Here is a 57671-nt window from a genome sequence, read left to right as displayed (position 1 = left end):
CTGACGCCGCCCGCGAACGGCGCGCCGTTCAGGTCGAGTGCAACCGAGATGCCGTCGTAGTCGATCGGCGCATCGTTCGGGTTCTGCACGCGCAGCTTCAGGCTGAAACGCATCTCGAGGCCCTGCCCGACGAGCGGGTCGAGCCCGACGACCGTCACGCGCACCGGGTCGCGCGTCAGCCCCGCACAACCGCCGAGCAGGAGCACGGCGACGAACAGCAGCAGCATGGCGCGCAGCGGCGCGATACGGAACAGGGTTCGTGGCATGGGAAAACCTCCTCGCGGCAATCGGTGAGCGGATCGTCGCTGCATTGTACCGAGCACGCCCCGGTACGCCGGGTTTCGTAGTTTTCGCAGTCCCGCGAGATCGTTAATAGATTAAAACTACGAAGATAACAGCGAAACAGAAAGCGCATTAATGCTTCCCAGCATTCAATGGAGGACAGCGAATTCAATAGATGCAATTTCTAAATTTTTCGTTTCCTTTACCTAAAACCATCAAGTATATTTACGCATCCTTCGAGCAAGCCGACAAACCTTGAAGCCGCATGACGGTGATTTTACGGAACGGCGACATGCCTTCCTGCCATCCTGCGACGAGGCCCGGCCAGCCCCGTAGGTCGTCTGTTCAAAGGGGAAAGCGCGCCCGCCCAGGGCGTGCGGCTCCGTGTCGTGCGTGCGAAATCAATTCAGTACAACACGCGCCCGGCCATTTTGAACCGGCAAGTTAACCGACATCCGGAAATCCAGAGGGGGCAGTAAACCATGATTACCTTCACGTAGTCGGCCGCCGTCTTTTCGAATAATCCGTCATTGGCATTTTCATCGCTGTTGATTAACGGCGAGGGGATTGTCTTTGCCGGCGTTTTCGCAGCACTGAACGATTCTTTCAACAATCGAGGTTTCAGTCATGTCGATCAACATTCGCAAGATGCGTTATCTGCCGATCGTCGCCGCGCTCGCGCTAGCCGGGTGCGGCGGCGACGACGGCGGCGTGGGCTCGGCTTCCGCGCTCAGCTCCGCCGGCGCGCCGCACTCGGGCTCGTCGCCCACCGTCACCGCGCCGCCGAGCGCCTCCAACGTCGACAAGAGCGTCTCGCCCGTCGAGTTGCCGGACACCGTGGTACCCGTGAACTACCGGCTGTGGTTCCGCCCGAACGACGCGCTGAACGCGTTCGACGGCCGTGCCGACGTCGAGATCAAGGTGCTGAAGCCGGTCAACAACATCGTGATCGCCGGCCACCGGATCAAGTTCACGAACGGCCGCATCACGCTGCAGCCGGGCAACATCCAGCTGATCGCGACGCCGCAGGACAAGGGCGACTTCTACCAGTTGCGCCCCGTGAGCGGCACGATCTCGCCGGGCAACTATTCGCTGCACATGGAGTGGACGGGCATCATCAACTTCAAGTCGTATGACGATCCGGTCGCGAAGACCGGCGGCAGCTGCGGCGACGATCCGTATCCGGGCTGCTCGGCCGCGGAAGGCGTCTTCCGCGTCGACCTGAAGGGCACCGACGGCAAGACGAGCGGCGCGATCCTCACCCAGGGCGAAACCAACCTGTCGCGCCAGTGGTTCCCCGGCTGGGACGAGCCGGCATTCCGCCCGACCTATGAAGTGACGGCCGAAGTGCCGCAAAGCTGGCGGGTCGTGTCGAACGCGGCCGAGAAACCGTCGACCAACGTCGGCGGCGGCTACAAGCTCGTGCAGTTCGAGAAGACCCCGCCGATGCCGTCGTACCTGCTGTTCTTCGGCGGCGGCCTGTTCGACACCTACGAGGACGACTTCTCGAGCCCGCTGCCGGGCGGCAAGGGCGGCCTGCACCTGCGCGTGTTCACGCCGCCGGGCATGAGCGACTGGGCGAAGCCGGCAATGGACCGCACCAAGCAGGCGCTCGACTTCTACTACCGCTATACGGGCATCGCCCTGCCGCTCACGAAGTTCGACACGGTGGCCGCGAACGATGCGTTCAAGGAGCAGAAGGACCTGAACTTCGGCGGGATGGAGAACTGGGGATCGATCCTCGAGTTCGCCGACGACATCCTGCCGCAGCCGGGCCAGCCGATGTCGCACTATGGCAACGAGGTGCTGACGCACGAAGTCGCGCACCAGTGGTTCGGCGATCTGGTCACGACCGACTGGTGGGACAACGTGTGGCTCAACGAGTCGTTCGCGACGTTCTTCGAGACGAAGACGACGATCCAGTTCTTCCCCAACGAGTTCAGCTGGCTCGACCAGGTGAAGAACAAGTACCGCGTGATCAATCGTGACATCGGCCCGAACGCGTTCCCGGTCGCACCGAACTTCAACGGCTGGGCGTCGAACGACTTCGTGCTGAGCGCCAGCGCGTTCACGTACGACAAGGGCGGCCACGTGCTGAAGACGCTCGAGAACTATCTCGGCGAACAGACGCTGCGCAAGGGTCTCCAGCAGTACCTCGTCGACTACTCGTTCGGCAACGGTACGCCGAAGCGTCTGTGGGATGCACTGTCGAAGGAAAGCGGCCAGTCGATCGGTGCGATCGGCGACAGCTACGTCCGCCAGACCGGCGTGCCGCTGATCTCGCTCGACACGCAGTGCGACCTGACGAAGAACCAGACGGTCATCACGCTGAAACAGCAGCCATTCCCGAACAAGAACGCGTATCCGGGCCTGCAATGGACGGTGCCGATCACGCTCGCGTACGGCCAGGGTCTCGCGAAACGCACGACGCTCGCGCTGAAGGATACGCAGACGCAGACGCGCGTCGACGGCTGCACGGGCGTGGTCGCCGACCCGAGCGGGCTCGACTACTACGTCGTGAACTACAGCGACGCGGCCTGGAGCGGGCTGCTCACGCAGGTCAACAGCTCGACCGATCCGGTCCTGCTCGCGAACCTGAAGAGCGAGGCCGCCCTGCTCGTCGCGAACAACCTCGCGCCGGCATCGCGCTCGACGTCGATCGGTTCGGTCGCTTCGCCGGCCGCGATGAAGCTGCGCCAGACGCCGACCTTCGGCGGCCTCGAGCCGGTGACGAAGGAACGCCCGGCACTGCACTACCAGGGCATCTTCAAGCCGCGCAAGGTACTGACGCAGTAACGGTGCGCATCCGGCCGGCGCCGCGCAGCCTGCGGCTGCCGGCCGGCGTACCGGTTTCTCCGACCTTTGACGGGCCTCGCATGCGAGGCCCTTTTTTCTTTGGGCACGTGCACCCGCCCGCCGTCATGCCCACGCGGCATCCCACGCCGGCTGCGCGAACCACGTCGCGAGAAACGCGACGAGCCGCGACGCGCGCGCGGTGCCGCGCGCCTGCTGGCGCAACACGTGGATCGTCGCCGGCTCGGGCGCCGCCGCGAACTGCGGCAGCACCGCGCGCAAGCGTCCGTCGCGCAGCGCGTCGCCCGCGAGCCAGGTCGGCAGGTGCGCGAGACCGAGCCCGTCGATCGCGGCTTCGAGCAACGCTTCCGAATGATTGCTGCGAAACCGCGGCTGCGCCGGCACATGGCGGCGCTCGCCGAAGCGCCACGCGCCCGGCGGCGGCGCACCGTGCCAGGCGAGGCAGTCGTGGCCGGCGAGCGCGTCGGGCGACTCGGGTTCGCCGCGCCGCGCGAGATACGCCGCGCTCGCGCACAGCACGCGCCGCTGCGGCGCCAGCACGGTCGCGACGAAGCGCGTGTCCTCGAGCGGGCCGATACGCACCGCGAGATCGACGTCGGAGCCGAGCCGCGCGCCCTGCAGGTCGACCATGCTGTCGGTCAGCACCAGGTCGACCTGCAGCGCCGGATGACGCTGCATGAAAGCAGCCAGCGCGGCCATCAGGTGCCGGCGGCCGAACGGCGCCGGGCAGTCGACGCGCAGCAGCCCGCTCGGCTCGTCGTGCTGGCTGTGCAGGTCTTCCTGCAGGCCACGCAGCTCGGCCAGCATCCGCGTCGCGCGCCCGTACAACAACTGGCCGGCCTCGGTCGGCCGCAGCGCGTGCGTGGTGCGGTGCAGGAGGCGGATGCCCAGTTGCGTCTCGAGCCGGTCGATGCGCCGCGTGACCGACGACGCGGCGACACCCAGCCGGCGCGCGGCCGCCGAGAAGCTCTGCTGGTCGACCACGTCGACGAACAGCGCCAGATGCGGGGAAAGGAAGTCGTCCATTCGGTGCCTTCGGAGTTGGCTATGCGTTTAGCGCAAAGCAATCATCCGCCTTTGCGCGTTTCCGCGTCAAACCGGGCCGACTAGACTGCATGCATCCTTTTCACCCGCTGCGCGCACCGCCCCGCCGGGCCGCGCGACAGCCATCCGCCACGGAGATCATCATGCGCAGCATCCGCTTCGACGCCCCCGCCGCCGACATCGAGTCGCTCGACGCGCGGGTCAGGGAAATCGACCCGCCCGTCCCGGCCGACGGCCAGATGCTGATCGAGGTGCGCGCGGCCGGCGTCAACCCGAGCGACGTGAAGGCCGCGCTCGGCCGCATGCCGCACGCGGTGTGGCCGCGCACACCAGGGCGCGACTGGGCCGGCATCGTGCGCAGCGGCCCGGACGGCTGGATCGGCGCGCCGGTGTGGGGCTCGGGTGGCGATCTCGGCGTGCATCGCGACGGCTCGCATGCGGAGTGGCTCGTACTCGACGCGCCGCTGGTGCGCCGCAAGCCCGCCGTGCTGACGCTCGACGAAGCGGCCGGCATCGGCGTGCCGTTCGTCACCGCGTACGAAGGCTTGCGCCGCGCCGGCATGCCGACGGCCGGCGACGTCGTGCTCGTGTTCGGCGCGAACGGCAAGGTCGGCCAGGCGGCGATCCAGCTCGCGACCGCGCACGGCGCCACCGTGATCGGCGTCGAGCGCAGCGCCGGCGGCTATCGCGGCCATGCATCGGGTGACGTGCACATGATCGACGCGTCGAAAGAACCGGTGGCCGACGCGGTGCGCGCGGCAACCGGCGGCCACGGCGCGGACATCGTCTACAACACGGTCGGCAGCCCGTACTTCGAAGCGGCGAACGCGTCGATGGCGATCGGCGCGCGGCAGATCTTCATCTCGACGATCGACCGCAGCGTGCCGTTCGACATCTTCGCGTTCTATCGCGGCCAGCACACGTTCGTGGGCGTCGATTCGCTGCAGCTCAGCGGCGCCACGGTCGCGCAGATCCTCGACACGCTCGCGCCCGGCTTCGGCAACGGCACGCTGCGCCCGTTCCCGATCGGCGACGACTACGTGTACCCGCTCGAGCGCGCACACGACGCGTATCGCGCGGTGCTGGCCGGTGCGCGCGAGCGCGTCATCCTCAAGCCCTGACGCCGGACCACACGGGAGACTGCCATGATGGATTACGTGACTTCGCTCGCGGTGGGGCTCGGCGTCGGCGTGGTGTACGCGCTGCTGCACGTCCGCTCGCCGGCCCCGCCGCTCGTCGCGCTCGTGGGCCTGCTCGGGATGGTGATCGGCGAACGCGCGATCGCGCTGCTGCGCTGACGAATCGATGCGGCGCCGGGGGGGCTAACGATCGTCGCGCCGGCGGAACGCCCACCATGCGGCGAGCGCCGTAAAGCCCGCGACGAGCAGCACCATCAGCCAGAAGCCGTGCTTGTTCTCCGAGAACGGCACGCCGCCGACGTTCATCCCGAAGAAGCCGGCGACGATGTTGATCGGCAGCGCGATCACGGTCACGAGCGTCAGCGTGAACAGCGTCCGGTTGTTCTGCTCGTCGAGACGCGAGCCGATCTCTTCCTGCAACAGCTTGATCCGCTCGTTGAGCCCGGCCAGATCGGCCAGCACCAGCGAGAACTCTTCGGTCGACTCGCGCAGCTCCTGCACGTCTTCCAGATGCAGCCACGCGGGCGGTTTCGCGAGCAGCCGGAAGATCGACCCAGGCTCGGGCGCGAGCATGCGCTGCAGGCGCGTCAGCGTGCGGCGCATCGCGCCGAGCTCGATGCGGCTCGACGTGAGCCGCTGCGACAGGAAGCGATCCTCGATACGGTCGACGTCGACGCTCGTGCGCCGCATGATCTGGATCAGCAGATCGGCCTGGTCGCGCAGCAGGTGCACGAGCAATTCCGCGGGCGACCTGAACTGCTCGCCGTCGCGCACGCACGCACGCAGCGTGTCGACCGAGCGCAGCGGCTTGAGCCGCGCGGTGACCATGATGCGCCGCTCGACGTGGACGAACAGCGTCGCGATCTCCGACGGCGTCAGTTCGAGGTTGAACATCACGTCGTTGACGATCGCGCGCAGCGCGCCGTCTTCCTGCTCGATGCGCGTCGAGCGCGAGCCTTCGTGGAGGAATTCGAAGAAGCTGTCGGGCAACTGGAGATGCGTGCGCATCCAGCGCTCGCTCGCGCCGTGCGCGAGATTGAAGTGCAGCCAGACGAAATCGTCCGACGCGGCATCGTGCTCGCGGCACGTGCGCAGCCACGTGGCAGCCGCGTCCGCATCGAGCGTCGCGCCGGAGCCGCCGGGAACGAAGCGGAATCCGCACACCATGCCGGACGTATCGGCGCCGTAAGTCTGTACGATCAGGTCCATCGTGTCGAAGGTCGTGCTGCACACGGCGCGCCGCGCAAAGCGGGTCGCGCGCCCGCGCCGGAAATGGAAAGGAGACGTATGCCCGACGGGCATGACGCGCCGGTGACAGCGTCACGCCGCATCATACCGTCCGATTCCGCGCCCCCAAAGCAACGCGCCGCCCAACGGGCGGCGCAGGTGCGGCGGCTCGACACGCGCAGGACGCGTTACTGCCGCGTCTCCGACTGCGCGGCGCTCGGGCACGCGGGGTCCTTGCCCCAGTGACCCTCGCAGACGCGCCAGCGGCACAGTTGATCCTCGAAGAAACCGCGCTCCGAACACTCCTTCACGCGCGACGCCAGCGAGCCGGTCGTCGCGGCCGTCTTGGTCGGCACGGCCTGCGCCTTCTGCGCGGCGAGCTTCTTGTCGGCCGGCTTCGTGCGCGCGACGAGTGCCGCGAGCAGGTCCGCATCCGGATCGTCCTTCCCGGCCGCCTTCGCGGTACGGGCCGGCGTCGCGTCGCGATGCTTCTTCGCCGCCGCGAGCTCGGCCTGCTGTTCCTTGTGACGCTTGCGGGCCTCGGCTTTCGCGTCGGCCTTCGTATCGGTCTTGCCGTGCGCGGCGACCTTCGCGCCCTTCGCGGCGTCGGCCTTGGCGGCGTCGGCCTTCGCGGTTTTGGTCGAGGCGGCAGCAGCGGCAGCGGCCGCACCGGCCGTGGCCGTACCCGATGCGTCGTCGGCGCCATTGGCGAGCGCACGCGACAGGCGGCTGTTGTCCGAGGATGATGCGGACGATGCGGACGCAACGGTTCGGGAAGCTGCGTCGTCGTTGACGATCGTGGCCGGTTGCGCGGCGGATGCGGCGGACGCGGCATTCTGCGCGACCTGCACGGCGGCATCGCTGGCCGCTGCGGCCTTCGCCGGCGCGGCGGCTGCCGGCGCAGCCTCTGCCGTGACGGCGGGGGCCTGCTCGCCCGCATGCTGCATGCGCCATGCGCCCCAGCCGCCGACGGCGACCACCAGGGCCACGACGGCGGCGATCGGCGCCTTCAGCGAACGTCGCGGCGGTTCGGCCGGCGGCGTGACACGTCCTTCCAGATTCGCGAGAATGCGCGACTGCTGAGCTCCGTCGCCTGCCGGTTTGGTATCGGACAGCAGGCTGGGCGGAGATTTCGAATTTGAATTTTCCGGCGCACTCATTCAGCGTCTCATTGAATCCTGGTTTAATTCACCGCGATAATATAGCCCGGCCTCTCGAAGCAGCCTGATTCTAAGAGCAAGCATTGCAAAACACAATCAATTCCAATTTCCGGGGATTTCTTTGATTGCCGTCGCACTCGTCGCCTATTTCGCCCTTGCCGTCGCGGTTGCGGCACTGTTGCTTTTACCGGGTATCCGCGCGACCGTATTCGAATCCGTCGCCCAGTTTCACGGCCGTCTAACGCGCCGTGCGAACGATCGCGCCTCGCGTACGCGAAGTCAGATTGTTAAATCGGCAAGCGCTACGCGCGGCGCTTTAAACGACGTGCAAAATTTACTGGTTCGCCGGCGCTTGATGATTATGGTATCGGCAGGTATTCTTGCGACGCCGCCATTGGTCGCCATTGCGTTACGCGGCCGGCAATTGTTCCAGTACGACGACACGGCGCGCGTGCCCGACGAGAAGATCGCCGCGCTGCTGCAGGGCGAACAGCTCGTCCCGCCCCCGCCGCTGCCGCCGGAAGTCTTCGCCACTAAGGAAGTCGAACAGGTACGCCCGGCGCTGAAGGATGCGAGCCGCGACTGGAACCTGCTGGATCCGGATTTCCGTACGCGTTTGCTGCTGGTCTACAAGATCATGCACGAACAATATGGTTATGAAATGGCGTTGCTGGAAGGTTACCGGAGCCCGGAACGGCAGAACCGGCTGGCGCAGATGGGCAGCAACGTGACCAACGCGGCCGCCTTCCAGAGTTATCACCAATTCGGGCTGGCGTCCGACAACGCGTTCCTGCGCGACGGCAAGCTGGTCATTTCCGAGAAAGACCCGTGGGCGATGCGCGGCTACCAGTTGTACGGCCAGGTCGCCGAGCAAGTCGGCCTCACCTGGGGCGGCCGATGGAAAATGATGGATCTCGGGCACGTGGAATACCATAAACCCGGTTTTAAACTGGGACGCGGCAGCTAGTCAGGGCTGCCGGACAAGAAATAATGAGGGCGGCATGGGGCTTTTTAATCACCCGGCAGGAAACGATTTGGGCGGCGCAAACGATCGGGCATTCCGGTGCGCGATTTTTTCCGGCCGCCGCTTCCGTTTTAAATCTCACAGCGTCCTTTCATTAATGCGCGCGCCTTCTCCGATGCCGCGGGCGCATTGATGCCAGCCCCCTTCATCCCGTTTGACAGCATGGCGACACATCGCGGCGCCACCCTTGCCGCTCGGCGCGCCTGCGTCGCCTCATCGAATCGCACCGGAACCTGAACGTCCTATGCAACGCATCCTCAACGTGCTGACTCATCCGCGTACGCTCTCGATCGTCGGGATCGTCGCGCTAGCGGCCATCCTCTTCATCGTCGCCGACATGCTGCAGTTGCCGCTCCTGTGGGCGGCGATCGCCTTTGCAGCGATCCTCGCGCTGTGGCTCGTCGTCGCGTTGTGGCGCCGCTGGCGCGTGAAGCGCGCGAACCAGCAGCTCGGCCAGGTGCTGGAAGAGCAGGCGGAAACCGGCAAGATCGCCGCGCCCGCCGCCGCCGCGCTCGCCCCCGACGCGAAGACGGCCGACCTCGACGTGCTGCGTACGCGCCTGTCGGATGCGGTGAAGACGATCAAGACGTCGAAGATCGGCCAGGTGTCGGGCGGCTCCGCGCTGTACGAACTGCCGTGGTACATCGTGATCGGCAACCCGGCCGCGGGCAAGAGCAGCGCCGTGCTCAATTCCGGCCTGCAGTTCCCGTTCGCGGACAAGAACAGCGCCGTGATCCACGGCATCGGCGGTACGCGTAACTGCGACTGGTTCTTCACGACCGAGGGGATCCTGCTCGACACGGCCGGCCGCTATTCGGTGCATGAAGAAGACCGCAGCGAGTGGCTCGGCTTCCTCGGCCTGCTCAAGCGCTATCGCCCGAAGGCGCCGATCAACGGCATCATCGTCACCGCGAGCATCGCCGAACTCACCGGCAACCGCCCCGAATTCGCGATCAACCTCGCGAAAAACCTCCGCCAGCGCGTTCAGGAACTGACGGAAAAGCTCGAAGTGTTCGCCCCGGTCTACGTGATGTTCACGAAGGCCGACCTGATCACCGGCTTCACCGAATTCTTCAGCAGCAGCGACAAGCACGAATACGACCGCGTGTGGGGCGCCACCCTGCCCTACGAACCCGACGACAAGCGCGACGTCGTCGCGCAGTTCGACACGCACTTCGAGGAACTCTACGAAGGGCTGAAGGAGATCAGCGTCGCGCAGCTGTCGCTGTCGCGCGGCAACCAGCTGTCGCCGGGCCAGTTGAGCTTCCCGCTCGAATTCTCGACGATCAAGCCGTCGCTGCGCGCGTTCCTCGCGACGCTGTTCGAGAACAACCCGTTCCAGTACAAGCCGATCTTCCGCGGCTTCTACTTCACCAGCGCGCTGCAGGAAGGCGAAACCAACAGCGCGGCCGCGCAGCGCATCGCGCATCGCTTCGGCCTCGACGGCGCCGCGCTGCCGAAACCGCACAGCGCGTTCTCGAAGAACGGCTTCTTCCTGCGCGACCTGTTCTCGAAGGTGATCTTCGCGGACCGCCAGACGGTGCGGCAGTTCGCCAGCCCGACCAAGACGCGGCTGCGCTACGCGACCTTCTTCGGCTTCGTCGCGGCGCTCGCGCTCGCGCTCGGCGGCTGGACCTGGTCGACGATCGGCAACCAGCAGCTCGTCGCGAACGTGCAGGCCGACCTCGACAACGTCACGCGCCTGCAGCAGGGCCGCAACGACTTGCAGTCGCGCCTGCAGGCGATGGACATCCTCGAAGACCGGATCGAGCAGCTCGAGCAGTTCCGCCGCGACAAGCCGATTTCGGTGTCGCTCGGCCTGTACCAGGGCGACCGTCTCGAGCAGCACCTGCTGACCGAGTACTACAACGGCGTGCGCCAGATCCTGCTGGCCCCGGTGTCGCAGAACCTCGCGTCGTTCATGAAGGACGTGAACGCGCACCCCGAACAGCTCGTGCCGATGACGCGCCCGCCCGAATCGGGCGCCGTGCAGGGTGGCACGATGCCGGTCTCGACGAACGCGGCGGGCGCCGCGCCGCAGGCCGGTGCCGCACTGGCCGCGTCCGGCGCCGCGCCGGCCGCAGCGCAGCAGCCGGCCGCACCGCAGGGCGGCCTCTACAGCGACGCGTCGCCGACCAACGTGCAGGATGCGTACAACGCGCTCAAGACGTACCTGATGCTGTCCGACAAGCGCCACGTCGAGCAGGCGCACCTGACCGACCAGCTCGCCCGCTTCTGGCGCGGCTGGCTCGAGACGAATCGCGGCAACATGCCGCGTGACGAGATGATCAAGAGCGCGGAGCGCATGATCTCGTTCTACCTCGCCCGCGTGAACGACGACAACTGGCCGATGATCGACGCGAACCTCGCGCTCGTCGACCAGACCCGCGAGAACCTGCGCCACGTCGTGCGCGGCATGCCGGCCCGCCAGCGCGTGTACGAGGAAATCAAGGCACGCGCGTCGACCCGCTTCGCGCCGATGACCATCGCGCGCATCGTCGGCGACGGCAACCAGGGGCTCGTGGCCGGCAGCTACGCGATTCCGGGCACGTTCACGCGCGAAGCGTGGTTCGACTACGTGCAGCCGGCGATCCGCGACGCGGCGACCAAGGAACTGCAGGCGAAGGACTGGGTGCTCAACACGTCGACGCAGGACGACCTGACGCTCGAGGGCAGCCCCGAGCAGATCCAGAAGACGCTGGTCGGCATGTACAAGACCGAGTACGCGCAGCACTGGCAGAAGTTCATGCAGGGCATTGCGGTACAGGGCTTCACCAGCTTCGGCCAGGCCGTCGACGGGATGAACCGCCTCGGCGACCCGCAGGATTCGCCGATCCGCAAGATCCTCGAGACCGCGTACGACCAGACCTCGTGGGACAACCCGTCGCTCGCGAACGTGACGATCAAGAAGGCGCAGACGGGCGTCGTGAACTGGGTCAAGCAACTGTTCTCGCGCTCGCCGGCCGGCCAGGTGGCGGCCGCCAACATCGACATCAACGGCAATCCGGCCGAGGTGCCGATGGGTCCGATCGGCCAGGAGTTCATCGGGCTCGCGCGGATCGTCGCGTTGCATGACGGCACGTCGATGCTCAAGGGCTACATGGAGTCGCTGTCGAAGGTCCGCACGCGCTTCAACGTGATCAAGAACCAGGGCGACCCGGGCCCGGGCGCGCGCCAGCTGATGCAGCAGACGCTCGACGGCAACGGTTCCGAACTCGCCGATTCGCTGAAGCTCGTCGACGAGCAGATGCTGACGGGCCTCACCGATTCGCAACGCAAGTCGCTGCGTCCGCTGCTGGTGCGGCCGCTGATGCAGGCGTTCGCAGTCGTGATCCAGCCGGCCAGCGCCGAAGTCAACAAGGTGTGGAACGCGCAGGTCTACCAGCCGTTCCAGAACTCGCTCGCGACGAAGTACCCGTTCGCGGCGAGCGCGAAGGTCGAGGCCGGCGCCGGTGAAATCGCGCAGGTGTTCGGTCCGGACGGCTCGATCGCGAAGTTCGTCGGCACGACGCTCGGGCCGCTCGCGGTGCGCCGCGGCGACACCCTCGCCGCCCGCACGTGGGGCGACATGGGCATCGGCCTCACGCCGGACTTCACGAACGGCTTCGCACGCTGGGTCGCACCGCTCGCCGGCGGTGCGGCAGGCAGCGCCGCCGCATCGTCCGAGCCGCAGACCGTGTTCCAGATCCTGCCGCAGCCGAGCACAGGCACGACGGAATACACGATCGCGATCGACGGCCAGCAGCTGCGCTACCGCAACACGCCGCCGCAGTGGACCAACTTCGTGTGGCCGAACCCGCAGGGCTCGCCGGGCGCGACGCTGTCCGCGACGACCTTCGACGGCCGCACGGTGCAGCTCGTCAACGAGCCGGGCCGCTACGGTCTCGAGAAGCTGATCAACTCGGCGCAGCGCAAGCGCCGTCCGGACGGCACCTTCGACCTGACGTGGGCGCAGGGCAGCGTGAACGTGTCGGTGACGATGCGCATCATCAGCACGTCGCAACCGTCCGGCGGTGGCGGTGACCAGCCGCAGCAGCAGAGCCTGCGTGGCCTGCAGCTGCCGTCGTCGGTCGCCGACGCAAGCGCGGGCGCCGCGCAGAACGCAACCCAGACCGCCGGCACGGGCACGCCGGCCGCAGCGCCGGCCGTCGCGGCCGCCAACGCAACGCATGCCCAGGGGGCGCAATGACGCAAACCGTACAGGCGCAGATCGCCTACTTCGGCAAGATTCCGTCGCGCGGCGACTTCGTGAAGAGCCCGCACAACCCGCAGTTGCTGCAGACGCTCGACCGCTGGATCGCGCAGGCGCTCGAGCTGCTCGCGGAGGATCCGCGCTGGAAGCTCGTCTACGAGGATGCGAAGCCGATGCATTTCGCGTTCCTCGGCTCGCGCAGCAAGCTCGCGATCGCGGGCCACATGGTCGCGAGCCACGACGTGTCGATGCGCCGCTTCCCGTTCCTCGGTGCGACCGCGCTCGAGGTCGACCGGCCGCTCGCGTTCCTCGCGCGCAGCCCGCTCGCGTTCGCGCGGCTGTGGTCGCGCGTCGCCACGCAGATCCCGCCGCTGCTCGGCAAGGACGAGCCGCCCGGCGCACTGCAGGCGCTCGGCGACACGCAGGTGCCGATCGACATCGGCGGCCCCGGCACGTCGCATGACGGCACCTTCAACGATTTCGTCGAACACCAGACGCTGCACGGCCTCCAGGAGATGCTGCTCGAAAGCGGTCATCCCGTGCGGCTGCGCGGCGCGATGCTCGCGCTCGGCTCGCTGCTGCGGCCGGTGATGCAGAGCGGCTCGTCGCACATCGAGCGCGGCCTCACGCTGCCGTTGCCGGTCGATCCGTTCTATCGCAGCCTCGTCGCCGCGTTCTGGCTCGAACTGATCGCGCCGTTCGTCGCGCAGGCCGACTTCGAGCTCGCGATCTTCATCGGCACGATCGCCGAGCGCGAACGGCTCATCATCGGCTTCAACGGCGCGTCGGCGAAGACGCTGCTGAGCGTTGTCGACCCGCAGACCTACGCCGCCCACAACATCGACATCGACGATCCCGAGTGGATCGACGCCCATGCGCAAAACGATCACCAGATCAGCAAGCTCGTCAGCTACCTCGACCAACCGCAACTCTCGCTGCGTGTCGCCATCGACGCGTTCCGCGAAGCGTTCATCGGAGGCTGACGGGATGCATCGCACGATTCAAGCCCGGCGCGCGCGCTTTTCGGCCGCGCTCTCGCCCGCCGTCGCCGCCCTCCTCGCCGCCGGGCTCTTCGCCAGCAGCGCGGCCTTCGCGCAGAACACCGGCGCGACCGTCACGCCGGTCGGCAACGGCACGGTCGCGACGACCGCGCTCTCCGCGAACCCCGGCGCCGCGCCGGGGACGGCCTCCGGCGCCGTCGTGCACGGCACGGCCGGCACCGCGAACACCCTCACGCCGCCGCCCGCGACCGCGACGCCCGGCCAGGTGGTCGTCGGCGGCAAGGTGCCCGACGAGGCGACCAAGGCCGCCGTGCTGCAGAAGCTGCGCGATACCTACGGCGCGACCAACGTCGTCGACCAGATCGAGGTGGGCGACGTCGCAACGCCGCCGAACTGGAGCGCGAACGTGCAGAAGTTGCTCGGCACGCAGCTCAAGCAGATCAGCAAGGGGCAACTGAAGATCAACGGCACGCAGATCGAGATGAAGGGCGAGGTGCACAACGAGGCGCAACGCCAGCAGCTCGCGAGCGACATGGCGAACACGCTGAACCCGACGTATACGATCAAGAACGGGCTGCGTGTGTCGGCGTCCGAACAGGGCGTGCTCGACCAGACGCTCGCGAACCGGACGATCGAGTTCGAGACCGGCAGCGCGACGCTCACGCCGCAGGGCAAGCTGATCCTCGACCAGATGGCGGCCGCACTCGCGAAGATGCCGAACCGCACGGTCGACATCATCGGCCACACCGACAACTCGGGGAACCGCACGTCGAACATCGCGCTGAGCCAGGCGCGCGCGGATTCAGTGAAGGGCTACCTGATCACGAAGAGCATTCCGCCGCAGCAGATGACGACGACGGGCGTCGGGCCGGATCAGCCGATCGCGCCGAACGATACGGCGGATGGGCGGGCACGGAATCGGCGGATCGAGTTCCGGGTTGGGCAGTAGGCGGCACGTTTTGCCGCTTCGCGGGGCGGTGTTTGCATCGCTTCGTTGGATGCGGGTCGCGCGGGGCTGTCGGCGGGCAGGCCCTCTAAGCGCTCGCTGGCGGCTGTCGAATCGTGACCGGCCGCCAGCCTCGCTGTTTCAATCGTCCATCAACGTGACCGGCTTCCCGTGACTGGCAGACCTCGGTTTCAGGAGATCGACGTTCATGAACCAAGAATGACCTTCTTCCCTGTTTTCCGCTCCAGCTTGATAGCGAGATAAATATGAAAATAAGCAAATCGCACAAAGAATTTCGTCAGAAGCCAGCAAGTCACTGGAAGCCCGATTGCCGACAAAATAATAAACATTCCGTGCGGCTCACCACTCCCTTCAAACAGCCGGGCTGACAACATCGAATATCCGATAAGAATCGGACCGACCACCGAGACCAGCCAATAAGGAACCGCGATCGACTTTCCTGGTCCGTCCAGCTTTCCGATGACGGAATCGGACTCGTCCGGATACACGATACAATCGCCTTCTGCCTTGAAAAGCCGATCAATCAATCCAAGCCGACCATCTTCCCGAGCAAAAGCAGCCCACGACAGCCAGGCCCAGGTTGCCGCCACCACCAGACACATCAAAAGTGCGGTGATACGAATTGCAACCGGCATCGGTGCAAAGCAAAAATAAAACAGCCAATACGACCCGAGCAACATCCACGTCGGGATAAACCCGACACACACTGCAACCCCCTCCCAAATCAATCGCCTGGATCGTCGATTCAGAAAATAATGCACGTACAAAAACAGGGGACACCCGATCTCCAGCAACAACGCAATGACCCAGGGCAGCGTGGATGACCAAAAACCGCTGAATGCATGCCAATATATGATTATCGGGATAAATCCAATCACCAATCCGATCTTGGCGGCTAGCGGATGATCATCAATTCGAGTTCTGTCGCCTTGCTTCGTATCGCCAGGACTTTGCATCAAAACAGGTTTCACTGCATCGCCCCGAGCGGAAACTTTTGCCGCGAATTCTCCCTGCATTGCGGGGTATCCGGCAACGATGCCGACGTACCGTACCCCGCCATCCTCATTCGTCCACCAGGATGACCGACTTCCCGTGGAGACGCTCCAGCTTGAGCGGCAAGCGAATCAGCAGCAAATACGCCTTTACGATGATGCCCATGAGAAGCTGAGAGCACGGGCACAAGATCAATGCCACGAACAGAAGCAAATCCTGCGAGGACGAAAAGGGCGTCGCTATCCTGGCGGCCAAAAAGATGGCAGGGGCTGCCAGCAGCACCAGTCCCAGACCAATCCGCTTGACCAGGCCGAGGGTCTCCGCATATGCACTCACCTGTTGCATTCCCGATAGCCGATACTCAATCTCGCCGCCCACGTCCTTGAATGCCTGCGAGATGAATTCCGGTTTATCGAGAGTCACGGAAACCTGACGGCCAATCAAAATCATCCACAGCAAAGTTCCGATTATCGCAGCAGCTATACAAACGAAACGAATCGCTGACGGCATCGAGGCGGACGCAAAATAAAAAATCCACGAAATACCCGCAACAAAAAAATATGCCGAACAAAGCACAATGATACTAAACACCCCATACAGAACCAATCGCCCCCGCCCGTTATCTGCACGCCACGCAACGACTTGCCCAATGACAGAAACCAGCACCCATGCAATAGACCAGTGAAATGGAACCCGATTCCCGGAAAACATCGGCAATCCGAGGATGAAGGCACACCCAATCAAAAACAAACCAAATCCCAGATTTACCCTGAAAAGTGCATCAAACCGACCCGACAATTCTCGCTCTTCCATCATCTCAATATGCCACAATCATTGGGTAACCGTTATAATCCTTCGGATAACTCTCCTCCAGATACTTCGCTGCCTTTCGAATAAACTTGGCCGCCTTCTGAGTATAGGAATAGTGATTATCGGCAACACCCAGTACATAAAAGAAAAACGCAGACACGCCAACCACGAGGACGGCAACCGCGCCTACAATCCAGCCACCTATCACAACGCCCACCGCAGTGAGTGCGGTCGTAATCAAATAATAGGCAACCGCACCGAGTATGGATGCGACCCCAGCGGCCGCAATGTCGATCCCGACCTTGGCGACGAGATCAGCCAGACCTCTCCCTCGATGTCCGTTTGCGTCTACTTGCTCGTAATCGTGACACCACTCAGCCACATCCAGCCCAATGGTCAGCACGAAAGCAATGCCACCTGCCCCTTTGAACGCTCCCTTCCACGCCTGCGCCGATGCGCTTGCAGTCTCTGCCATACCCTCGACCGCGCCGGCCGTGATCGCCATTATTTTTGTACTTTTTAATTTATAGACGGTATCCGTGATCATCTTCCTCAACGCACTATTTCCCTTGAAGGCCAAATAATACTTGATCCCGAATTTCGGGTGCTTCACGGACATGAACACGAATTTTCTATTAAACAATTCACGCAAATCAGACCAATTATCCTTCGCATAAGCCAACCCTCCGGCAATTTGACTGATAATCCAATTTCGCGTCATGACCTTTTCTTTGTCGTCAATTTTAAGTGCCGTCGGCGGCCCACCCTCCTGAGCCAATCGCCAAACTTCTGCTGGCGCCCGCTCAAGCGTCACCTCAAAGATGTGGACAATCAGACTTTCATCGACATTCTGTTGAGTCAACGGACCAGAAGAAGCGGGAAACAAAAACTCCGGCGCCATTTCTCCATATTTGAAATTCAAAGGCGTCAATTGCCCCCACCAGGCATTACCCGGCAGGTTTCCATCAGTATTACGACAGACCAACGGTGCAGGGCTGGCAAATACATTATTGACACCAGATGGTACGCGCGGACCACTTGAACTTGCGCCGTGAAATCCGCCGATCGCAATGATTATCGGCTCCGGCTTTGCTTTCGGATCGGAATTTCCGCCAAGCGTATCGAAGTCGATCAGCGAATAACTTCGCACCAGCTTTCCATTCGACTTCAGCAGCAAATTTCCTTTGAAATCACGCCCCACCCAAATATGATACCGCTGTCCATCGTGAAACTGCCCTTTCTGAACACGCTTCTTCACGCCAACGTCATAAAACCAGTCTTTATCGGCCTCAATCGTGTAAATCGCATCTTTCTTGACACTAATGTCAAAAATGACGTCACGATGCTTGCGCAGCAACACCGTAACATCCGATTCGGCCCAGCAACTGATCGGCTCCCCCGGCAAATCAATACAAACATTATGCTGAACAAGCGGCCTGCCCATTTCACTCTCCCGTCCGTTTGACCTGGCTAGCAACGAACTCGTCAAAATCGATGTTCTTCAATTCCGCCCGGCCTTCCGCGTCGAGCGCGACGCTATGTTCGGTCCCGTCCTCGGTCGCGAACTTGATCGGCTCCCCGTGCGGCACGTTGCCGTCGGCGTCGACATAGCGAATCCGCATGTCCGCCTTGCGGCCTTCCGTCTTGAACGTCTTGTGCAGGCTCGTCGGCCCGCTGAATGCGTGCTGCCCGCCCTTCACGTCGATCTGGCCCGGTGCGTGGATCTCGATGTTGCCGTCCTTGATCCGGACATACGCGCCGCCCGCCGTCAGCAGGATCTCCTGCTTCGCGACGCCTTCGATCGATGCCGTCGCCGACAACACCTTGATCGCCTTCTGCGCAATCATCTCGACGTTGTCGCTGTGGGCCCGGATCTCGACCGGCCCCTTGCCGGCAAAGAGCTTCATGCCCGCGTTCTGCACGAACAGGCTGAGCTTGTCCTTGACGCTCGCCACCAGCGACTTGCCGCTCGCGAGATGCGTGCTTTGACCGCTGACAAGGTTCACGTGCCGATCCGCTGCCACGTGCGCGCTCTGCTGCGACGACACCCCGATCCCCGCCGGGCTGGCGAACAGCATCACCGGCTCCTTGAACGCATTCGCGTCACCCGTCCCACCGCCCGACGTCCTGCCGCCCGACGACGCCCCCGCCACGCTGTTCTTCGTCGCATCGGCGAACTGCTTCAGCGCATCGTGACCGGGGCCGAGGCTTTCGGCCTGATGCATTTCACTGGCCTGCGACATCGATTCCAGCAGCCCGTCTGCATCCGTGAGTTGCGCCCGCGCTTCGCTCGCATCGAGCGGCTGGCTGTTCGCCGGCTTCGGATGCGTCGTGACGTACAACCCCTGCCCGGCCCGCACTGCACCATACGCATCGGTACGCAAGTCGAACCCCGAACCGAGATACGCACCCCGCATGTTGCCGTTCTGCTCGATCAGGTAGCCGAGATGCAACAGCGAATTCGCGCTGCTGCTGAACAGGCGTGCACGGTTCTGGCCGGTCGCGTCGTCGAGCACCATCTCGTTGTGCCCCGACCCCGCGTACTCCTTCGACCGGAAGCCCGACAGGATGCCGTCGCTATGCCACTGCGGCTTGGTTGCCCCGTTGTAGACCCGATGCATGACGATCGGCCGGTCGCAGTCCCCGCCGATGTAACCGATCAGCACTTCCTCGCCGACCCGCGGAATATGGACGGCGCCGTAGCCGCCGCCGGTATCCGACTGCACGACACGCATCCAGCATGATGCGGTTTCGGTGCCCTCGTTCTGCCGGTCCCAGACGAACATGACCTTGATGCGGTTCAGCGCGTCCGTATATACCTCTTCGCCCTTCGGCCCGACGACGACGGCCGTCTCGAGCTGCATCACGGGCTTCTTGTGCTCGAACGGGCTGCGATACGGCACCGCCGCGCGTTGCGCTTCGACCTCGACGAGGTAGAACCCGGCCGAACCGTCTTCGTGCCCGACTTCGAACGCGGCCGCCGCACCTTGCGCAGCTTTGGCCTGCGCGAGCCGCGCCTGCAGGCTGTGCGGGAAGTTCGCTTCGTGGTCCGAGATCGGCAGGTTGTTCTCGATGTACCGCGACACCTTCAAGGCCGCGAATTCCCGGTCCTGCGCCGAATCGCGGTCATGCTCGGGATGGTCCGCCAGCGTGAAGCGCCGCCCGGCATCGATTCCGCGCACGCCGCCCACGCCGAAGAAGCGTTTCGCGCGCGACTCCCATTCCTCGAGGCGGATCTTCGACAGATGCTCGCCGCGATCCTGCCCCGCGTACGTGTACGCACCGGTGTATTCGTAGATTTCCGTCTGGCCCGGCAGATCGCCCTGACCGGCCTTCGTGGGCAAAGTCGTACCGTTCGGATTGCCGGCCGTCGATGGCGACTTGTAATCGAACGTGCGCGTCGTGTGCTGCGAACTCTGCAAGGTCCGCGACGCAGCCCATTGGGTGAATCCGGCGGTTTCGCTCCCGGTTCCCGAGCGGTCGAACCGGACAGGGTTCGGTGACAGTTCGTCGACCGCGTGCAGGTCGTCGGTAATGACGAGCGTGTGAGCGCTGCCATCCCCGGCATGCCGCCAGAAGCCGAACAGCCCTTCGTCTTCCATCAGGCGATGCACGAAGTTCCAGTCGGTTTCGCTCTGGCGGCAGTACGAGCGCGACGGCAGCGGCTTCGACAGCGCGAACTGATAGCGCCCCTTCGCCTGCGAGTGCATATCGAACACGTCGGCCAGGATCGCGTCGACCGGCTTGTCCTGCCAGTACCGCATGTCGCTGCGGAACTTGAGAAAGTGCATCCACGACGCGAAGGTCAGCTGGTAGCCGGACAGGCTGCCGTCCGTGCCGAGACGGCGCGCCGTATGGACGTAGCCGTTGATCGGGAGGTACGACTGGTCCGCCTGCTGGATCCACAACGTCATCGGCTTCGCGATCAGCGTCTTGAGCTCGACGTCGCTGGCGGTCGACACGAGGTCGAGCGCCACGCTGAAGTCGCGCCCCAGTTCGGAACAGATCACGGCCCGGCGCGGCACCAGCGCGTTGTTCGGCAGCGACGGGATGTCCGTCTTCAGCAGGCGATCCTGCTGAATCAGGCCACCGCGAATCGCCTGTGCCAGTTCGGTCAGGTTCATGCGTCAATCCACGTTCTTGTCTGCCGCGAGCCCGCCGGGCCCGCGCTCTCAGGTCAAATGCCCGTCGCTCACGACTGCTCGTCCGGCCTCACGCCCAGCAACTCACGAATATGCGACAGCGAGCCGTCGTCCTTCACGACGCTCTCGAGCCACTTGTGCAGCGGCATGTCGGCCCATTCGGCGGCCTTGTCGGCGAGATACGCGACCGGGCTGTGCGGCTCGGTCTGGCGGAAATAGCGGGCGACCGCGCGCAACTGGTCGACGGCCTGCGCACGATTCTGGATGCCGGCGATCATCTGCGTCGGGGGGCGCGGAACGGGCTGCAGCTGCACGTGAGTCTCCTCGGTCTGGATCGGGTTGCCGAACACCGGCTCGATGCGCTCGGGCTGCGCCTGCGGTGCCGACTGCGTGTGCGGCGCGTTGCCCGTATAACCCTGCTCGCGCGCAAAGCGCTCGGCGAGCCGGTACACGGTCTCGAACGCGTCACGCGCCTGCCGGAAGCTCGGCGCCGAATCGCCCGCGCGCTCGACGAGCCGTTCCTCGAACGCATCGAGCGCGAATTCGAACGCCTTCAGGTTCGCGAGCAACGCAGTGTAGAACGCGATCGACGTCATGCGTCGCGACGAATCGATCTGCTCGATCGACGGCTTGCCGCGCGCGATGTCGTCCGCATGCTCGGGGTCGCGCTTGATGGCCTGCGCGACGTGCTGCGCCACTTCCCAGTCGAGCGTGCTGAACGCGTTCGACGCGCCGTCCGTCATCGGCACCGCGCGCAGCAGCTCGGCCGTGCGGCCGGACAGCCACGCGACGTTGCCGAGCCGGTGCTCGGTGTCGTCGTCTTCCGGCAGCGGGTGCACGGTGTCCCAGAAGTCGCGGCACAGGCCCTCGAGCAGCGCATAGCCTTCGGTGAGGCCGGTGATGCCGTCTTCGAGCGCGAGCGCCTCGGTCAGCCACACGGCGAGCCGCAGGTCCTTGGTGCGCGTGCGCAGCAGCTCGCCTGCATGGTCGACCACGAAGCCCCAGTCGGCCTCCTTGATCTCGGTCACCCACTCGCCCTGGTCGAGCGTCGGATCGTCGTAGCGCCGCGCATCCTGGATCGCGTCGAATTCGTTCGAAAACAGCAGGTCGTCGCCGCTGGGCGACGCATCGCTGATCGGCGTCAGCAGCTCGGGGAGATTGATCGGCATGGTTCGGTCAGTTCATCAAATGCTTGCGTTGCACGGCCGCGCTCATTCGACGGTGTACGTGAATTCGCCGGCCTCGTCCGCGCGCACCGCGATGCGCGCGATGGCCTCGCCGTCGGCGATCCGGCCGAGCACGTGGCCCGCGATCTCCGGCAGCAGCGTACCGTTCAGGATGTGGTCGACGTTGCGGGCGCCCGAGTCAACCTCGGTGCAGCGCGCGAGCACCGCATCGACGAGCGATTCGTCCCATTCGAACGCGGCCTTGTGGTTCGCCTCGATCCGGCGGCGGATCCGTTCGAGCTTCAGCTCGATGATCTCGGCCAGCACGTCGTCGGAAATCGGGTAGTACGGCACGACCTTCATCCGCCCGAGGAACGCGGGCTTGAACGTCTTGTACAGCTGCGGGCGCAGCGTCTCGGCGAGCGCGTCCGGATCGGGCAGCTCCTCGGCCGGCTTGTTCAGGCACGCCTGCATCACCGCGGAAGAACCGACGTTCGACGTCAGGATGATCAGCGTGTTGCGGAAGTCGATCTCGCGCCCTTCCGCGTCGTCCATCGCGCCCTTGTCGAACACCTGGAAGAACATCTCGAGCACGTCCGGGTGCGCCTTCTCGACCTCGTCGAGCAGCACGACGGAATACGGGTTGCGGCGCACGGCCTCGGTCAGCACGCCGCCTTCGCCGTAGCCGACGTAGCCCGGCGGCGAGCCCTTCAGGCCCGACACGCTGTGCGCTTCCTGGTACTCGCTCATGTTGATCGTGACCATCTTGCGCTCGCCGCCGTACAGGATGTCGGCCAGCGCGAGCGCCGTCTCGGTCTTGCCGACGCCCGACGGCCCGACGAACATGAACACGCCGCGCGGCTTGTTCGGATCCTCGAGGCTCGCGGTCGCGGTGCGCACGCGCTGCGCGATCGCTTCCAGCGCGTGGTCCTGGCCGATCACGCGCGCGGCGAGCAGCGGCTGCAGGTTCATCACGGTGTCGATCTCGTCCTTCACCATCCGGCCGAGCGGAATGCCCGTCCACGCGGCGACGATCTCGGCGACCACGTGGCCGTCGACCTGCAGCGGCACCATCGGCTCGCCGCCCTGCAGCGCGTGCAGTGCCGCGACGCGTTCGGCGAGCTTGTCGCGAGTGGCCTGCACGTCGACCGGCTGGCCGTCTTCCGACGGGCCGCGTGCCTTGTCGAGCGCTTCGCGCAGTTCGGTGATCTCGGCGACGATCACGCGCTCGGCTTCATAGCGCGCCTCGTCCTTCGCCAGTTGTTCGAGCGCCGTGTCGCGCGCGCCGCGCAGCTCGCCGAGCCGCTCGTCGTGCGACGCGCCGCCCGCCGCCTCGCGCTCCAGCGACGCGATTTCCGCGTCGATGCGCTCGATGCGCTTCTTCGTGTCGTCGATCGCCGCCGGCGTCGCGCTGTGCGCGAGCGCGACCTTCGCGCACGCGGTGTCGAGCACGCTGATCGCCTTGTCCGGAAGCTGGCGGCCGCTGATGTAGCGGTGCGACAGGCGCACGGCCTCGGTGATCGCATCGTCGAGGATCCGTACGTTGAAGTGCTTCTCCATCAGGCCGGACATGCCGCGCAGCATCGCGGCCGCGAGCGGCTCGCTCGGTTCCTCGACCTTCACGACCTGGAAGCGCCGCGCGAGCGCCGCGTCCTTCTCGAAGTACTTCTTGTATTCGCTCCACGTCGTCGCCGCGATCGTGCGCAGCTCGCCGCGCGCGAGCGCCGGCTTCAGCAGGTTCGCCGCATCGTTCTGGCCGGCCTGGCCACCCGCGCCGATGATCGTGTGCGCCTCGTCGATGAACAGGATGATCGGATGCGCGCTCTTCTTCACTTCATCGATCACGCTCTTCAGGCGATTCTCGAACTCGCCCTTCACGCTCGCGCCGGCCTGCAGCAGCCCCATGTCGAGCACGTGCAGCGCGACGCCGCGCAGCGGCGGCGGCACGTCGTCGGCCGCGATGCGCAGCGCGAGCCCCTCGACAACCGCCGTTTTGCCGACGCCGGCCTCGCCGGTCATGATCGGGTTGTTCTGGCGGCGGCGCATCAGGATGTCGATCGCCTGGCGGATCTCGGCTTCGCGGCCGATCACCGGGTCGATCTTGCCGTCGCGTGCGCGCTGCGTGAGGTTGGTCGTGTACGTGTCGAGCGCAGGCGTCTTCGACGGGCCGGACGCGGGCGCCAGGCCGTCGGCGGCCGGCGCGACGTCGCTCCCTTCGTCATCCCCCTGACGCGGCTCGGCTTCGCTCGAGCCGGCCATGATCTCGTCGAACTTGTGCTTCAGGTCCGTTACGTTCATTTCCGCAAACTGCGACGACATCCGTTGCGCGAACTGCGCGAGATCGGGCGCGGTCAGCAGCGCGAGCAGCAGGTGCCCCGAACGGATGCGGCCGAGCTGCGAGTCGAGCGACGCAATCAGCCACGCCTGTTCGAACAGCGCGATCAGGTGCACGGAGAACACCGGCGTGCGCGTGTTGCCCGTCTTCAGGCGCGTCAGTTCGCGCTCGAGATCCGCATGCAGCGCGTGCGGATCGACGCGGCTCGCGCGCAGGGCGAGCGGCAGGTCGCCCGTCGCTTCGTCGAGCAGCGCGAGGAACAGGTGCTCGAGATCGACCTCGTAGTGGCCGCGCGCCAGGCACGCGCTCGCCGCACGCTCGGTCGCGTGGCGGCACAGCGGGTTCAGTTTCGTGATCAGGGTCTTCAGAGGCGTGCTCATGGCGTCGATCTCAGGTTCGATTGCGTGTTGTTGTCGTTCGGAATCAATGAATCACGTGCAGTTCGTAGCGGGCGTCGGAGCGGTCCTCGACCGCGTCGCGCGTACACAGGAACGCGTCCCAGCCGAGCCGCGAGCCCGCGCCGAGCACGCTCGCGCCGACCTCGGTGCGCTTGAGCACGAGCTTCACTTCGTATTCGAGCGTGACGCCGGCAAGCAGCGTCAGCATCCGCTCCAGTGCGATGGCGTGCGCGCCGCCGGGCAGGAATGCCTCGTAGTCGCGCTTGGACAGCGGCCCGACGATGATCCGCGCGCGCATGTCGCGCTGCCACACGCGTTCGCCGACGAGCGCCGTCGCGCCGAGCACCGCGTTGACTTCGCCGAGCACGCTCAGCTGGTCGGGCGGCACGTCGTACCACTTGCCGACGAACTGGTCGATCTTCACCGGCACGCGGAAGTAGTCGGACAGCGTGCGCTGCAGGTACGCGGCCGACATCGGCCGGTGCCGTGCGGCGAGCGCATAGCCGGCCACGGCCTCGTCGAGCACGCCGCCCACGCCGGCCGCGAGACTGTCGCGCACCTCGTCGCTCGGCACGCCCGCGATCGCGAGCAGCAGCGGCAGATAGCGCTCGTCACGATCGAGCTCGTAATGGAACGGCAGCCGGTATTTCTTCCACGCGGCATAGAACAGCGCGGTCGCGCGGTTCGAGAACACGTCGAAGAACGCGCGCGCCGCATGGTCGCGCTTCAGGTGCTCGCGCGCGACGATCTGCTCGGTGTAATGCAGCGGCAGCGCGCCCTGCCCGCCGAGCAGCCCGAAGAACGCGGGCGTCAGCTCGACGTGGCCGAGCTCACCGGCCGCGAGCGCAGCGCCGCGCGCCTCGCCCGTGTCGAGGTGGGTGCCGTCGTCGTCGAACGAACGCGCGCCTTCGATCTCGCTCGGCGGAAAGCCGAGCGACAGCGTGTTGCGAAATTCGATGCGCTGCGCGACCACGTCGCCCTGGCGCCACGCGCCGGGCGCATCCGACGCCTGCCGCGCGAACAGCCCTTCGAGCACGCGCACCGCCTGGAAGAACTCGAAGCGGTGCGGCTCGTCGAGCAGCGCGTCGACTACGCCAGGATCGATTCGCCGGTTCGGGGCTTGCATCGGATGATCTCCTCGCCGGTGCGCTTCGACACGACGACCAATTGAACGAAACTGTTGAGGTGCACGTACAGCCCGAAGAAGCTGTCGAGCACGCGCACGAACGAGGCCAGGCTCGCGCCGACGAAGTGTTCCTCGTCGATCGTCAGGCGGATCTCGATGCCGCGCACGAAGGTCGCGAACGGCTTGCCGGGCAGCCACTGCACGGCGCCGCGCTGCTCGACGCCGACGAGGCCGTCGATCTGGCGCATCGACACGGCGGTGCGCCGCAGGTCGTACAGCGTCAGCATTTCCTTCAGCGGCGCGAGGCCGTGCGCGACCAGCGACACGTGATTGAGCGCGAGGTGCGACACGAGCCGCCAGTGCGCGGCGCGGCCGCGCTCGAAGCGCACGCTCTGCGTCGGGCGGCGCAGCAGTGAAATGCCGCTCGTCTGCGCGCCGCCCTCCTGGAACAGGTCGCCGCCCTCGAGCCCGAACGCGAGCATCGCCGGCAGGTCGCGGTTCGTGCAGGTGAGGTCGAGGCTCAGCGTGTCGGTCTGCGGCGACGTCGGCTCGAAATCGATGTCGACGATCGAGATCTCGGTTTCATAGCCGGGGCTCTTCTGCGCGACCCAGTCGTTGCGGCGTGCGAACCAGTAATGGCCGATCCGCGCCGATTCGCCGTGATGCAGCGAATAGAACGGCCGGAACTCGATCACCGATTCCTCGTGCGCCTGCTGCCTCACGAGCTTCACCGAATCGATCGAATACACCTCGTACGCGAACGCGCGCCGCGCCTCGGCGATCACCGGGTAGGACACCGCGCGGTGGGTGATGCGGATCGGCTCGCCGTGCTGGCGGAACAGGTTGACGATCGGCGTGCAGAACAGCCGGAAGTGGCTCGCCGTCAGCAGTTCGAGCAGCCGCGCGACGTGCGAATCGCTGCGCACGTCCTGCAGCACGAGATGCAGCGTCGCACGCTGGCAGCGGCCGCTCGCGCGCGCGATCGCCGCGATGTCGAAGTCGACGAAATCGAACTTGTCGGGGAACGCGAAGTATTCGGTGAGCAGGCGATACGCGGGATGCGATTTCGCCGGGTAGTCGATGAGCGCGTCGTCCTCGTCGAAGCCAGCGTGCGCGATCGGCAGCTTGCGCAGCGCGGTCCAGCGGCCGTTGCGCTCGGGTTCGACATACGCGCCGAGCACGTTGACGAACAGGCAGTCGGTCAGCGCGGCGACGAACGACTGCTCGCCGTGCAGGTGCGCGCGCAGCGTCGGCAGCTTCAGCGCGCCGAGATCGAGCTGCGCGGCGAGCGACTCGAACGTGATCGAGATCACGCCTGTCGCGTTCGACGGCAGCACTGTCGCGCTCGGCGCGAGCGCGACCGGCGTATAGCGGGCTTCCGAGATGCGGATCGGCGCGAGCGTCACGTCATAGGCGGTGCGGAACCGGCACTGCACGCCGCGGATCGGGCGGCTCTTCAGCTCGGTGCCGCGATCGATCACGACCGGTTCGGTCTGCTGGCCGGGCGACGCCGGCGTGAACTGCGCGATCGAGCACGACGGGAACGGCCGCAGGTAGTGCGGATACAGCACTTCCAGCAGCGCTTCGGTGAATTCCGGGTAATCGTCGTCGAGCTTCTTGTTGATGCGCGCGCCGAGCAGCGCGAACGACTCGATCATCCGCTCGACGTGCGGATCCTCGCAATGCTCGCCGGATAGCGCGAGCCGCGCCGCGATCTTCGGATAGCGTTCGGCGAAATCTCGCGAATAGCGCCGCAAAAACGATAATTCGCGCTCGTAATACGGCAGCAATTCTTCCATCGACGACCCCGAACCTCAATATTTCCTGCCGGACCCTGTTCCACCACCGGGCGGTCCGGCCCGCTCGGCGGCTTGATTTACTGCATTCTTGCGGCGCGTGCGCGCGTAACCGAATACTGCAGCGTCGAAGGCTGCAGCATCGCGTCGAAACTCACCGGCTCCTCGGCCGGGTGCACGACGAGCAGCGCCTGGATCGCGAAGTAAAGCGCGTTGGTGGCCTGCTCGTTCAGCTCGAACGTCACCTGCACCTGCTGCAGGCGCGGCTCGTGGCGCGCGATGGCCTGCTGGATCGACTTGCAGATGAACGCGCGATCGTAGTGACTCGCCAGGCTCAGCCCCGCGAAATCGTTCAGCCCGTAGGTCAGCACCGACTTCTGGCACTCCGGCAGCGTGGCCAGCTCGTTCTCGGTGTGGGCGATACGGGTGTTGAGGATCGCCTCGACGTCGCGGGCGACCGTGTTCTTGAGCTCGTCCAGCGACAATTGCCGCATCGCTGCCGAGGCCGGCAGGTGCGGTTCGTCGTCGAACAGCTTGTCGAGAAAACTGGGTTCGAATCGTTTCATCGGCCGGGATTCACAGCGAAAACGGCAACGGGACGCCGTGCGCCCCGTTGCCGCAACCGACCTTAGACCGCGTAGGTCTTGTCGTTCTTCGTCAGACTCCAGGCGCCTTGCGTGTTACCGCCCTGGTTGCCGCCGATCTTCTGCTGGGTTTGCTTCCACTGCACAGCTGCGTACTTCAGCGAGAACGTCTCGAGCGGCAGACCTTCCTCGCGAACGCTCGGGGCGATGCTCGAGATGATCACGTACTTGAGCTTGACTTCCAGATACTGCACGCGCTTGCCTTCACCATCAGCGCGCGAGAAATGGACCGTCACCTCGTCGAACGTGGTGCCGCCCGAAGCGTGTTGGTACAGCAGCGGGCTCGACGAATCGATTTCCTTCGTGAAGATCATGTCGCCGTGTTCGCAACGCGTCATCGTGTGACCGCCAGCGGTCGATGCGGTTGCCGAACGCGGCTGAACGATCGAGTGATCCCACGATTTCAGTTCGATCCAGCCCTGGTGGTCCTTATCCGCGGATTCGCCCTTCACCGCGGGACTACCAAACTGCAAGTGCATATGTAACATGGCCCTTCGACTCCCCAAAGAGGTGGTTTTAACGTCCTACCCAGGCGGCCCGCCCGGGCGATTTACTCGCTTATGAATTTGCCGGTTTGGGCAGATCAGCGACAAGTCGCAGAGAAATCGAGAGTTCGTCGAGCTGAAAGTGCGGGCGCAGGAACGCGACCGAACGATACGAGCCCGGCTTGCCCGGAATCTCCGACACTTGTATGGATGCCTCGCGCAGCGGAAATTGCGCTTTCTGTTCCTGCGAGGCGTTGTCGTCGAGCAGGACGTATTGCGAAATCCACCGGTTGAGGAAAGTCTCCACGTTCTGCGCCGATGCGAAGCTGCCGATCTTGTCCCGCATCATCGCCTTCAGGTAGTGCGCGACGCGCGATACCGAGAAGATGTACTGAAGCTGGGCGGACAGGACGGCGTTCGCATTCGCGCTGTCGGTGCTGTATTTCTTGGGTTTCTGCACCGACTGCGCAGCGAAGAACGCGGCGTAATCTGAGTTCTTGCAATGGACGAGCGGGATGAAGCCGAGGTCGCTCAGCTCCTTCTCGCGGCGATCGGTGATCGCGATTTCGGTCGGGCACTTCAGCGCGACTTCACCGTCGTCGGTCTTGAACGTGTGGGTCGGCAGGTCCTCGACGAGGCCGCCGCCTTCGACGCCGCGGATCGCCGCGCACCAGCCGAAGTCGTCGAATGCGGCCGTCAGGCGTGCAGCGAACGCCCACGCGGCGTTGCACCACAGGTACTTGTCGTGGTCGGTGCCGTCAACGTCCTCGACGAAGTTGAAGTTCTCCGCGGTCTGGCCGTCCTTCGGATTGAACGGCAGGCGGCCGAGGAAGCGCGGCAGCGTCAGGCCGACGTAGCGCGAATCTTCGGCGTCGCGGAACGACTTCCACTTCGCATATTCGACCGTATCGAACACCTTGCCCAGGTCGCGCGGCTTGCCGAGGTCGGAGAACGACTCGAGGCCGAGCAGCTCGGGCGATGCCGACGCGATGAACGGCGCATGCGCGGCCGCGGCGACGTGCGACATCTGCTCGATGAAGTACATGTCTTCCGGCTGGCGCGAGATCTCGTAATCGCCGATCAGCGCACCGAACGGCGAGCCGCCGAACGTGCCGAATTCTTCTTCGTAGACCTTCTTGAACAGCGCGCTCTGGTCGAACTCGCTCGCGCCCTTGAAATCGCGCACGAGGTCGCGCTTCGGTGCGTGCAGCGCCTTGATCTTGATCGTCTGGCCGGTGTTGCTTTCCTTGACCAGGTAGTCCATCCCGCGCCACGTGCTTTCGAGGCGCTGGAATTCCGGCGCGTGCATCACTGCGGAAAGCTGCGTGGAAATCAGGCGGTCCAGTTCCGCGACGCGCGCGTCGATCGTGGCCGACAGGTTGTCCGACACGATCACCGTGCCGTCGAGCACCTGGTGCACGAGTTCGCCGATCAGATCCTTCGCACGCGCATGCTCGGAATCGGATTTCGCGACCTTGCTCTTCTCGACGATGTCGTCGAGCAGCGAGGTCCCGGCGGCGTAGTCCGCGCCGCTCGCTTGGGCCGCAGCCGTTTGCTGGTTCATCTCAACACTCCGTCGTCATTCGCCGTCTTTGTCGCTGCCCGTGCCCTTCGCGAGCTCCTGCAGCTGCTGCGTGTTCTTCAGCACCTCGGACAGCAGATCCTCGAGCTTGTCGTTGCCGGCGAGCTTGTTGCGCAGGTCGGCGAGCTTCGAGCGCGCCTCGAGCAGGCGGCGCAGCGGCTCGACCTGTTCGACGACTTCGTCCGGGCTGAAATCCGACAGCGAACGGAACTTCAGGTCGACCGCGAACTTGCCGCCTTCCGGGCTCAGGCGGTTTTCCACCTGGAACGCGGCACGCGGCTCGATCGCCTTCATCACGTCGTCGAAATTGTCGCGATCGATGTTGACGAATTTACGGTCGCGCAGCTTCGGCTGCTCGATTTCGGACTGGCCCGCCAGATCGCCGACGACCCCGACGACGAACGGCAGCTCCTTCACCTCGATCGCATCGCCCTTCTCGACCTCGTAGGTCAATTGGACGCGCGGCGGCCGTATTTTCTGCAAGCTTTTCTGAATGCTTTCTTTCTTGGCCATCTCGACGGCTCCCAGGTTAGTTGTGGTTATCGCGTCAGTCTTGCGGTCAGTTGCGCAGTGCGCCGAACGGGTCACCGCCCTTCGCCCCGCCGCCCGACGACGTGTTGGTCGGCGGCGGCGCAACGTTGGATTCGGCGGTCTGCGTCTGGGTCTTCTTCGTATGGACGACCGTACGACCCTTCTTGACTCGGCCCGTGGGGCGGGTCGTCGTTTCCGGCGGGAACAGCGCCGATTCACCCAGCGTGTCGCGCAGCTGCTTCGCGAGCGCCTGCGCATCCGACTTCGCGTCACCCGCGAGCGACGAATCCTGGCGCAGCTCGCCGAGCGACTGCGTCGCGATCCGCAGGCCGGCCACGGCCAGCACGCTCTTCGCCTGACGGTCGGTCGCGTCGCGCTGCAGCGCTTCCTGCGCGGCAACGATTGCCTGGCCGTAATGGTTCTGGGCGAACTGGATTTGCGCGATGCGCGACCACGGCTCTTCGCGCGTCGGATCCGACTTCGCGAGCTGCTGGTACAGGCCGAGGGCCTTGTCCTGGTCCCCCGCCTTCGCAACTGCGTCCGCATCCGCCAGCGACTTGTTGAACACTTCGGCAGTCGGCGGCGCCGGAGGCTGGCTCGCACAGCCGGCGATCACGCCGCAAGCCACTACTACCCCAGACAGTTTTGCGAAGAGACGGTCTTTCATCGTTATATCCACCGGCGCGTGAGTTTTAAAATCGTTGAGAATCTGGTTCTTTTGCTTTGCAAGAAGCGCGCGGGTATAGTACCGATCAATTTTTCATAATTCAATCGTCGTGTGAAGAGTAATTCCTTTTAAAACTGGGCGCTACCCCCTCCAATGGCCTCTCGCAGCGGGCTCGCAGCGATTTTTTCTGGCGGCCGGAAAGGGCAAGTTTTACTGGTTACACGACGCGCCGCCCGGATGGCGGAAAAAATTTCCGGACGCCTGCCTCGACGCGGGCGTGCTTAATAGTTGAACAGTGCAATGCCGGGGACACGCAGCGAACGCGGAAATACCCGGCAGATTTGACAGGGATAAAAGGCAGCCCGCCGGAAATACGATGAGATCGTTGATGATTCGCTACGCGCTGCCACTGGTTGCCTGCGCCCTCCTGGCCGGATGCGCGGCCGCCCCGCTGCTCGGCTCGGCCGCGAGCGCCGTGATGTCCGCGGCCGGTATCGGCAAGCCCGAGGTGCCCGACGCGCAGAAGCCGCCGCGCAACCTCGGCATCACGCTGGCCGCCGCGCCGAACCTGAATGCCGCGACCGACCACAAGCCGCTCGCGCTCGTCGTACGCCTCTATACGCTGAAGGACCCGACGTCGTTCCAGCAGGCGCCGTTCGACGCATTCACGGATCCGACCAAGGAAAAGGCCGCATTGGGTGCCGATCTGCTGAACGTGCGTGAAATCACGCTGATTCCGGGCCAGCGCTATACGGCGACCGAGAAGGTTTCGCGCGAGGCGCAGGCATTCGGCATCGTCGCGCTGTTCCGCGATCCCGCAATCCAACGATGGAAACTGACGTTCGACCCGGCGAAGTCGGAGAAATCCGGCATAATCATCGGCCTGCATAATTGCGCGATGACGGTCACCGACGGCACTGTCATCGCACCGCAACAGGGTGCGCCTTCACAACCGCTGAATTTGCTTTCCTCGGTCTCCTGCGGTTAAACAATGACGCACGAATGTCAATTAACAAGAGTTAACAATTGGCGATTTAATTCGGGCACGAACAAATCGATTACATCGCAACGCGACATTAACCGGATTTGACATGAGTTATTCGGCCAAGGTGCTGTGGGGGGAAGGGCTGTTCCTCCGGCCTCAACACTTTCAGCGACAGGACGCGTACCACGAAGCGCGCCTGTTCGAATCGATCCAGGCGATCCAGCCGTACAACTGGGGCGTGCGCTCGGTGCGCATCGACCGCGATGCGCTCGGCAGCAACGTGCTGCGGGTGGCCGAGCTTGCGCTCGTGTTCCCGGACGGCGCGCTGTATGCCGCGCCGCAGGCCGACGACCTGCCGCCGCCGATCGCGCTGGACACGCTGCCTGACGGCATCAACGAATTCGTGTTCTATCTTGCGCTGCACCCGCTGCGCGAGAACGGCACCAACTACAGCGACGATCCGGCCGCCGGCTTCATGACGCGCTTCGTCAGCGAGCAGGCGAGCGTCGGCGACAACTTCACCGACGCCGCCGAAGCCGACATCACGTTCCTGAAGACGCAGGTCAAGCTGATCGCGCACAGCGAACCGCGCGACCAGCTGCTGTCGGTGCCGCTCGTGCGCGTGCGCCGCACCGCGACGTCCGGTTTCGAGATCGACGACAGCTTCGTGCCGCCGTGCCTCGCGATCGACGCGTCGCCGATCCTCCACCAGCGGCTGCGCCAGCTCGTCGACGCGCTGCAGGCGAAGGTGAACGCGCTGTACGGCTTCCACCGCGAGCCGTCGAAGAACATCATCGAGTTCCGCTCGGGCGACATCGCGTCGTTCTGGCTGCTGCACACCGCGAACGCCGCGTTCGCGACGCTCGCGCACCTGCACCAGCATTCGGCGCTGCATCCGGAGCGGCTGTTCCAGGAACTGCTGCGCCTCGCAGGCCAACTGATGACGTTCTCGAAGGGCTATACGCTGGCTGATTTGCCGGTGTACCGCCATGACGATCCGGGCCCGAGCTTCGCGCGTCTCGACCTGATGCTGCGCGAGCTGCTCGACACCGTGATCTCGACGCGCTACTTCGCGATCACGCTCGACGAGGTGCGCCCGTCGTTCCACCTCGGCCGCCTCGATTCCGGCAAGATCGATGACAAGACCGAGTTCTACCTGGCGGTGTCCGCGGACATGCCGAGCGTCGAGCTCGTCGATGCGGTGCCGGCCCGCTTCAAGGTCGGTGCGCCCGACGACGTCGACAAGCTCGTGCTGTCGGCCATGCCCGGCGTGCGGCTCTCGTACACGCCGCAGGTGCCGCCCGCGATTCCGGTGCGCCCCGGCGCGTGCTACTTCGCGCTCGATTCGCGTAGCCCGCTGTACGAGCGCATGCTGCAGGCCCAGTCCGCGATGATCTACGCGCCGACTGGCATCAATGACCTGAAATTCGAACTGATCGCGGTCACATCATGAGCTACGCGCCTTCCCTGTTCGGCGACAACGCGCCGGCCCCCCTGCATACGCCGGCGTCGACCGACGCCTCGTTCCAGGCCCGTTCGCTGCTCGACCTGCTTTACGACGGGTTCTTCATGCTGTTCCTGCTCAAGAACGGGCGGGAGCCGGAGAGCGCGGGCGAGTTCAGCACGCGCATCCAGGAATTCCTGTCGGACTTCGAGCGCGGCGCGAAGAAGCTGAATATCGCCGCTGAAGACGTGTACGGCGCGAAGTTCGCGTTCTGCGCGGCGATCGACGAGATGGTGCTGTCGTCGCAGTTCAAGATCCGCACGGACTGGGAACGCCGGCCGCTGCAGCTCGTGCTGTTCGGCGAGCAGCTCGCGGGCGAGAAGTTCTACCAGTATCTCGAGGAATGTCGCGCGCAGGGTGCGGCGCGGCTGCAGTCGCTCGAGGTGTTTCATATGTGCCTGCTGCTCGGGTTCCAGGGGAAGTATCTGCTGGAAGGGCCGGAGAAGCTGGCTTACCTCACCGCGCGGCTGGGGGATGAGATCGCGCATATGAAGGGCAAGCGGGCGGCGTTTGCGCCGCATTGGCCGCTGCCGGATCAGATCGCGCATCGACTCAAGCGTGAGGTGCCGGTTTGGGCGATTGGGGCGGTTTTTGCGCTGGTTGCGCTGCTTGGGTATCTCGGGCTGAATACGTATCTGAAGGACAAGACGCTGCAGGCGCTGGCGCCTTATTCGCAGGTGATCAAGGTCGGGCCGGAGTCGGCTAATTTGACGATTTCGTTGCCTTGAGGGGGCCCGGTTGTTCGGGCAACGCTTCGCAATAAAAAAGGACCGCCGAGCGGTCCTTTTTTATTGCGGCATCCGGTTTAGTCATGCTTGCGACTTCATGCCGTTCGGGCCCAGATCGAGGAAGTCGTCGTAGCGATCGAAATGATTGAGGCAGCGAACGACCTCCTCGATCGATGCGTCCGGTTTCTGACGATAGGCCAGATCGACGACGTCCTGAAAGTGCTCGCACGCGTACTGGAATACGTAACCAAGTTCGGTGACCCTCTCGGGGTAGATCTCGCGATCCTCATCGTCGACCTGTACCGTATCGCCGATGAAAATCGTCTGTTGCGGACACAGCTCCGCGTCACCGTCCTTTCCGTAAACATCATATAGCCATGCAGGATCGTAGCCCGCCCGCCGCTCCGCCTTTGCACGGACAACGGCAATGAATTCGGCCAGCTGGAAGGTTCTATTCTTGAAATCTTCCGGGCCACGAATCCGCCATCCGATACGTTCGCACTCGATACGCGCCAGCAGCTGTTCTGCCTTGTCACGCTCGATCGCCAGCGTGCCGACATCGGTATCGCTTGCTGCCGCAAGCGCCCGCTCCAGGAACGGCCGTGCCGATACACCACGTGACGTTTCACACATCAGCTCCCCAAGGGCGACGAGCGACTGCGCGAGCGCAACGCGATCGCCTTCCTGCTCGGCCTCGGCCAGCGCGTGACACAGCGCCGCTTCGCCGCGATCCGTCATGCCACGATCGAGCAGCATCAATGCCTTGCGGAGGGTTTGCCGCGCACTCACTGCGACGCCTCGTTGCCGGGATGATCCATCCAGATGTCCTCATAGCCGGTGTCGTCGATGATGAAACGTACGCCGGCCGGCAGCATCAAATAAGGCACGACCAGCGGCAGGAATTGAGGCAAATGCGTGGCATGCAGCGGCTGATAAAAATCGTCGGCATCCGAGTATTCGCCACAATGAAAAAACCAGCTCACGTTCCGTCCTTCGGACAGCGTGATGCGCGTGCCATGGACGGGTGCTTTCCCGAGCGTCGACATGGCGACGGCAACCATGTCCTCAGGTTCGACGACAGGCAGGTTGTATCGCGCACAAATGGCTTCCTGACGGGCACGCAGGCCAACCGGATCGTCTGTCATGTTCGTCATGCTCTTCCCGTCCTGTGGGGCACTAACCAGCTTGCCAGCATAGCTGTGGATCGGCCCGGCCGGACGATACGAAATAGGCGACTGCTTTCGCTGCCTTCACGCGATCCACACATTCCCGCGCCGGGTAGCTGCCGCGCTGGCCGCCGGCAACGAGTTCGATCGTTTCTTCCATCGGTGCCTCGGGTGTCGTCAGGTTCAGCAACACGGCATCGAGGCTCGATGCGATAAATACGACATACCGCCCGTCGTTACCTCCGCCAATCGTCATCACCACGCCATCGCTCGACTCGAATGCGACTGTCGAGCGATCGCGACCGTTCAGCCAGTCGACTGCCGCGATGGCTTGCGCGACGCTGTCGCATCGCACTTCCGTCACGTGCGAGCGGTTGCAGATGTAGGTTTCCTCGATCACTTTCGCGGTTCGCATTCGATGGCCTTCCACCGCTTGCTCAAACGGACGGATAACGTTGGCCGAGCGACGTTCGGCGCGTTGTCCTCGACCCGATCCGCTACTCATTACTCGTAATCCACTGGAAATCGGAATCAGTCAAACCGAACCGCTTCTTCACAACGTCTACAGCATGCGCCGTTTTCACCTGCGAATCGACACTGACGACCACACCTTTTATCGGGGCGTTGACGTAATACATGAACTGCATGGGCCCGACTCTGTCGTCGAGCAGCATGCCGGCAAAGTATTCGTCCAGATCGTCGGCGCCCTTTTCGAATGGAAGCCCGGTCCGCACCGAGAATTCAGAATGGTCGAATCCGAGCATGCAGACGGGCTTGCCATCTCCACTGGGCCAAACACGGGTCTTGTTCATCGTCGACGGACCTTTGCGACTACAGTTCGTTGCATCCCATACCTCAAATCGTGCGTAAGCACATGCCTGGCAACGAGCGCTTGTAGTCACGTTCGGCGAGGAGCACGTGTTGATGCCCGACCTCGCTATCGATCGAGCCACCAGTCGAGCAGCGTTTCGTCCTGCGGATCCTCGAAGTTCCGGTAGATATTGGCGTAATACCAACCGAGGCGGGTTCGTTCCGTAACGCCGTCGAATACGGTGCGAATTCTCTCGCCACCCGCCCTGGACGGCACCGATAGCGCAAGCGAGCCACCATGGCGACCGTCGAGCGTGCCGTTCAGTTCGGATGCGACCTCGCTCGCAAGCCGATCGATCTCGTGATCCGGGATCGCGTCGCCGTAGATCTGGATGCAGTAGTTTCCGCCTCGTTTCAGTACCGTGGCAGGACGATTGGGCGCGTCAATGCGGACGAGATCGCCCTTCGCGAGATTCAACGTGAGACCGGGTGACGCTAGGAGTTTGTAAACACCCGGCTCGACCTGGCGCGCGGGAAGCTCTTCGTGAACAGGTGCGTCGCCGGAGCTGCCTGCGTAGATGTAGATCAGGTCGTACTCTTGGTCGTAGTTGTGCATTTCATTCTCGCCGCGCGTGGGATCGGGTTCCGGACAACAACTGGTGTCCGCAAGGCTATCGGTGTCGTGGCCATCTAATTTCCTGACACTACTCGCCTGCAATCACCCCTCGATCATCTTCATAAAAACCGCCGCGTCCGCATCCGGCAGCGCCTCGCCTATCCTCGACTGGATCTCCTCAAGGAATGCTGGACGGATCTCAAACGTGTCGTCGAAGATATCGCGCGAATACTTTCCGACGTACAGATCGCACCAGATCCACAACACGTGGGCGAAATGCGTGACGGATGGAGCGACGCGCAATGGTGTCCAGGCGCCCGCGCCGTGGCGGTCGAACAGCACATCGCCGTTCGGCACGACGATAACGGGATCGCCGCCCATCTGACCCAGCACGATCCAGTCGTCGTGCCATCCGGACAGCCGACGGCCCGATGCGTCGACACGATAACCGGTCTGCCCGATCGTGAGGCTCGCCTGGTTGCCGTATAACAGGAGGTCATCAGCGGTCCAGGGAATCGACAGGTCGACATTGTCGAGGGCGTTGAACCATGCGGCCGTTTCAGAGCTGACGGAGAGGGATCTCGCGTGCGTTGCATTGTCGGGCGCACGTGCGCCAATGCTTGCGTGCGCATCGACCGTGTCACGAATTTCGACGACGAACTGCTTCAGATCCCGATCGCGCATCGTGCCTCCTGTTGACTTCGCGCCTTGCCGAATCGATTGCGAACGATGCCGGTATCGCATCGAATACGCATCGATTCTCGCCGATCCGACGTTCACGCCGCATCGTCAAAATACCACTTCAGGAATGCCGAGAACGAGGCCCAGCGTGCGTCGATTTTGCCGGCCATGAAGTGCGAATGTGCGGCCAAATCGTAATCGTGAACCGCACCGGACAGCGCATCGTACAAGTACATGCCCTCGCTTTCATCCGACGTCAGCGGCAACAGGTGATCGGGAAACCCGTATCGATCCCGCACGTAATCGAGCGACGCGACGATACCCGAGCAATCGAGCAGATCCCACAACTCGGCAACTGGACGCGGGCTGACGAATGGACCCTGGTACGCGAGATAGAAAGCCGCGAATTCGGTGTCGTGTTCGATCCCGAGACGGTCGAGCGCGTTGAGGACGCCCCGTGGGTCGTCACGTTCGACGTTACCGCTCTGTTTCGACAAATAGATGCGCACGTCGTCGGGGATCGTCATCGCTTTCTCGCCAAAAAACCGCACGTCACCGATTCCCATCGGGTGACGGCATGTCGGACGAAGTACGGGAGCGGAGTGCCGTCCCGTCGTTCTGTTCACGTCTCGTTAGAACAGGATAAATGCATCGTTCTCTACGTAGAAGACGAACGCGTCGAGCAATTGCACAACGCTCGGTTCGTCAACCTGGTCGTGGGCGTTGATCACGATGTCCTCGATCGTCGCGCTGTCCAAGGTGATCCGCCAGCCGGGTTGATTCGCGATGGCAGGTACAGCGTCGTCGTCGGCATCCTTGGTGTCTTCGGAGAACACGCCTTCCGTGTCGAGCGTCCACGGCATCGGAGGGAGATAGAGCCATCCGGAGAAATCGCCCGGGCGTTCGAGAATGTGTTTCAGCGACACTTCGGTCGCGGGGGTGGTTGACATGGAGATTGCGGTGATAACTAGGGTAAATGTACCGGCATAGCGTGTGACGGGAGCGAGGATGTGCACGTGCCGCTGCGCTCGTGTCGGCGAGCCGTGATTATGCCCATTCCGCACGCATGAGGTTGGTCCTGCGACCGTTGTCGCCTGATGCTCGGCCGCAAATCAATCGAGGCGCAGCGTGATCGCCTGACTCGCGAAGATCGCCATCAGCCCCTGCTTCAGGACTTCGAGCCGGTCGATTGCACGCACAACGATCGTCACCAACGCCAGCCCCTCCGGCCATGCGGAATCGCGAGACAGTTCGATGTTGAGTATTTCTCCCTGCAGTGAAACCGACGCGACGCCACCGTATCCGGCCACGCCATCTTCACCGACTTCCATGTAGTAGGTGTCGAGACCGAGCGCCTCGTCCTGTTCGTCGTCTTCGGTTCCGCGCTGCAGGATTACGTAGCTGGACGGAGGGTCGTGGTCCGCGAGGCCGACGATGTGGATGCCCTTATCGAACGTGTAGGTCACGATATTCGCGAAGAATCTGAAGTCCATTTCATTAGGCTCCTGATAGATATACGGGATTAATGACGAGCGGCGCGAAACCTGCCTCGGGCCACAGTCTTTCAGGAGTCGAGTGCGGCATCAATGCTCTGATCCGACTTCAGAACCAGTAAAATATCGACAGAATGAACAAAGGGCTGCAAATGCAGCCCTTTGTTCCACTAACGCATGTAAATCGCACTCGGATGCTCTTCATTTTCAATATTTTAATTCATTGATGCCACCCGCAAGGCCAATCGAATTCTTGTTGAGGAATCGGAAATGTCAGGATTTCCGTGCTCAAGGCGCGTTGGGATTCTTTCAGTTTGCGAGGCATACATCATCCTTAGGAGCACGTCATGCCTTGAACGCGAAATTACTGACAGACCCACCAGCGGTTATTGCCGGTTGGGTTGCTCACAGTCAAATTCCTCGTTTGACGCCCGCTGAAACCAAGATCGTACCCTCTATCCATCAAGCCAGCCTCCAGACTCTTTGGTCAAAATCCGATTTCACAACAATCCCCATACGCTCGGCGTCCTTGAGACTTTCCTCACATTCCGAGAAGAGATCAGGCTCATCCTCCATTTCATATTTCGATGCAACATACTCACTTACCCTGTAAGCATCAACGATGTTTTTTTCCAAAATATGATTGTGAATTTCGACAACGATCGAATTCTCACCTTCAAATCTCACCCCTAGACCGTGTCGCGAATAATTCCACATCACGCCTGAGGCAGTGACGCACCCGTGCCGAGGCAAGTCTGTCAAATACACCCAATCCTTGACTGCCGCATGACTCTTAATAAGCTCGTCTTGCAACGCCGATTGCAAAGCAACGTATTCATGCAACAAATTCGAGAACGACTCGTGAATTAGTAATGACATCGCTCCATCCTTTCCGCTTTGGCCATTGCAGCTTCATCTTTGAGCTGCTCGGCCACCTCAGGGGATACTGTGGTCACATTAACTGGGACCTCGGGAATCCCCGCTTTAATGGCAGCTTCTGCACGATGGTGACCATCAACGATCACGAGCTGGCCATCTCCAACATCTGCCGCTTCAATGGGTGGAAATGTTCCGTAGCCCCCTTGCGAGCGCATCGCTGACGTGTACCGCTTAAGTTTATTCCCCGTCATTTCACTAGGCCCTTGACGAGACTGCAATCGCCTCGGATTGAGTGACAACGGGCAAGTGGAAAGCCCCAGCGGATCGATCCATTGCACCGGGTTAGGCGCATATTGATAGACGTTGACGCCACCGGTAAGCCCAATCGGATCTTTCGACACGAACCGGCCTCTATCCGGATCGTAATACCTGTGCCGGTTATAGTGCAGCCCCGTTTCGTCATCATATTGCTGCCCCTGGAACCGCAGTGGACTTCTAGGAGTAATCCCCGCCGCCTTCGACGCCCGCGCGATCACCTCCCGCGCCTCCCCCCACGCCTTATACGACGCCTCCCACACCACATCGCCTTCGTCATCCGTCAGCAATTGCGGTGTGCCGATCTGGTCACAGTGGTAATAGAACGCGTGCGCCTCACCCACCCGCTCCGGCAACCGTTGCAACGGATCGTCTTCCGGTACATAGCGATCGGTCTCACGGCGTGACGGCGTCTCGAACCCGTCTACCGATGCACTCACGTACTGCACCATCGGCACGAACGAACCCGCTTCGTAAAGGTAATGCGTGCTGCCCTGCTCACCACTCTCATACGCCAGCGTATCGCCATCCCACCCGAACACCGTGCGCTCGCCGTTCACCTCTTTAGCAATCCGACGGCCCAGCGCATCGTAGTAGTACCGCGACTCGCTCCTGCGAGCGACCTCGTCAACCGTCGCTGCGGTCATCCGATTGAACGCGTTCCACTCGTAACGCTGCTCACCCGCTGGCGATCTGCGATGAACGAGATTGCCGCGCGCGTCGTACGAGAAATGCTCCCCCGCGTATTGCTTCAACAAGTTGCCCAACACCTTGGGCACTTCCGCAGGCAACGTACTCTCCGTAGCACGTACCGGACTCGGCCGGCTCTCCACGCGAGGCGCTTCAACACGTGCCGGGTCGATGATGTTGCTCGCCGGATCGAACGCGAACCGCTCCTTGCCCGCCGGACCAATCGACTCCAGCAACCGTCCGACCGGATCGTAACGATAGTCCGTCAACCCTCTGCGATTGTCTTCAATCTGCACGAGCTGGCCGGCCGCGTCGTAGCGATACCGACGCTCTGCCAGCGGCGCGGGTGCATTCGCACGCTGTACCGTGCGCTGCGCCAACCTGCCTGCGCGATCGTATGCAGTGTGTTGATCGATCTTGCTCGGCAGGGTACGTAATGTCTCGCGATGCAGATCGTCCCGCTCGATCTGAACGAGTTCCTTGCCGTCCAGCATCAGCCCGTGGACGTGTCCCGAGCCATACGTGAGCCAGTCGACAGCATGGCCGTCCGGCCGGACCGTTCTGATGCGGTTGCCGATTTCGTCGTACTGGTGATGCCACACGAAACTCCGGCTCGCGCCGAACAGGTCGTAAGCGTGATGCTCGCGCACCAGATTGCCGACCGGGTCGAAGAACCGTTGAACGCGGCTATATCGATTGCTGGCCTCGATCAATCGTCCCAGCGGATCGTAGGCGAAACGCTCCGCCTCTTCGCCGACCGAACGGCCATCAAGCCGTCCACCGCGATCGTGGGACATCGTCATGACTTGTCCCGCCTCGTCGACCGACTCGAGACGGCTACTCGCCTCGTCATACGAATAGCGCGTGGCCTTCCCGTCGAAATCGATCTCCTCGATCAATCGGCCTGCGACGTCATAGCGGAACGTGTAATTCGCGTGATTCTGGTCAGTCAGCCCGACGATCCGCCCGAGCCGGTCATAGCGATACGACAGCGATTGCCCCAATGCATCGGTGCGGATATTGATACGCCCGCTCGCGTCGTAGCCGTAACGCGTGTTGCGGTTCAGCGGATCAATATGGGTCAGCAGACGCCCTTCCGCGTCGTAGCTCAACTGCTCGCGCCCCGCCGGCGACACGATTTCGATCAACTGGCCATTCGCGCCATAACGGTATGCCGTCACCCCACCCTCTGCATCTTTCGCTTCCGAGAGGCGACCCTGGGCGTCATACGCCCACTGCGATGTCTTGCCCGAGCAGTCGGTATAGCTGATCAACTGGCCGACGTCGTCATACTTCAGCGCTTTTGCGCCCCCCTTGGCATCCTTGATCCGGGTAAGCAGCCCTCGCTCGTCGTACGCGTACTCGGTCTTGTGGCCGAGCGGATCGACCTCCGCAACCATGTTCCCCGCATCGTCATATTCACGCAGCCACGGGTGCCCAAGCGGATCGGTCACGCGGACGAGCTGGTCCTTCTGGTCATACGCCATCTCGACCACGCTGCCGTCGGTACGTTGATGGCGGACGAAGTTGCCGCGCGCATCGTATTCCATGCGCTCGACGGTACCGTCACGATGGATGTACTGAACGAGTTTGTCGTTCGCGTCCCGGTACATCCACTCTTCGCTACCGTCCGGATGAATCACACGGAACGAATAGCCCTTGCTGTCGTAGTAGTGGTGCGTGACATTGCCAAGCGCGTCGGTCACGCTGACCATCCGGAAGTCCGGATGCCACGCGAGGCGAACCTCATCGCTGCCGTCGTCTGCGTATTCGCGGAAGCATTTTGCCTTCGGCCCGTCACCGTTCCACTCGAGGTTCACACCTCGGCCGGTGCGATCGGTATATCGCGTCACGAGGTGGTGTCGATAACGGTATTCGCGGCGATTACCGTAGCGGTCCATCGCCCCGATCAGATCGTTCTGGTCGTCGTACTCGTAGCTCGCAAGTGTGCCGATGTATTCGCCCTGCGCATCATGATGAGTAACGCCTACGATCCGCCCACGCACGTCATGTCGGAGTGCAACCTGAACGTGCGGTGCAATCAGGCGATGCAACCGCCCTTCCGCATCGTAGTCGAGCGTCACCTGATTGCCGGCACGGTCCTTGACGAATGCGAGACGGAACACGTTGCCGTGCCGTTCGTACGCTTCGAGCAGCACATGCCCGCGCGTCACCGTCAGCCACTGCTCGTCCAGCCGCAACAACGTTTGCCCCTCGGAAAGATCATCGTGCGCACTTCCGACGCGGAGCAGCGGGTATTCGATACTTCGTCCAGCGGCGTCGTGATAGACGAGCTTGTCCGCAGCAATATCGAAACGAGTCGTATATGGCGTAATCCAGCGTGCGCCCAGTTCGCCATGCTCGTCGTTCGCGTCGAAGAACGATCGATAGGTACGCTGCCAGGCAATGGGCAACGGCCCGTCGATCGTGAAATCTTCGTGATTGATTTGCTCGTCGCCGAGCGCGAATCCGATTGATCGCGGGGTGGCGACAGGTGGCGTCTTCACCGGGGTATGTGTCAGGCAGCAATTCGGCCCCGGATGATGCGCTTCAGTGGTTTTTTGAACCTCGTCAATTCGATGCTGCGCACGCGTCTCATTGACCTTCGCCGTCTTGTGTTCCTGAATCCCCGTCGTCTGCGGCTTCGGATTGCGCTTGCGCCAGCTGCGCATGCCGTCTTCACCGATCGTGATGATCCATCCGATCTTGCCCGCATCGTTCCCATCGAGCTCGCGAATGCACTTCTGGACCGTCGGAATCCGCTTGTAGATATCGTCAGCGAAGAGCTGCAGCTTCTTCGTCGAATTCGGGTCGATCAAATCGGCGGCCGAGGTCACCGTGTTGATAGCGATCTTCCCCTCGACCTTGCGAATATCCGAGAGGAATCCCCCGATATTGTCGAGAACCTTCCTGCCGTCATACGCAACGATAGCCGCCCCGACACCCTTCAGATGCGACCCGGCCGACTTCACGTTGTGCCCGACTTCGTACTTCTTCCCCGCCGCGTGTGCGAACACGTCGGCAATCGCCTTCATCAGATCGCCGATGAATTTGGCGCAGTGGTCGAGCAGTTCCTTCAGCCCGTCACGTATCACCTTCAGGAATTTCTCGATCTCGCCCGCGTAACGCTCCTGCACGTTCGCCACCATCGCCGAGATGATCGAATCGCGCAGCGCCAGCATGGCAGCCTCCCCCGCTGCCTTGCCGCTCTCGACGACCTTCTGTCGAATCAGCTTCAGCACCGGCCGCGCGCCAAGCCGAAGCTCGGCGGTGGCCGGCGGCAGCGGCACGACCCCGATCAGATCGAGACCGAGGTTGACCCAGTCGAACATATCGATCGGTTTGTCGCCATGCTCGATCATCGCCTTGATATCGAGCACCGCATCGACTGCCGCAAAGATATTGGCCAGAACCGGCACGTTCTCCGCGACCGTCTTCAGCCGGCCGACGTTGACGACGCCGCCGCTGACCTTGATCAGCCACTTGTCGAATGAATCGATGCCAGCTTGTACATCGGCCTCCGTGATCTTCATGATCGGAGACACGAACACATCGGTAGGTTTGGGTTGAAGGACGCCCGCAGCGGTCATGATTTTTCTGTTCTCGAATAGATGAAAGGGGCGACGCTCAGCTCATTTTCAGCACGGCTGCGGCGCTACGCGCCGTCTGCGCGAGACCGCTGACCTGCTGGGCGGCGGCACTCAACTGGCCCGCTTGCGACAGCGCTGCCTGCGCCCCCGCCGGCAGCATATTGGCCGCAGCCTGCTGCGCGATACCGAGGCCCTGGCCCGCCACCGCCTTCGCCAACGCGGCTCCGCCCTGCGACGCCGAGCTCGCCAATCCCGCGACCGTTTTCGCCGCACCCAGTGCATTCGACGCACCCGCCGGCAACATGCCGCTTACCGCCTGCTGCGCCATGCCCATGCCTTGACCAACGGCGGCCTTCGCCAGCGCCGCGCCACCTTGCGTCGCCGCACCGGCCAGGCCCGTCAGCGCGCCGGCGGCACCGCCTGCCGCCGGCAGAAACGAGCCGAGCTGCGCCTGCGCGGTTTCCGCGGCGCCTGCTGCCGGCGCCGGATTGGCCGGCCATGACGCCACGTCGAAACGGCTCGACTGCTGATCCTGCGAGCGGGGATCCTCCCCGAACTTCACCTGCACCGCCCCCGGTGGCAGGCCGCTCACGATCATGTGCCCGTTGTTGTCGAGCGCTCCTTTCTTCAACAGCCCGCCATTCGCATCGAACACGGAGAACAAACCGCCCTTCACCGGTTGGCCGTTCCCGTACGTATGCAACAACTCCAACTGTCCCGGCTGATCCGGCCTCGGACTCGGCAACGGATACCCCATGCTCGCCGGCCCCGCGAACATATGCGACGCACCCTTCACGTCCACCGCCCCCGGCGTATGAATCTCGATGTTCCCGCCTTGAATGCGGATATACCCGCCACCGCTCGTCAGCAAAATCCCCTGATCGGCCGCGATCTCGATGCGGTCCGTCGCCGACACCACCTTCACCGCCTTCTGCGCGGTCACCTCGATGTTGTCCGACTGCGCCTGGATCTCCACCTTGCCCTTGCCCGCGAACAGCTTCATCCCCGCGTTCTGCACGAACAGGCTCAGCTTCTGCCCGATGCTCCCGATCAGCGACTTGCCTGCCGCGACGTGCACGCTCTGCCCACTCGCCACGTTCACGTGATCGTTCGCGACCACATGCACGGACTGCTGCGTCGACATCCCGATCCCCGACGGGCTGCCGAACAGCATCACCGGCTCCTTGAACGCATTCGCGTTACCCGTGCCGCCGCCGGCCGTGCGCCCGCCGGACGCGCTGCCCGATGCGCTGTCCTGCGTCGCATCCGTGAACGCGCGCATCGTGTCCTGCGCGTCCTTCATGCTTTCAGCCTGATGCTGCTCGCTCACGCCCGACATCGCCTCGACGAGGCTTTCGCCCGTCACGAGCTGCTGCTGCGCTTCCTTCACGTCGAGTGGCTGGCTGTTCGCCGCCTTCGGGTGCGTCGTCACGTACAGGCCCTGGCTCGCCCGCACCGCGCCATACGCATCCGAGCGCAGGTCGAAGCCGCTGCCGAGATACGACCCGCGCGAATTGCCGCTCTGGTCGATGATGTAGCCCAGATGCAGCAGGCTGTTCGCGCTGCTGCTCATCAGCTGCACGCGGTTCTGCCCGGTCGCGTCGTCCATCACGAGCTGGTTGTAACCGCTGCCGGAATACTCCTTCGACCGATACCCCGACAGGATCCCGTCGGTATGCCACTGCGGCTGGTTCGCGCCGTTGTACACGCGACCGACGGCCAGCGGCCGGTCGCAGTCGCCGCCGACGTAATCAATCAGCACTTCCTCGCCGATACGCGGCACGTGCACGCCGCCGTAGCCGCCGCCCGTATCCGACTGCACGACGCGCACCCAGCACGACGCGTTCTCGTTGCCCGGATTCAACCGGTCCCACACGAACTGCACGCGGATCCGGTTCAACTCGTCGGTATAGACTTCCTCGCCCTGCGGCCCGACGACGATCGCCGTCTCGAGGTGCATCTCCGGCTTGTGATGCTCGAACGGGCTGCGATACGGCACGCTTACGCGTTGCGCTTCGACTTCGACGAGATAGAAGCCGGCCGATCCGTCGTCGTGCTGCACGCGAAACGCGGGATCGGTACCGTAGTTGTCCTGTGCCTGCGTCAACGCTTCGCGCAGGCTGTACGGAAAGTCTGCGCTGTCGCTTGCAACAGGCAGATTGTTCTCGACCCACCACGCCACCTCGATCGCGACGAATTCGCGCTGATCGGCGGGATCACGATCGTGCTCGGGATGATCGGCCAGCGTGAAGCGCCGGCCGGCGTCGATCGCGCGCACCCCGCCTGCGGCATGGAAACGCTTCGCCCGCGACTCCCACTCCTCCATCTTGACCTTCGTCAGATGGTCGCCGCGCGTCTGGTCGAGATACGTGTAGGCGCCCGTGTACTCGTAGACTTCGAGTTGATCCGGCAACTCGCCCTGGCCGCCCATCGTCGGCAGCGACGTGCCTTTCGGGTTCGACGGCTGCGAAGGATTCTTGTAGTCGAACGTGCGCGTCGTACGTGTCACGCTCTGCAGCGTGCGCGTACCCGACCATTGCGTGAACGCGTCGGGTTCACTGGCCGCGTCGCCGCGATAAAAACGTACGGTTTCCGGCGACAGCGGCGCGAACGCCTGCAGGTTGTCGGTGATCACGAGCGTGTGCGACTTGCCGTCGTCGGCCTGCTGCCATGCGCAGTAGAGCCCCTCGTTCTCCATCAGCCGATGCACGAAATGCCAGTCGGTGTCGTGCTGGCGCGTGTACGACCGGTTCGGCAGCGGCTTCGACAGCGCGAAGCGGAAATGCCCCTGCGCCTGCGGATGCTGGTTCAGCACGTCGCTGATGATCTGGTCGACGGTCGTATCGTTCCAGAGCCGCTGATCGCGACGAAACCTCAGGAAGTGGGTGAAATCGGCGAACGCGAGCTGATAGGTCGTGAGCCCGCCGTCGGCGCCCAGCCGGCGCGCGGTATGCACGTAGCCGTTGATCGGCCGGTAGCTGAGATCGCCCTGCTGGATCCACAACGTGACGGGCTGCGCGATCAGCTTTTTTAGTTCCACATCGCTGTCGGTCGACAGCACGTCGAGCGTGAACTCGTATGCGCGCCCGATACGTGAGCGACCGACTGCCCGCTGAACGGTCAGGACGTTGGCCCCCAATGGCGTATCGAGCTTCAGCAACCGGTCCTGCTGAAGCAATCCGCCGCGCAACGCGGCGATTGTGTTCTGCATGTTCATGAACGGCCTTTTTTCTTGTGACACGCCCTCGGATGGCGCGAGCATTCGATTTTGCTCGCGCGATTTTACAGACAAAACTTCGCACGCTCTCGAATCTGACCTGATTTCAACGAGCGGAATCCGATCAGCCCGCGTGCCACGCTGGCGGACGGCAATCACGCCCGCCGTCCGGCATATCGATGAAATCGCTTTCAATCAGGGCCAATTCGACTTCCGGCGCGGCCCGGTTGCGAGTAGTGTCTACGTGCCCGTCTTGCGGCCCGCCGCGCCCACCCGGCGCCGGCGCTCACCTCACACCACGCTGACCACTGGAGATCTGCGATGAAACGTTCGAAGTTCCTGCTGTCGGGCCTGCTGCTCGCGTCGGCCCTCGGCTTTACGGCGGTCTCCGCGCACGCGGACGACCTGCTCGATTCAGTGAAGAAAGCCGGCGTGCTGCGCGTCGGCCTCGAAGGCACGTATCCGCCGTTCAACTCGCGCGGCACGTCGGGGCAACTGGAGGGTTTCGACGTCGACATCGCGAACGCGGTCGCCGGCAAGCTCGGCGTGAAGACGCAGTTCATCCCGACCGAATGGAGCGGCATCATCGCGGGCCTGCAGGCCGGCAAGTTCGACGTGATCGTCAATCAGGTCACGATCACGCCGCAGCGCAAGGAAGTGCTCGACTTCAGCGAGCCGTACACGTATTCGGCCGCCCAGCTGATCCAGCGCAAGGACGACTCGCGCAACTTCAAGTCGCTCGACGACTTCAAGGGCAAGAAGCTCGGCGTGACGCTCGGCACCAACTATGACCAGATGGCGCGCACCGTGCCGGGCATCGAGGTGCAGACGTATCCGGGCGCGCCGGAAAAGCTGCGCGACCTCGCCGCCGGCCGGATCGAGGCGACGCTCGACGACCGCCTGATGCTGCCGTACATGATCAAGACGTCGAACCTGCCGCTGCGCGCGGGCGCGGTGCTGAACGGCGGCAAGCAGGAAATGGCGATCCCGTTCCGCAAGGGCAATCCGAAGTTCGAGAAAGCGATCAACGACGCGCTCGATTCGCTGCGCAAGGACGGCACGCTGAAGAAGATCTCGACGCACTGGTTCGGCAGCGACGTGACCGTGCCGGTCGCACAGTAAGCGGCCCGGCGCTTCAACGCGTCACGCCCTTCGTTTCGATGAAGGCGTGACGCGTCCCTTCAAGCCGCTTCGTCGAAGCGCGCCAGCAGCATCTGGCCGATCGGTGTCAGCGCCGGGCGCGCGGCCACGGCATTCATGCGTACCTGCGTATCGTCGACCAGCCGCTTCTCGACCAGCACGGCGAAGGCCGGATTCGACGGATCGACGCTGTCCGGCGCACGCGCGACGCGCAACAGCATCGAGAATTCATGCGGACTCAGCATGGTCCCTGTCTCCTGATCGTCCGCAGTCCGGTTCGAACCGTCGTCGATCGTATTTTCGAATGAAATGGCGCGATGCATGACCGCTGCGCCGCCGGGAGCGAGATCCCGGTCGGCCCCCACCTGCGACGCGGGCACGTCGTCGCGAGCGGGTTGCGCACGTTCCCTGTCCGGCGGTGCCGCCGCGACGGGAACGTGCAACGTTATGGGCGCACCATGACGCGACCGTGACAGGAAAACGGGGCGCGTCACACACCGCTTTCGGTTCGATGCCGCCACGATTGGCGAAGACGGGCCGCATCGCCTGTCAGGCCGTCAGTTGCCCGCTCGCGGGCCGTTGCGCACCCTTCATCTCGGATCGACCGAATACGGGAAACTCCCATGCTTCGATCCGTTCGCATGGCGCATGCAGCGCACGACCACGTTCACCGCGCGCCCGAGCGTCATCCCGACGAGCACGCCCCATACCGCGAACGACAGCATCACGAAGCTGCCCGTCGCCGCCCACGGCGCATGCACGGCGACCGCGTAATGGATGCCGGTTTCGGCGACGAACGTCAGCATCAGCGTGGCGAGCAGGCTCGCATCGCCGGGCAGGCGTACGCGCAGGCCCGACGAGGCCGGACGGTACGCGAGCCGCCACCGGCTCGCGTGCAGCCAGCCCAGCGCCGCGCCGCCCAGGACGGCCGCCAGCGCGACCGCGTTCGCATCGATGCCCGCATACGGAAAGCGTCCGTCCAGGCGTCGGAGAAATACACGGAAGTCGTCACGGCCGGCGAACGGCTCGTGATTCGCACGCCGCTGAAGGAACTGATGCAGCGGCTCGATCCAGAGCGGTTCGCACAGGTGCATCGCGGCGTGATCGTTGCGTACGCAGCGATCGATCGTGTCGAGCGCGATCTGTTGGGAAGGTTGCGGATTCGCGTGCACGGGCAGCGGGAGATGCTGCCGGTCAGCCGGGCGTATGCGGGGTTGTTCAGGCAGATGTGATGGTTGCCGACTTGCGGCTGGGGCAACAGGATTACGTTCTGACAGATCGTTGACGGATGCGTTGGCAAACCGCACCGCATCCAACACAATCACGCGATCACGTTGCGCTCGACCGCATTGCCTCGAGTCGACACGACGTTTTCCCCACGGGCCGGCCATCAAAACAATGAAAACACTGCGTGGACTGACTACATGCGTGGTTGTAGCGCGCGTCAGCGGCTGCGTCGCCACGCCCAATCTCATCGGCAAGAACACTGCCGGCATCGCACCGACGGAAGCGACAGCGATCCTGGTCGTCGTGGACGGCAATGCATTCGACGGGCCTGCGTTCGGCAGCGAAGGTCGCGCGTATCTCGCCGACTGGGTAAAGGCATCCAGGCTGCGCTGGCCGGGAGGAATCAGACGGCGCCGATTACGTGTCCAACAACAGCTGCATGACGTACGTGATGGACGTACTCAATGCCGGGGGAGCCGACGTTCCGACGCGGGGCAAGCGTGCGTGGGTATTCCTCAACCGACATGGCGTCGGTCCGCATGTGAATTAATCGATGACGAGGTAACGACAGATGAGGTCTCCAACGTTGTGCGCCAGGCACGGCGTCCGGCCATTCACCGTGGCAGCGAAACGCATCGGCGACCGAATTCGCGAGCGCGGACGATTCGAGCCCGATGAATTGGTGCGGGTATCGCTGGATCGGCCCAAGCGCAGCCACGTCGTATGGATGACGCGCGCGGATCTGGACGAGCATGCGGTAACTGCCAACCATGTCGACGGCGTCGCGCATGTCACCGAGCTGCGAAAGTTCGCGTTGCTCGACCGGGCATGCGAGCATGTTTGCCCGGATTGCCTGGACGAACTGCTCGTACGTTCGGGCGAACAACCGCACTCGCCGACGCCCGTATCACGCGCGTTCGACACGGCGATCGTCGCAGACAATGCGACGTTGGACGGTCCGCTAGTCAAATGTGACATCCACGGGATTGCGGTCGGCTCGCGCACATCGCCAGCCATGGCAGCGTTGATCGATCGGCGTGATGCGGTGCCGCACGGTCGGCTAATCAATGTAGTCGTGACTTCACCGAAAGCAGAAAACAAATTCTGGTTCGACGAAGCCTTCCTTCTTCGTGTGCTGGGACCGGATATCGATCTTGCTACTGGCATCTATCGAATGGAATCGGGCGAGCGCAGCCTCCACCTGCTCGAAAGCGGGAAGTCGGTATGCAAGCACTGCCTGAAAGACTGGCTTCGTCGCAACGACATCGCTTAGCGATACACCGCTCCTGACAGGCGACACCGTCGTCCCGACCGGAAATCCTACGGCACGGAGTCGTGAAAGAGATTCCGCATGCTTGCGTCGGAACATGCGATGCGCCGAAGCGGGTTCGCCACGCGCCCCGCGCCGGGTTTGTTGCCTTATGGGACAGAAACGACAAAGGGCCAGGAGGCAAAACCTCCCGGCCCTTCGTTCAATATGGTGCCGGCTGCAGGACTCGAACCCGCCACCTGATGATTACAAATCAACTGCTCTACCAGATGAGCTAAGCCGGCGTAGCGCGAGATTCTACCTCATTTCACGATCTTGAGGCGAGGTCTGCTGCCACCTTTTGAACCGTCGCCATCACCGTCGGTTTTCGGCGGCTCGTCGGCGCCTTCGGAGGGTTCCTCGTTCGCGCCGCTGTCGGCGACCGGCGTCAACCCAGCAGGCGACTCGTCGCGTTGCGCATCATCCGTCGGTGCAGCATCTTCGTCGAACGCACCCGAATCCGCGCCTTCGCCCGCGACCGCATCGACCTGGAACGCCATGCCCTGCCCGTTCTCGCGCGCATAGATCGCGAGCACGTTGGCAACCGGAATCTCGATCTTGTGCGCCTTCCCGGAGAACCGGGCCGTGAACTCGATCCACTCGTTGCCCATCTGCAGCTGGCTCGTCGCCTCGAAGCTGATGTTGAGCACGATCTCGCCGTCACGCACGAACTGACGCGGTACGCGCGTCGAGTTGTCGACCCTCACCGCGATATGCGGCGTGTAACCGTTATCGGTGCACCACTCGTACAACGCGCGCAGCAGATAAGGCTTCGTTGAAATCTCTTGCATCACAATCCTCGAACCCGGAGCGGGGGCGCGGCACGCCGCGCCGCCCTCTCCGTCATGCACTCATTGCACCATCAACGACGCATGACCTTTTCGGACGGCGTCAGTGCTTCGATGTAGGCCGGACGGCTGAAGATCCGCTCGGCGTACTTCATCAGCGGCGCCGCGTTCTTCGACAGCTCGATGCCGTAGTGATCCAGACGCCACAGCAGCGGCGCGATCGCGACGTCGAGCATCGAGAACTCCTCGCCAAGCATGTACTTGTTCTTCACGAAGATCGGCGCGAGCTGCGTCAGGCGATCGCGGATCGCGAGGCGTGCCTTCTCGTGGTTCTTCTCCGCTGCCTTGCCCTTCTCGTTTTCGAGCGTGCTGACGTGGACGAACAGTTCCTTCTCGAAGTTGAGCAGGAACAGGCGTGCACGTGCGCGCTGCACGGGGTCGGCCGGCATCAGTTGCGGATGCGGGAAGCGCTCGTCGATGTACTCGTTGATGATGTTCGATTCGTACAGGATCAGGTCGCGCTCGACCAGGATCGGCACCTGACCGTACGGGTTCATCACCGAAATGTCTTCCGGCTTGTTGAACAGGTCGACGTCACGGATTTCGAAGTCCATGCCCTTCTCGAACAGCACCAGCCGGCAACGCTGGGAGAACGGGCAAGTTGTGCCGGAATACAGAACCATCATGTTTGCGTTTCCTCAAAAAAGCCGAGGGCCGGCACGCGGCGAACCCCTTCCGGGGTTCCACCTTGCGCCGGCCCCACGCCGGTCAGGCGTGATTACTTGATATCTTTCCAGTACGCGGCATTGAGCCGCCAGGCCAGGAAAGTCAGGACACCGAGAAAGATCAGCACCCATACGCCGAGGCGTTTGCGGGTCTGCTGAGCCGGCTCGGACATCCAGGTCATGTACGCCACCAGGTCGGCAACCGCAGAATCATAATCCACCGCGGACAGTGTCCCCGGTGTGACCTGCTGGAAGCCGATGAGCGTATGGACCTTCTCGCCCGTCTCCTCGTCCGTCTTGTCTTCGAATTTGGCGGCGCGCTGCCCCTGCAGCTGCCACAGTACATGAGGCATGCCAACGTTCTCGAACACCGCGTTGTTCCAGCCGCTCGGCCGTGTATCGTCGCGGTAGAAACTCCGCAGATACGTATACAGCCAGTCGCGGCCGCGTGCGCGCTCCTCGACCGACAGGTCGGGCGGCGAGGTGCCGAGCCAGTTCTTCGCGTCTTCGGGCCGCATCGCGACGGACATCGTGTTGCCGACCTTGTCGGTCGTGAACAGGAGATTCTTTTCGATCTCCTTCTGGGATATGCCCAGATCCGTCAGACGGTTGTAGCGCATCAGGTTCGCGCTGTGGCAGTTCAGGCAATAGTTTACAAACAATTGCGCGCCGTGCTGAAGCGAAACGAGATTTTCCGTGTTATCGGGCGCCCGGTCGAGCGGAAAATTACCTTCCGCCCGAACCGCCGGCGCCACCAGCAGCGCACACGCGGTCGCCCCGATCAGCGCGAGTGTCGAAAGCAGTTTCTTCATGTCGTTCTCTCCTCGCTCACGTTAATGGGGCTTGAAGCGCACCCGCTCCGGCGGCTGCTTGAACGTGCCAAGCGGCGTCCAGACGGGCATGCCGAGGAAGAACGCGAAGTAGATCAGCGCACAGGCCTGCGCGATCAGTGTCGAGGCCGGGGATGGCGGCCGCGTGCCGAGGAACCCGAGGGTCAGGAACGCCACGACGAAGATCCCGAGGAACACCTTGTGGAACAGCGGCCGGTAGCGGATCGACTTCACCGGGCTGCGGTCGAGCCACGGCAGGAAGAACAGCGAGATCACCGCCGCCCCCATCACGACGACGCCCCAGAACTTCGACTCCGTCAGGTACATGAACACGACGATCGCCGCGGCCAGCACCGGCAGGCCGACTTTCCACTTGCCGCGCGCGCGGATCAGCGCGAGCACGCCGAGCAGCGCGATCACGATCATCAGGACGATCTTGAACGGGTCGGTGGTCGCGCGCAGCATCGCGTAGAACGCGGTGAAGTACCAGACCGGCGCGATCTCGGGCGGCGTCTGCAGCGGGTTCGCCGGGACGAAGTTGTTCGCCTCGAGGAAGTAGCCGCCCATCTCCGGCGAGAAGAACACGATCAGCGCGAACACCATCAGGAACCCGCACACGCCGAGGAAATCGTGCACCGAGTAGTACGGGTGGAACGGGATGCCGTCGAGCGGCACGCCGTTCTCGTCCTTCTTCGCCTTGATCTCGATGCCGTCCGGGTTGTTCGAGCCCACTTCGTGCAGTGCGACGAGGTGCGCGATCACGAGGCCGACCAGCACGAGCGGAATCGCGATCACGTGGAACGCGAAGAAGCGGTTCAGCGTGACGTCCGACACCACGTAGTCGCCGCGAATCCACAGCGACAGGTCGGGGCCGACGAACGGGATCGCCGAGAACAGGTTCACGATCACCTGCGCGCCCCAGAACGACATCTGGCCCCACGGCAGCAGGTAGCCGAAGAACGCCTCGGCCATCAGGCACAGGAAGATCGCGCAGCCGAAGATCCACACGAGTTCACGCGGCTTGCGGTACGACCCGTAAAGCAGCCCGCGGAACATGTGCAGGTAGACGACCACGAAAAACATCGATGCGCCCGTGGAGTGCATGTAGCGGATCAGCCAGCCCCACGGCACCTCGCGCATGATGTACTCGACCGACGCGAACGCGAGCGTCGAGTCGGGCTTGTAGTTCATCGTCAGGAAGATGCCGGTGACGATCTGGTTGACGAGCACCAGCAGCGCGAGGGAGCCGAAGAAGTACCAGAAGTTGAAGTTCTTCGGCGCGTAGTACTCGGAAACGTGCTTCTTCCAGGTGGACGTGAGCGGGAAGCGCTGGTCGATCCAGCCGGTAAAACCTGTCGTGGAGACTTCCTTGTTGTCGGCGGCCATCACGCTTCTCCTTTCTCGTCCTTGCCGATCACGAGGGTCGTCGCCGACGTGAACATGTAGGGCGGGATGTCGAGATTCTGAGGCGCCGGCTTGTTCTTGAACACGCGGCCGGCGAGGTCGTAGGTCGAACCGTGGCACGGGCAGAGGAAACCGCCCGGCCAGTCGTCCGGCAGGTTCGGCTGCGGACCCGGCGTGAAGCGTTGGCTTGGCGTGCAGCCGAGGTGCGTACACACGGCCATCACGACGAGAATGTTCTTGCGATCGGCCCGCGCGCGATATTCGTTCGCGCAATACGCGGGCAACGGCATCGTATAGGGCTTTTCGGTGGTCGGATCGGCCACTTCCTTGTCGGCCTTGACCACGTCGGCCAGCATCGCCTCGGTGCGGTTCAGGATCCACACCGGCTTGCCGCGCCACGGCACGGTCACCATTTCACCGGGCTTCAGCGCGCTGATGTCGACTTCGACCGGTGCACCGGCCGCTTTCGCTTTCGCGGACGGCGCAAGCGACGCCGCGAAAGGTATGACGGTGGCTACGCCTCCCACGCCACCTGCTACGGATGTCGCAATCAGCCAGGTACGGCGGCCGCTGTCGACGCGTTTCTCTTCCTTGTCTCGCATCACACGCCCCACTTCTGAGTTGGATTTTCCGTCACGACTTTCCATTCCGCCGCTAGTTTGCTCGAATGGAGCCGCCATTTACAAGGCCCGGAGATGAAAATCCCTTCGAAGTGTTTGATAGTTAAGGGTTATCCCCCACTATCGGAGCGATTAAATCATTTCACTTTTAAGTATTTGCTACATTGCGAAATTTCGATGCGCTGCCGCAAATCCGGCATTCAGACCGGGTTATGGATATCGATAAAAAGGTGTTCGATATCGAATTCTTCGGACAAGTGGGCGCCAAGCGCCTGGATTCCGTAGCGCTCGGTCGCATGGTGCCCTGCCGCAACGAACGCGACGCCGCTCTCGGCGGCCGTGTGCGTCACGTATTCGGACACCTCGCCGGTCAGGAACACGTCCGCACCGGCGTCGATCGCCGCGTCGAAATAGCTTTGCGCGGCGCCCGTGCACCACGCGATGCGGCGCAACTGCATGTCCGGATCGCCGAGCACGAGCGGCGTGCGGCCAAGCGTGCGCTCGACCTTCGCGACAAAATGCTCGAGCGTGACGGGCATCGGCAGCGTCGCCATCCAGCCGAGGTCGCCTTCGCCGAACCGCTGCTCGCCGATCAGGCCGAGCCGGTCGCCGAGCTGCGCGTTGTTGCCGAATTCGGGATGCGCGTCGAGCGGCAGGTGGAACGCGAACAGGTTCAGGTCGTTCGCGAGCAGCAGCTTCAGGCGCTGGTATTTGCGGCCCGTGATCTGCGGCGACTCGTTGCGCCAGAAATAACCGTGATGGACGAGCACGGCATCTGCCCCCCATTCGAGCGCCGCTTCGAGAAACGCGACCGACGCCGTCACGCCGGTAGCGATCTTGTCGATCTTGCGGCGCCCCTCGACCTGGAGGCCATTCGGGCAATAGTCCTTGAAGCGCGCGGTTTCAAGGGTATTGTTCAAGTACAATTCAAGTTCGATCCGATCCATATAAACCTCTAATCCATTCAGATGCTTAGACGCTTCTGGCTGTTCTTCGCGCAGGCGGTTACCGTGCTGCTCGCGCTGATGTTCATCGTCGTGACGCTCAAGCCGCAATGGCTGCAACGGCAAGGACAGCTCGGCAAGCAGCTCGCCACGCCGATCGTCGCGCTGCGCGAAGTCGCGCCGGGCATCGGCGGCGCACCGGCGACCACGTCGTACGCCGAAGCCGCGCAAAAGGCGATGCCGGCCGTCGTCAACGTGTTCTCCAGCAAGGACGGCTCGCTGCCGCCCGACCCGCGCGCGAAGGATCCGCTGTTCCGCTACTTCTTCGGTGACCGCAACGCCCGCAAGCAGCAGGACGAACCGGCCGCCAACCTTGGCTCGGGCGTTATCGTGAGCCCTGAAGGTTACATTCTAACGAACCAGCACGTCGTGGACGGCGCCGACCAGATCGAAGTCGCGCTCGCCGACGGCCGCACGGGCACCGC

At 63.5% G+C, this 57671-nt stretch carries 50 protein-coding genes, 1 tRNA gene and 1 pseudogene (2 of these 52 running past the window's edge); 14 read left to right on the top strand and 38 right to left on the bottom strand.

The window, feature by feature from the left end; translation table 11 throughout:
• Nucleotides 1-266: the 5' portion of an LEA type 2 family protein gene (locus CFB82_RS02560; RefSeq protein ID WP_089444863.1), read on the bottom strand. The gene continues 229 nt to the left of window position 1, outside the view; only the first 266 of its 495 coding nucleotides appear in the window; its start codon is at nucleotides 264-266; its stop codon lies off the left edge, out of view.
• A 643-nt stretch (nucleotides 267-909) separates the two neighbouring features.
• On the opposite strand from CFB82_RS02560, the gene CFB82_RS02550 reads away from it, so the two are divergent.
• On the top strand, nucleotides 910-3078 hold the full coding sequence (locus tag CFB82_RS02550) for a M1 family metallopeptidase (protein ID WP_089483356.1): 2169 nt from the start codon (nucleotides 910-912) through the stop codon (nucleotides 3076-3078).
• 123 nt (nucleotides 3079-3201) lie between these two features.
• On the opposite strand, the gene CFB82_RS02545 is transcribed toward CFB82_RS02550, so the two are convergent.
• Complete coding sequence (locus CFB82_RS02545; protein WP_089424369.1) at nucleotides 3202-4122, bottom strand: LysR family transcriptional regulator; 921 nt, start codon at nucleotides 4120-4122, stop codon at nucleotides 3202-3204.
• Between the two features lie 161 nt (nucleotides 4123-4283).
• On the opposite strand from CFB82_RS02545, the gene CFB82_RS02540 reads away from it, so the two are divergent.
• Both CFB82_RS02540 and CFB82_RS02535 read left to right on the top strand, forming a co-directional pair.
• Entirely contained in the window at nucleotides 4284-5261 is a 978-nt protein-coding gene (locus CFB82_RS02540; protein ID WP_089483355.1) for a quinone oxidoreductase family protein, read from the top strand.
• Nucleotides 5262-5288: 27 nt separating this feature from the next.
• Nucleotides 5289-5435 (top strand): annotated as a pseudogene (locus tag CFB82_RS02535) (DUF1427 family protein); the annotation flags it as partial.
• A gap of 27 nt (nucleotides 5436-5462) precedes the next feature.
• Here the strand turns inward: CFB82_RS02535 and CFB82_RS02530 are convergent.
• Both CFB82_RS02530 and CFB82_RS02525 read right to left on the bottom strand, forming a co-directional pair.
• The gene (locus tag CFB82_RS02530; protein ID WP_089483380.1) at nucleotides 5463-6488 is read right to left on the bottom strand and encodes a transporter; all 1026 of its coding nucleotides are present in this window, start codon (nucleotides 6486-6488) and stop codon (nucleotides 5463-5465) included.
• 206 nt (nucleotides 6489-6694) lie between these two features.
• Nucleotides 6695-7666: a phage tail protein gene (locus tag CFB82_RS02525; protein WP_089483354.1), complete on the bottom strand. Its 972-nt coding sequence runs from the start codon at nucleotides 7664-7666 to the stop codon at nucleotides 6695-6697.
• A gap of 121 nt (nucleotides 7667-7787) precedes the next feature.
• Between CFB82_RS02525 and CFB82_RS02520 the strand changes: the two genes are divergently transcribed.
• The 4 genes from CFB82_RS02520 (at nucleotide 7788) to CFB82_RS02505 (ending at nucleotide 14832) form a co-directional block, all read left to right on the top strand.
• Nucleotides 7788-8633 carry a M15 family metallopeptidase gene (locus tag CFB82_RS02520; RefSeq protein ID WP_089483353.1) on the top strand — a complete coding sequence of 282 codons (846 nt, stop codon included), beginning with the start codon at nucleotides 7788-7790 and terminating at the stop codon, nucleotides 8631-8633.
• Between the two features lie 301 nt (nucleotides 8634-8934).
• On the top strand, nucleotides 8935-12879 hold the full coding sequence (gene tssM, locus CFB82_RS02515) for a type VI secretion system membrane subunit TssM (protein WP_069247000.1): 3945 nt from the start codon (nucleotides 8935-8937) through the stop codon (nucleotides 12877-12879).
• Nucleotides 12876-13865, top strand: coding sequence for a type VI secretion system-associated protein TagF (gene tagF, locus CFB82_RS02510; RefSeq protein ID WP_069246999.1), 990 nt, complete (start codon nucleotides 12876-12878; stop codon nucleotides 13863-13865). The genes tssM and tagF overlap by 4 nt, the downstream gene beginning before the upstream one ends.
• A 4-nt stretch (nucleotides 13866-13869) precedes the next feature.
• Nucleotides 13870-14832: an OmpA family protein gene (locus CFB82_RS02505; protein WP_089483352.1), complete on the top strand. Its 963-nt coding sequence runs from the start codon at nucleotides 13870-13872 to the stop codon at nucleotides 14830-14832.
• A gap of 203 nt (nucleotides 14833-15035) precedes the next feature.
• Here CFB82_RS02505 and CFB82_RS02500 read toward each other — a convergent pair whose 3' ends face one another.
• The 13 genes from CFB82_RS02500 to CFB82_RS02440 all read right to left on the bottom strand — a co-directional run bounded on the left by CFB82_RS02500 (nucleotide 15036) and on the right by CFB82_RS02440 (nucleotide 31525).
• Nucleotides 15036-15866: a hypothetical protein gene (locus CFB82_RS02500; RefSeq protein WP_089483351.1), complete on the bottom strand. Its 831-nt coding sequence runs from the start codon at nucleotides 15864-15866 to the stop codon at nucleotides 15036-15038.
• A 46-nt stretch (nucleotides 15867-15912) separates the two neighbouring features.
• Nucleotides 15913-16659 (bottom strand): hypothetical protein, encoded by a 747-nt coding sequence (locus tag CFB82_RS02495; protein ID WP_089483350.1) that lies wholly within the window; start codon nucleotides 16657-16659, stop codon nucleotides 15913-15915.
• 1 nt (nucleotide 16660) lies between these two features.
• Nucleotides 16661-18097 carry a hypothetical protein gene (locus CFB82_RS41905; protein ID WP_143750870.1) on the bottom strand — a complete coding sequence of 479 codons (1437 nt, stop codon included), beginning with the start codon at nucleotides 18095-18097 and terminating at the stop codon, nucleotides 16661-16663.
• Nucleotide 18098: 1 nt separating this feature from the next.
• Complete coding sequence (locus tag CFB82_RS02485; protein ID WP_089483348.1) at nucleotides 18099-20777, bottom strand: type VI secretion system Vgr family protein; 2679 nt, start codon at nucleotides 20775-20777, stop codon at nucleotides 18099-18101.
• A gap of 68 nt (nucleotides 20778-20845) precedes the next feature.
• Entirely contained in the window at nucleotides 20846-21964 is a 1119-nt protein-coding gene (tssA, locus tag CFB82_RS02480; protein ID WP_089483347.1) for a type VI secretion system protein TssA, read from the bottom strand.
• A gap of 42 nt (nucleotides 21965-22006) precedes the next feature.
• A complete protein-coding gene (gene tssH, locus CFB82_RS02475; RefSeq protein ID WP_089483346.1) occupies nucleotides 22007-24676 on the bottom strand; it encodes a type VI secretion system ATPase TssH in 2670 nt (889 codons plus the stop codon).
• A 43-nt stretch (nucleotides 24677-24719) separates the two neighbouring features.
• Nucleotides 24720-25820 (bottom strand): type VI secretion system baseplate subunit TssG, encoded by a 1101-nt coding sequence (gene tssG, locus CFB82_RS02470; protein ID WP_089444851.1) that lies wholly within the window; start codon nucleotides 25818-25820, stop codon nucleotides 24720-24722.
• Complete coding sequence (gene tssF / locus CFB82_RS02465; RefSeq protein ID WP_089483345.1) at nucleotides 25784-27619, bottom strand: type VI secretion system baseplate subunit TssF; 1836 nt, start codon at nucleotides 27617-27619, stop codon at nucleotides 25784-25786. The genes tssG and tssF overlap by 37 nt, the downstream gene beginning before the upstream one ends.
• Nucleotides 27620-27696: 77 nt before the next feature.
• The gene (tssE, locus tag CFB82_RS02460; RefSeq protein WP_021161818.1) at nucleotides 27697-28182 is read right to left on the bottom strand and encodes a type VI secretion system baseplate subunit TssE; all 486 of its coding nucleotides are present in this window, start codon (nucleotides 28180-28182) and stop codon (nucleotides 27697-27699) included.
• Between the two features lie 62 nt (nucleotides 28183-28244).
• Nucleotides 28245-28748 (bottom strand): Hcp family type VI secretion system effector, encoded by a 504-nt coding sequence (locus tag CFB82_RS02455; protein WP_006477093.1) that lies wholly within the window; start codon nucleotides 28746-28748, stop codon nucleotides 28245-28247.
• Between the two features lie 70 nt (nucleotides 28749-28818).
• Nucleotides 28819-30309, bottom strand: a complete 1491-nt coding sequence (gene tssC / locus CFB82_RS02450; protein WP_011350759.1) for a type VI secretion system contractile sheath large subunit — start codon at nucleotides 30307-30309, stop codon at nucleotides 28819-28821.
• A 15-nt stretch (nucleotides 30310-30324) separates the two neighbouring features.
• Nucleotides 30325-30840 (bottom strand): type VI secretion system contractile sheath small subunit, encoded by a 516-nt coding sequence (gene tssB / locus CFB82_RS02445; RefSeq protein ID WP_027783377.1) that lies wholly within the window; start codon nucleotides 30838-30840, stop codon nucleotides 30325-30327.
• Between the two features lie 46 nt (nucleotides 30841-30886).
• Nucleotides 30887-31525: a tetratricopeptide repeat protein gene (locus CFB82_RS02440; RefSeq protein ID WP_089483344.1), complete on the bottom strand. Its 639-nt coding sequence runs from the start codon at nucleotides 31523-31525 to the stop codon at nucleotides 30887-30889.
• A gap of 376 nt (nucleotides 31526-31901) precedes the next feature.
• Between CFB82_RS02440 and tssJ the strand changes: the two genes are divergently transcribed.
• The 3 genes from tssJ to icmH all read left to right on the top strand — a co-directional run bounded on the left by tssJ (nucleotide 31902) and on the right by icmH (nucleotide 34742).
• Nucleotides 31902-32513 (top strand): type VI secretion system lipoprotein TssJ, encoded by a 612-nt coding sequence (gene tssJ, locus CFB82_RS02435; RefSeq protein WP_089483343.1) that lies wholly within the window; start codon nucleotides 31902-31904, stop codon nucleotides 32511-32513.
• 103 nt (nucleotides 32514-32616) lie between these two features.
• A complete protein-coding gene (gene tssK, locus CFB82_RS02430; RefSeq protein WP_069246988.1) occupies nucleotides 32617-33963 on the top strand; it encodes a type VI secretion system baseplate subunit TssK in 1347 nt (448 codons plus the stop codon).
• Nucleotides 33960-34742, top strand: a complete 783-nt coding sequence (gene icmH, locus CFB82_RS02425; protein ID WP_089444849.1) for a type IVB secretion system protein IcmH/DotU — start codon at nucleotides 33960-33962, stop codon at nucleotides 34740-34742. Before tssK ends, icmH begins: the two co-directional genes overlap by 4 nt.
• 81 nt (nucleotides 34743-34823) lie before the next feature.
• Here icmH and CFB82_RS43870 read toward each other — a convergent pair whose 3' ends face one another.
• The 12 genes from CFB82_RS43870 to tssI all read right to left on the bottom strand — a co-directional run bounded on the left by CFB82_RS43870 (nucleotide 34824) and on the right by tssI (nucleotide 48199).
• Nucleotides 34824-35531, bottom strand: coding sequence for a DUF7716 domain-containing protein (locus CFB82_RS43870; protein ID WP_256990273.1), 708 nt, complete (start codon nucleotides 35529-35531; stop codon nucleotides 34824-34826).
• Nucleotides 35528-35896 carry an immunity protein Imm33 domain-containing protein gene (locus CFB82_RS02415; RefSeq protein ID WP_256990272.1) on the bottom strand — a complete coding sequence of 123 codons (369 nt, stop codon included), beginning with the start codon at nucleotides 35894-35896 and terminating at the stop codon, nucleotides 35528-35530. Before CFB82_RS02415 ends, CFB82_RS43870 begins: the two co-directional genes overlap by 4 nt.
• 22 nt (nucleotides 35897-35918) lie before the next feature.
• Nucleotides 35919-36413, bottom strand: a complete 495-nt coding sequence (locus CFB82_RS02410; protein ID WP_089483342.1) for an Imm1 family immunity protein — start codon at nucleotides 36411-36413, stop codon at nucleotides 35919-35921.
• Nucleotides 36406-36720, bottom strand: a complete 315-nt coding sequence (locus CFB82_RS02405) for a hypothetical protein (RefSeq protein ID WP_143750869.1) — start codon at nucleotides 36718-36720, stop codon at nucleotides 36406-36408. Before CFB82_RS02405 ends, CFB82_RS02410 begins: the two co-directional genes overlap by 8 nt.
• 125 nt (nucleotides 36721-36845) lie before the next feature.
• Nucleotides 36846-37334, bottom strand: coding sequence for a DUF4265 domain-containing protein (locus CFB82_RS02400; protein WP_089483340.1), 489 nt, complete (start codon nucleotides 37332-37334; stop codon nucleotides 36846-36848).
• Between the two features lie 102 nt (nucleotides 37335-37436).
• Complete coding sequence (locus CFB82_RS02395; protein ID WP_089483339.1) at nucleotides 37437-38018, bottom strand: hypothetical protein; 582 nt, start codon at nucleotides 38016-38018, stop codon at nucleotides 37437-37439.
• Between the two features lie 92 nt (nucleotides 38019-38110).
• A complete protein-coding gene (locus CFB82_RS02390; protein WP_143750868.1) occupies nucleotides 38111-38641 on the bottom strand; it encodes a hypothetical protein in 531 nt (176 codons plus the stop codon).
• Nucleotides 38642-38647: 6 nt separating this feature from the next.
• Nucleotides 38648-38965 carry a DUF7716 domain-containing protein gene (locus CFB82_RS02385; protein ID WP_089483337.1) on the bottom strand — a complete coding sequence of 106 codons (318 nt, stop codon included), beginning with the start codon at nucleotides 38963-38965 and terminating at the stop codon, nucleotides 38648-38650.
• Between the two features lie 162 nt (nucleotides 38966-39127).
• Nucleotides 39128-39508 (bottom strand): Imm10 family immunity protein, encoded by a 381-nt coding sequence (locus tag CFB82_RS02380; RefSeq protein ID WP_089483336.1) that lies wholly within the window; start codon nucleotides 39506-39508, stop codon nucleotides 39128-39130.
• Between the two features lie 462 nt (nucleotides 39509-39970).
• Nucleotides 39971-40387 carry a DUF6896 domain-containing protein gene (locus tag CFB82_RS41900; RefSeq protein WP_143750867.1) on the bottom strand — a complete coding sequence of 139 codons (417 nt, stop codon included), beginning with the start codon at nucleotides 40385-40387 and terminating at the stop codon, nucleotides 39971-39973.
• Nucleotides 40375-44982, bottom strand: coding sequence for an RHS repeat-associated core domain-containing protein (locus CFB82_RS02375; protein ID WP_089483335.1), 4608 nt, complete (start codon nucleotides 44980-44982; stop codon nucleotides 40375-40377). The genes CFB82_RS41900 and CFB82_RS02375 overlap by 13 nt, the downstream gene beginning before the upstream one ends.
• A 37-nt stretch (nucleotides 44983-45019) precedes the next feature.
• A complete protein-coding gene (gene tssI, locus CFB82_RS02370; protein WP_089483334.1) occupies nucleotides 45020-48199 on the bottom strand; it encodes a type VI secretion system Vgr family protein in 3180 nt (1059 codons plus the stop codon).
• Nucleotides 48200-48520: 321 nt separating this feature from the next.
• Here tssI and CFB82_RS02365 point away from each other — a divergent pair, with 321 nt between their 5' ends.
• The gene (locus CFB82_RS02365; RefSeq protein ID WP_089483333.1) at nucleotides 48521-49321 is read left to right on the top strand and encodes a transporter substrate-binding domain-containing protein; all 801 of its coding nucleotides are present in this window, start codon (nucleotides 48521-48523) and stop codon (nucleotides 49319-49321) included.
• 59 nt (nucleotides 49322-49380) lie between these two features.
• Here the strand turns inward: CFB82_RS02365 and CFB82_RS02360 are convergent, their stop codons facing one another.
• The gene (locus CFB82_RS02360) at nucleotides 49381-49584 is read right to left on the bottom strand and encodes a hypothetical protein (protein WP_011350748.1); all 204 of its coding nucleotides are present in this window, start codon (nucleotides 49582-49584) and stop codon (nucleotides 49381-49383) included.
• Between the two features lie 345 nt (nucleotides 49585-49929).
• Nucleotides 49930-50433, bottom strand: coding sequence for a hypothetical protein (locus CFB82_RS43865; RefSeq protein WP_256990271.1), 504 nt, complete (start codon nucleotides 50431-50433; stop codon nucleotides 49930-49932).
• On the opposite strand from CFB82_RS43865, the gene CFB82_RS02350 reads away from it, so the two are divergent.
• Both CFB82_RS02350 and CFB82_RS02345 read left to right on the top strand, forming a co-directional pair.
• Entirely contained in the window at nucleotides 50368-50571 is a 204-nt protein-coding gene (locus CFB82_RS02350; RefSeq protein WP_256990270.1) for a LytTR family DNA-binding domain-containing protein, read from the top strand. The two genes, CFB82_RS43865 and CFB82_RS02350, sit on opposite strands and share 66 nt — an antisense overlap.
• 614 nt (nucleotides 50572-51185) lie before the next feature.
• Nucleotides 51186-51839, top strand: a complete 654-nt coding sequence (locus CFB82_RS02345; RefSeq protein ID WP_143750866.1) for a hypothetical protein — start codon at nucleotides 51186-51188, stop codon at nucleotides 51837-51839.
• Nucleotides 51840-52044: 205 nt separating this feature from the next.
• On the opposite strand, the gene CFB82_RS02340 is transcribed toward CFB82_RS02345, so the two are convergent.
• The 7 genes from CFB82_RS02340 to CFB82_RS02310 form a co-directional block, all read right to left on the bottom strand.
• Nucleotides 52045-52120 (bottom strand) — tRNA-Thr (locus tag CFB82_RS02340).
• An 18-nt stretch (nucleotides 52121-52138) separates the two neighbouring features.
• Entirely contained in the window at nucleotides 52139-52666 is a 528-nt protein-coding gene (locus CFB82_RS02335; RefSeq protein ID WP_069246975.1) for a ClpXP protease specificity-enhancing factor, read from the bottom strand.
• Nucleotides 52667-52737: 71 nt separating this feature from the next.
• Nucleotides 52738-53349 carry a glutathione S-transferase N-terminal domain-containing protein gene (locus tag CFB82_RS02330; protein WP_006400565.1) on the bottom strand — a complete coding sequence of 204 codons (612 nt, stop codon included), beginning with the start codon at nucleotides 53347-53349 and terminating at the stop codon, nucleotides 52738-52740.
• A 92-nt stretch (nucleotides 53350-53441) separates the two neighbouring features.
• Nucleotides 53442-54200, bottom strand: coding sequence for a cytochrome c1 (locus CFB82_RS02325; RefSeq protein WP_069246974.1), 759 nt, complete (start codon nucleotides 54198-54200; stop codon nucleotides 53442-53444).
• A gap of 21 nt (nucleotides 54201-54221) precedes the next feature.
• Nucleotides 54222-55604 (bottom strand): cytochrome b, encoded by a 1383-nt coding sequence (locus CFB82_RS02320; protein WP_089483330.1) that lies wholly within the window; start codon nucleotides 55602-55604, stop codon nucleotides 54222-54224.
• On the bottom strand, nucleotides 55604-56224 hold the full coding sequence (gene petA, locus CFB82_RS02315; protein WP_069246972.1) for a ubiquinol-cytochrome c reductase iron-sulfur subunit: 621 nt from the start codon (nucleotides 56222-56224) through the stop codon (nucleotides 55604-55606). The genes CFB82_RS02320 and petA overlap by 1 nt, the downstream gene beginning before the upstream one ends.
• 218 nt (nucleotides 56225-56442) lie before the next feature.
• The gene (locus CFB82_RS02310) at nucleotides 56443-57189 is read right to left on the bottom strand and encodes a Nif3-like dinuclear metal center hexameric protein (protein ID WP_069246971.1); all 747 of its coding nucleotides are present in this window, start codon (nucleotides 57187-57189) and stop codon (nucleotides 56443-56445) included.
• A gap of 21 nt (nucleotides 57190-57210) precedes the next feature.
• Here CFB82_RS02310 and CFB82_RS02305 point away from each other — a divergent pair, with 21 nt between their 5' ends.
• Nucleotides 57211-57671: the 5' end (the start) of a Do family serine endopeptidase gene (locus CFB82_RS02305; RefSeq protein WP_089444832.1), read on the top strand. Its footprint extends 745 nt past the window's final position; 461 of the gene's 1206 nt are visible here — the first part of the coding sequence; its start codon is at nucleotides 57211-57213; its stop codon lies off the right edge, out of view.

The sequence above is a fragment of the Burkholderia sp. HI2714 genome, assembly GCF_002223085.1.
GTDB lineage: Bacteria > Pseudomonadota > Gammaproteobacteria > Burkholderiales > Burkholderiaceae > Burkholderia > Burkholderia lata_D.
Note: the sequence above shows the minus strand (reverse complement) of the source record. Positions and strands in the feature narration are given on the sequence as shown.

Excerpts from the sequence above, each read along its gene's own strand:
- CFB82_RS02550 (WP_089483356.1), top strand. The coding sequence starts at position 910 with ATGTCGATCAACATTCGCAAGATGCGTTATCTGCCGATCGTCGCCGCG.
- CFB82_RS02545 (WP_089424369.1), bottom strand. The coding sequence starts at position 4,122 with ATGGACGACTTCCTTTCCCCGCATCTGGCGCTGTTCGTCGACGTGGTC.
- CFB82_RS02540 (WP_089483355.1), top strand. The coding sequence starts at position 4,284 with ATGCGCAGCATCCGCTTCGACGCCCCCGCCGCCGACATCGAGTCGCTC.
- CFB82_RS02530 (WP_089483380.1), bottom strand. The coding sequence starts at position 6,488 with ATGGACCTGATCGTACAGACTTACGGCGCCGATACGTCCGGCATGGTG.
- CFB82_RS02525 (WP_089483354.1), bottom strand. The coding sequence starts at position 7,666 with ATGAGTGCGCCGGAAAATTCAAATTCGAAATCTCCGCCCAGCCTGCTG.
- tssM (WP_069247000.1), top strand. The coding sequence starts at position 8,935 with ATGCAACGCATCCTCAACGTGCTGACTCATCCGCGTACGCTCTCGATC.
- tagF (WP_069246999.1), top strand. The coding sequence starts at position 12,876 with ATGACGCAAACCGTACAGGCGCAGATCGCCTACTTCGGCAAGATTCCG.
- CFB82_RS02505 (WP_089483352.1), top strand. The coding sequence starts at position 13,870 with ATGCATCGCACGATTCAAGCCCGGCGCGCGCGCTTTTCGGCCGCGCTC.
- CFB82_RS02500 (WP_089483351.1), bottom strand. The coding sequence starts at position 15,866 with ATGCAGGGAGAATTCGCGGCAAAAGTTTCCGCTCGGGGCGATGCAGTG.
- CFB82_RS02495 (WP_089483350.1), bottom strand. The coding sequence starts at position 16,659 with ATGATGGAAGAGCGAGAATTGTCGGGTCGGTTTGATGCACTTTTCAGG.
- CFB82_RS41905 (WP_143750870.1), bottom strand. The coding sequence starts at position 18,097 with ATGGGCAGGCCGCTTGTTCAGCATAATGTTTGTATTGATTTGCCGGGG.
- CFB82_RS02485 (WP_089483348.1), bottom strand. The coding sequence starts at position 20,777 with ATGAACCTGACCGAACTGGCACAGGCGATTCGCGGTGGCCTGATTCAG.
- tssA (WP_089483347.1), bottom strand. The coding sequence starts at position 21,964 with ATGCCGATCAATCTCCCCGAGCTGCTGACGCCGATCAGCGATGCGTCG.
- tssH (WP_089483346.1), bottom strand. The coding sequence starts at position 24,676 with ATGAGCACGCCTCTGAAGACCCTGATCACGAAACTGAACCCGCTGTGC.
- tssG (WP_089444851.1), bottom strand. The coding sequence starts at position 25,820 with ATGCAAGCCCCGAACCGGCGAATCGATCCTGGCGTAGTCGACGCGCTG.
- tssF (WP_089483345.1), bottom strand. The coding sequence starts at position 27,619 with ATGGAAGAATTGCTGCCGTATTACGAGCGCGAATTATCGTTTTTGCGG.
- tssE (WP_021161818.1), bottom strand. The coding sequence starts at position 28,182 with ATGAAACGATTCGAACCCAGTTTTCTCGACAAGCTGTTCGACGACGAA.
- CFB82_RS02455 (WP_006477093.1), bottom strand. The coding sequence starts at position 28,748 with ATGTTACATATGCACTTGCAGTTTGGTAGTCCCGCGGTGAAGGGCGAA.
- tssC (WP_011350759.1), bottom strand. The coding sequence starts at position 30,309 with ATGAACCAGCAAACGGCTGCGGCCCAAGCGAGCGGCGCGGACTACGCC.
- tssB (WP_027783377.1), bottom strand. The coding sequence starts at position 30,840 with ATGGCCAAGAAAGAAAGCATTCAGAAAAGCTTGCAGAAAATACGGCCG.
- CFB82_RS02440 (WP_089483344.1), bottom strand. The coding sequence starts at position 31,525 with ATGAAAGACCGTCTCTTCGCAAAACTGTCTGGGGTAGTAGTGGCTTGC.
- tssJ (WP_089483343.1), top strand. The coding sequence starts at position 31,902 with ATGAGATCGTTGATGATTCGCTACGCGCTGCCACTGGTTGCCTGCGCC.
- tssK (WP_069246988.1), top strand. The coding sequence starts at position 32,617 with ATGAGTTATTCGGCCAAGGTGCTGTGGGGGGAAGGGCTGTTCCTCCGG.
- icmH (WP_089444849.1), top strand. The coding sequence starts at position 33,960 with ATGAGCTACGCGCCTTCCCTGTTCGGCGACAACGCGCCGGCCCCCCTG.
- CFB82_RS02415 (WP_256990272.1), bottom strand. The coding sequence starts at position 35,896 with ATGACGAACATGACAGACGATCCGGTTGGCCTGCGTGCCCGTCAGGAA.
- CFB82_RS02410 (WP_089483342.1), bottom strand. The coding sequence starts at position 36,413 with ATGAGTAGCGGATCGGGTCGAGGACAACGCGCCGAACGTCGCTCGGCC.
- CFB82_RS02405 (WP_143750869.1), bottom strand. The coding sequence starts at position 36,720 with ATGAACAAGACCCGTGTTTGGCCCAGTGGAGATGGCAAGCCCGTCTGC.
- CFB82_RS02400 (WP_089483340.1), bottom strand. The coding sequence starts at position 37,334 with ATGCACAACTACGACCAAGAGTACGACCTGATCTACATCTACGCAGGC.
- CFB82_RS02395 (WP_089483339.1), bottom strand. The coding sequence starts at position 38,018 with ATGCGCGATCGGGATCTGAAGCAGTTCGTCGTCGAAATTCGTGACACG.
- CFB82_RS02385 (WP_089483337.1), bottom strand. The coding sequence starts at position 38,965 with ATGTCAACCACCCCCGCGACCGAAGTGTCGCTGAAACACATTCTCGAA.
- CFB82_RS02380 (WP_089483336.1), bottom strand. The coding sequence starts at position 39,508 with ATGGACTTCAGATTCTTCGCGAATATCGTGACCTACACGTTCGATAAG.
- CFB82_RS41900 (WP_143750867.1), bottom strand. The coding sequence starts at position 40,387 with ATGTCATTACTAATTCACGAGTCGTTCTCGAATTTGTTGCATGAATAC.
- CFB82_RS02375 (WP_089483335.1), bottom strand. The coding sequence starts at position 44,982 with ATGACCGCTGCGGGCGTCCTTCAACCCAAACCTACCGATGTGTTCGTG.
- tssI (WP_089483334.1), bottom strand. The coding sequence starts at position 48,199 with ATGAACATGCAGAACACAATCGCCGCGTTGCGCGGCGGATTGCTTCAG.
- CFB82_RS02365 (WP_089483333.1), top strand. The coding sequence starts at position 48,521 with ATGAAACGTTCGAAGTTCCTGCTGTCGGGCCTGCTGCTCGCGTCGGCC.
- CFB82_RS02360 (WP_011350748.1), bottom strand. The coding sequence starts at position 49,584 with ATGCTGAGTCCGCATGAATTCTCGATGCTGTTGCGCGTCGCGCGTGCG.
- CFB82_RS43865 (WP_256990271.1), bottom strand. The coding sequence starts at position 50,433 with ATGCACCTGTGCGAACCGCTCTGGATCGAGCCGCTGCATCAGTTCCTT.
- CFB82_RS02335 (WP_069246975.1), bottom strand. The coding sequence starts at position 52,666 with ATGCAAGAGATTTCAACGAAGCCTTATCTGCTGCGCGCGTTGTACGAG.
- CFB82_RS02330 (WP_006400565.1), bottom strand. The coding sequence starts at position 53,349 with ATGATGGTTCTGTATTCCGGCACAACTTGCCCGTTCTCCCAGCGTTGC.
- CFB82_RS02325 (WP_069246974.1), bottom strand. The coding sequence starts at position 54,200 with ATGAAGAAACTGCTTTCGACACTCGCGCTGATCGGGGCGACCGCGTGT.
- CFB82_RS02320 (WP_089483330.1), bottom strand. The coding sequence starts at position 55,604 with ATGGCCGCCGACAACAAGGAAGTCTCCACGACAGGTTTTACCGGCTGG.
- petA (WP_069246972.1), bottom strand. The coding sequence starts at position 56,224 with ATGCGAGACAAGGAAGAGAAACGCGTCGACAGCGGCCGCCGTACCTGG.
- CFB82_RS02310 (WP_069246971.1), bottom strand. The coding sequence starts at position 57,189 with ATGGATCGGATCGAACTTGAATTGTACTTGAACAATACCCTTGAAACC.